A 57,671-nucleotide genomic window follows, 5' to 3' on the forward strand; every position below is an offset into this window, starting at 1 on the left:
TGATGACCCGGTCATAATCACTACCGTGCTGACTGCAATCAATGCGGTGTACATGCTGTTTGTGAGTGTCCAGTTCTCGTATCTGTTCGGAGCCTGGGATGGTATTCTGCCGGAGAATAGTACGTATGCAGACTATGCGCGGAGCGGTTTTCTGGAGCTGATTCTGGTCACATCCATTAACTTCGCGATCTTGCTGCTGTCCTTGCTGGCCGTGCGCAAAGCGGGTGGTATCCTGAAGCGGGTAATTCAGCTCCTGCTGTATATTCTGGTGTTATGCTCCATGGTCATGCTGTATTCTGCATACTCGCGGCTGACTCTGTATGAAGAGGCGTACGGTTACACCTACATCCGGTTCCTGGTGCATGCCTTCATGATCTTCCTCGGTTTGCTGCTGGTGCTGGCGGCCGTGCGGATTAGCCGGGAACCGTTCCCGCTTCTCAAATGCTACATCGTGCTCGGTCTGCTCTCTTACGTGCTGATGAACTATATAGGGATGGATCATATCATTGCGAAGCAGAATATCCACCGTTACGAAGTAAGCGGGACGCTGGATGCCGGTTATCTGGCCGGTCTCTCCGCAGATGTAGTTCCCGAGCTGATCGAATTCAGCAAGCAGGAGAAGGGCATTCTGGACGAGGCGCTGCGCAGCAGACTGTCTGAAAGCAATCAGCCTAAGCTGAGCTGGCCTTCGTTCAATCTGGCGAATCACCGGGAGCGTAGAGCGCTTGAGGACTATTTTGCCGGAGAGGTAACGCAGAAATAGCTTCTGTGCTCAGGCTTGTGTTACAGTAATTTCAGCTAAGTTGACACAAGGAGAGAAGAAGCTCATGCAATCGATTATAAATCCGGAGGCGGTTCGAAGCCTTACCGAGCAGAATGGGCTCACAGCCATGTTCAGCAGCAGCGCCATTGCCCAGATGGAGCTTCGGCGTTACGGCGGCGGGGAGGCGGTCTGCTCGGTGGGCGACCGGCTGGAGCATATGTTTTTCCTGATGCAGGGGAAGCTGAAGATTCATACGCTGCTGCCCAACGGCAAGTCGATGCTGGTCCGGTTCGCCCGGCCGATGTCGGTGATCGGGGATGTGGAGCTGCTGCGCCAGTATCCCGTCAAGAATGAGGTTGTCTCTGTGGGGGACAGTCTGCTGCTTGTCGCCGGAAGAAAGCTGCTGCTCCGGGAGATTGAAGATAATACAGCGCTGCTGCGCTTCCTGGTAGGAGAGCTGAGCCACAAAATGTACACGCTCGGCCAGACCTCTGCCATGAATGTGCTCTATCCGGTGGAGAACCGGTTCGCCAGCTACCTGATGTCGCTGTTCGCGGACAACACGGGCGCCCAGCGCGTAGAAGAGATTCGCACCTCCACGCTGACTGAGACCGCCGATCTGCTGGGCACCAGCTACCGGCATCTGAACCGGGTGGTGCGCCGCCTCATTGAAGACGGGATTATTGAACGCAGGAACGGCCGGCTGATTGTGCGGGATGAGGAGCGGCTGGCAATGCTTGCGAACGGGAACTTGTACGATTGAACTGTATTACAAGACGTAATTCAGAGAACCTCTATTTCTGCCTTGGCAGGGATGGCGGTTTTTTTGTGCTTGGCAGCGTATTTCAGTTTCATTTAAGAATGATGATGTACGCTACGTAGAGGTTACACTGTAAAGCTTACATATCGAGTGGAGGTAGTTATCATGTTCAACAGACTTAGAGGAATCCGGGCCAAAATCATGTTTGGTTTCGCCGCTGTTATTATCGTGTTCATTCTCGCTATATTCGGCAGCACTATATTTCAGGGTAAAGTGACCATGCTTACAGAGCAGATCAACCGCAATTACAGCAAGCTGTCGATGGTACAGAAATTAACCGATGAGATCCGCACGGCGGACGGTCTGGCCGCAAGGTATGTGATGAGTAATACCACGGAGGAGAGAACAGCCAATCTGACCGCCTATGAAGCCAAGATCCCGGAGATTACAGCCGCAGTCGAAGAGCTTAAGGGCGCCGGCCTGAATGAAGCGGAGCTTGCGGGAATTCAGAATCTGGAGGGGGAGTGGGACAATTATCTGACGGTGCTGAAGCAGGCTTTTGCCTTGGCCAAAGAAGGGAATTTCCCGCAAGCGCAGAAATCGTTCACAAGCCTCTCCCTTACGACGATCATCGATTCACAGCTGGTATTCGAGACGATGCTGCATGATGAAATTATGAAAGAACAGAATCAGGCAGCTACCCACCGCAGCTCGGCTATGATTACCAGCATGGGGGTGACAGGATTATCCGTGGTACTGGCTCTGTTGATCGCATTCGTATTGTCCGCACGGATTCTGAAGCCGGTAAAGGATGTGAACAGGCAGCTTCAGGAGATTGTGCGCGGCGATGCCGATCTGACCCGCAAGCTTAGTGTGCAGACGAAGGATGAGATCGGTGAGCTGGCCCGGAATTTCAATACAATGACCGATAATCTGGCAACGATGATCACCCAGGTGAAGCTATCCGCGAACGGTCTGGCGGCTTCTTCAGTGAAGCTGACCTCGGATAGCGGATTGACCGCCGAAACGACCGAGAAGATCTCCGGAATTATGGGTGAGGTCGCAAGTGGTGCGGGCATGCAGATGAATGACCTGCAGACTAACATGAACACCATTATTGAAATGTCGGACGGTATCCAGCTGATTGCTGCCAGTGTACAGGATATCTCGGAAGCTTCCCTGCGTTCTGCAGATTATGCCGTTGCCGGGGATCTATCCCTGCAATCTGCCGTCCGGCAGATGGATTCCATCAACGAATCCATTCAGTCCTTATCGGAGAAGGTTATGGGCTTCATGAAGCGTTCACAGGACATAAGCAGCATTGTCGGGGTGATCAAGGGGATCGCCTCGGAGACGAATATGCTGGCTCTGAATGCGACCATAGAAGCGGCCCGCGCCGGAGAGCATGGCAGGGGATTTGCTGTCGTAGCCGATCAAGTGCGCAAATTGGCTGAGCAGTCCGCAGATTCCGCCAATCAGATTGCTGAAATGGCAACCGGAATCCAGGCTGATGCAGATCATGCAGTGAAGGTGATGAAGAACAGCATGAACGAAGTACTGGGGGGAACCCGGATCATAGAAGAGGCCGGGCAGTCTTTCAATGCCATCCGACTCTCGATTGATTCACTGGCGGGACAGGTTCAGGAGGTATCCGGTGCGGTAGAAGAAATCACGGCAGCAACGGAGGAGATTGTAGACTCTATCCGTACCGTTACGCATATCTCGGAGACTACAGCGGCAAGTACACAGCAAGTATCCGCCGCATCGCAGGAGCAGATGGCTTCAGTGGAACAGATCGCCTCTTCTGCCAGTGCCCTCAGCATACTGGCGCAAGGTCTGCAAGGTCTGGTAGCACGTTTCAATGTATAATTAGGCAAGCCCCCAACCTGAACGAAGGGAGGGGGCATGATCTTGCTTATCTGTTACTTGTTCATATATTGCCGGTACAGCTCTTCAAAAGTATCGTACTTCCGGGGCTGCCGGCCGGCCCGCTGATATTCCTCCAGATAGTCATCCATTGCCAGGAGGAACCGGTCCTTGAACATATCCAGATTAGCGGCATCAAAATATTGCATGAGTCCGAACTTCCGCGTTCCCCGCGATTCGGTCATTTCATCCAGCAGACCCTGCGCTCCCATGGCGGCGTAAAAGGCGTAAGAAGCATCCTTACTTTCAGCGCTGGCGATGATCTTGTTGCGGTAGTTACACCATAATTCCTCATAGGTGCCCGCCAGATTATCATAGGTAGGAACAGGCTGTTCTACATATTTCTGATACAGGATGCTGTACAGATCAAGGATACTTTTGAGCAAAATGCCGGAGGTACTACGGATCTCGTCTGTCGTCTTCGCACAGATCACATTCATATAGATCGTTTCATAGTTTTCGGGGAGGTAGCGGTAGGCTGCGGTGTCCTCCAGGTATCTTTTCAGCCCTCTTTTCAAATAAGTATTATTCATATGCGTCAAAGCGTTCACCAGATTGTAGACCAACTCCGCTGAAGCCAGCCTTACGGCTCCCTTATCCTCTGTAAGACAAATATTCGCATATTCCTGCTTGGCCAGATCGATCCACTTCTTCGCCCGTTCCATACAATCGCGTCCCAGGGGCTTCGCCAGAGCATCCAGCGCCCGTTGCTGATAGACCTTAAGCTTCTCCAGATCCTCGGGCTTGGCATAGTAGAGCACCTGCAAATCTATTAGAGAGGAGATCATCGGACTTTCAAGCGCGGCCTGTTCTTCGATCCGGGTCTCCCAAGGAGTGCAGTAGATATCATAACCGACATCCCCCAGAATGAAGCAGGACGAGATGCCCCAGCCTTGGTTGTTATTATTGATGATGATCAGATCCAGGTCGCTTTTCTCATGATAATCCCCGGTATTGCAAGAGCCCGCAAGCCCGATTACTGCAATCTCCTCCGGAAAATCCCGTTTGGCCCGCTCGATCACCATGTTGATCAGTTTTTCGTTTTTGGATAATAGCTCCTGCCTGATACTTTCATTCATAGCTGATTCCTCCTGCGCTGTGGCTTGTTGTTGTATTCATTGTAAAAGCATCTGCCGTCCGCGGGTATGCCGACTTCGGTTAGGTTCATTCTCTCCCTGAGCGCTCCGTATGTACGCACATACTTTTCATAGAATACGCCATCGACCTGAGCCAGGCTCTATCTTATATTATTACCATAATTTGTTTTATGAAAGCGCATACTCGAAGGTGGCACCATAATTTATGGGAGGTGGTTGTCAAATGATCAGCAGAACCAGGTCTTCGGTAGCAAGGACGTTCCTGATGTACGGTCTGATGCTTGTGTTATGTGTGGGACAGCTCGCGTTATTTCCGGCAGTGGGGGCGGCGGCAGGCAATCTGGCTCAGGGCAAGACGATCAGCGCAAGCTCAGTCGGTGATGTGTATGTAGCAGCGAATGCTAATGACGGTAACCAGGGTACGTACTGGGAGAGTGCCAACAATGCTTTTCCGCAATGGATCAAGGTGGATCTGGGTGCCAGCAGCAGTGTGAATCAGGTTGTACTGAAGCTGCCTGCGGGCTGGGAAGCCAGAACACAGACGCTGTCTGTGCAAGGCAGTACGGATGATACGTCTTACAGCAATCTGGCGGCGTCTGCGGGGTATGCCTTCAATCCGGGCAGTGCGAACTCCGTCACCATCAGCTTCACTGCAGCAACCGCCCGGTATATCAAAATCAACTTCACGGCCAACACCGGCTGGCCTGCAGCACAGCTATCTGAGCTTGAGGTGCACGGCACCACGGCCTCTCCACCCGGAACCTATGAAGCGGAGGCCGCCGCCTTATCCGGCGGAGCCAAGACAAATACCGATCACAGCGGCTATACCGGTGCTGCCTTCGTAGATGGCTACCTGGCTCAGGGGGCAGCCACAACCTTCTCGGTAACGGCTCCGGCGGCAGGGAATTACAGCGCAGCCCTGCGGTATGCCAATGCGTCCGGCAGTACCAAGACCCTCAGTATCTATGTGAACGGGACGAAGGTCAAGCAGACCTCGCTTGCCAATCTCCCGAACTGGGATACCTGGTCGACCCAGGCAGAGATTCTTGCCTTGAACGCCGGAACCAACACCATTGCCTACAAGTATGATGCGTCCGATTCCGGCAATGTGAATCTGGATCAGCTTGTGCTGAGCGCTTCCCCGGCGCCGACGGCAACGGCAACGCCAGCTCCGACGGCTGTGCCGACCGCAGCCCCAACGGCTACGCCAACCGTAGCTCCAACGATCGCGCCGACCGTTGCACCGACGGCTACACCTACTGTAGCCCCAACGGCGACTCCGGCTCCGACGATCACGCCAACGGCCACCCCGAGCACGGGTCCCGGCTCGAATCTGGCGGTCGGCAAGGCAATCAATGCTTCTTCTTCCGTCTTCACCTTCGTCCCCTCCAATGCCAATGATGGAGAAGTCACTACCTACTGGGAAGGAGCGGGCGGCAGCTACCCGAATACGCTGACCGTCAGCCTCGGCGCGAATGCCAATGTCACCTCGGTGGTCGTGAAGCTCAATCCGGCAGCCGCCTGGTCAACCCGTACCCAGACGATCCAGGTGCTGGGACATAACCAGTCCACAGGAACGTTCACCAGTCTGGTGCCTGCGGCGGAGTATACGTTTAATCCGGCCAGCGGCAATTCAGTGACCATTCCGGTGACCGCTATAATCAGTGAGCTGCAACTGAGAATCACGGCGAATTCCGGTTCAGGCGCCGGACAGGTAGCCGAGCTTCAGATTATCGGCACACCGGCGGCGAATCCTGATCTGACGGTAACCGGAATGTCATGGAGTCCGTCGGCTCCGGTAGAGACCGATTCTCTCACGCTGAGTGCCACCGTCAAGAATATCGGCTCAGCGGCTTCGGCCGCAACCACAGTCAGCTTCTATGCCGGCACCACCCTTGCCGGGACAGCCCCGGTGGGTGCGCTCGCCGCCGGAGCTTCCGCGAATGTATCCTTCAGCCTCGGAGCCAAGGATGCCGGAACCTATACGGTAAGCGCTAAGGTAGATGAGAACAACAATGTCATTGAGCTGAATGAGGGAAATAACAGCTATGCCCATCCTACGGGCCTTACTGTGAATCCGGTATCCAGCTCGGATCTGATTGCTTCTCCGGTCAGCTGGTCTCCCGGCAACCCGGCAGCAGGCAACACGGTCAGCTTCTCGGTGGCCATTAAGAATCAGGGAACGGCGGCCTCAGCCAGCGGCGCGCATAACATCACGCTGACCTTAACGGATGCCACCTCCGGTGCGGTCCTCAGAACGTTGACCGGCTCTTATAACGGTGTCATTGCTGCCGGAAGTACTACGGCTCCTGTGTCTCTTGGGACCTGGACGGCGGTGAACGGAAAGTATAATGTCAAAACAGAAATTGCCGTGGATGCCAACGAACTGGCGGTCAAGCGGGCCAACAACATTCAGAACCAGTCGCTCTACATCGGACGCGGGGCCAATATGCCTTACGACATGTATGAGGCAGAAGATGGAATGATCGGCGGCGGAGCTGTCAAGCTGACCCCGAACCGCAATATTGGCGATCTGGCCGGTGAAGCTTCCGGCAGAAGAGCGGTCACCCTCAATACAACAGGCAGCTATGTGGAATTCACGACCAAAGCCAGCACCAATACCCTGGTCACCCGCTTCTCCATTCCCGATGCTCCGGGCGGTGACGGCACCACAGCTACACTCAACATCTACGTCAATGGTGTGTTCAACAAGGCCATTACCTTGACCTCCAAATACGCCTGGCTGTATGGCTCGGAGGCCAGTCCCGGCAATTCGCCGAGTGCCGGCTCCCCGCGCCACATCTATGACGAAGCGAATATCATGTTCGACAGCACGATTCCGGCAGGCAGCACGATCCGGCTGCAGAAGGATGCAGCCAATACTTCGCAATATGCCATTGACTTCATCAGCCTGGAGCAGGTCTCGCCGATAGCCAATCCGGACCCGGCCAAGTACACGGTTCCTCTGGGCTTCACGCACCAGGATGTGCAGAATGCACTGGATAAGGTCCGCATGGATACAACGGGCAAGCTGGTTGGCGTCTATCTTCCTGCCGGAACCTATGAGACCTCGAACAAGTTCCAGGTCTACGGCAAGGCGGTGAAGATCGTCGGAGCCGGCCCCTGGTATACCCGGTTCTATGCTCCGCTCAACCAGTCGAATACAGACATCGGCTTCCGGGCGACAGATTCAGCGAATGGCTCGACCTTCTCGGGGTTTGCCTACTTCGGCAACTATACTTCACGGATTGACGGTCCCGGCAAGGTATTCGATTTCGCCAATGTAGCCAACATGACAATTGATAATATCTGGACGGAGCATCAGGTATGTATGTACTGGGGCGCGAATACCGATTATATGGTCATTAAAAACTCGCGCATCCGCAATACCTTTGCCGACGGCATCAATATGACCAACGGCAGCACGAACAATCTCGTGTCTAACATCGAGGCGCGGGCAACCGGAGATGACAGCTTCGCCTTGTTCTCGGCGATCGATTCCGGCGGCTCCGACATGAAGGACAATGTCTATGAGAATCTGACGTCCATCCTGACCTGGCGGGCAGCCGGTCTTGCCGTCTACGGCGGGTATGCGAATACCTTCCGCAACATCTATATTGCGGATACTCTCTGCTACTCCGGGATTACAATCAGCTCGCTGGACTTCGGCTATCCGATGAACGGCTTCGGGGCGTCACCGACGACGAACTTCCAGAATATCTCCGTCGTCCGGTCAGGCGGACATTTCTGGGGCGCACAGACCTTCCCGGCCATCTGGGTATTCTCCGCCTCCAAGGTGTTCCAGGGCATCCGGGTCAGCGATGTGGACATCATCGACCCGACCTATCACGGAATCATGTTCCAGACGAACTATTCCGGCTCTGCGCCGCAGTTCCCTGTCACAGACACGATCTTCACCAACATTACGATCTCCGGTGCCGTAAAGAGCGGCGACGCCTTCGACGCCAAATCCGGTGTCGGTATCTGGGCTAATGAATTGCCGGAGCCCGGCCAGGGACCGGCAGTGGGCAGCGTAGTCTTCAACAACCTCAAGATCCTGAACACGGTAACGCCGATTAAAAACACAACGTCCACGTTCACGATAACGGTGAATCCGTAGAGGAACGAAGCAACGCTTTCTGTGATGCAGCGCACAAAAAAACCGCAACCCGTTTGTCCGGGAGCGGTTTTTTTGTTGAATCGGCCGTAGGTCCTTGGGTTTACATCATACCCATGACTACTCGTACACGTATGTTACCTTTCAGATCCCGCCTGGCCATAGGAAATCCTGCATCTTTTACAACAAATCAGTCTCTATATAGCCTCCAAAAAGGAAATCCTGCACAAATTACAACAATGTGGACTCAGACTTCCCAATCTGCTGATTATTCCTGCAAAATGTGCAACAATCGGGGACCAGAGCTACTCTGCGGCTGGAAATCCTGCACAATGTACAACACTGCAAGTCACAGGACCGATCGTGGCTGCAATTCCTTAAAATCGACAAATGCTATCCCGTAACTATACAATGGGTGTTATATCGTGCATAAGATAAGGACCGAAACTAAGGAGGCACACCAATGACGAAGCGGGTAGTCAATAATATTACGGAGCTGATTGGCGGCACGCCGGTTGTACGCTTGAGACGGGTAACCGGACCGGAGGATGCGGAGCTGTATGTGAAGCTGGAGATGTTCAATCCCAGCGGCAGCGTCAAGGACCGGGCAGCCTATAATCTGATCCGGCAGGCGGAGCTGGACGGACGGCTGCAGCCGGGCGGGACGATTATTGAGCCGACCAGCGGCAATACCGGAATTGGACTGGCGATGAACGCGGCAGCGAAGGGGTATAAGGCCATCTTGATCATGCCGGATAATATGACGAAGGAACGGATCAATATCCTGAAGGCCTACGGGGCGGAAGTCGTGCTGACTCCGGCGGCGGAGCGGATGCCCGGCGCGATTGCCAAGGCGGTGGAGCTGGGACGGGAGATCCCCGGCAGCTTCATCCCGCAGCAGTTCGAGAATCCGGCGAACCCGGACATTCACCGCACCACTACCGCGCCGGAAATTCTGGAGCAGATGGAGGGGCGGCTGGATGTCTTCGTTGCCACTTCCGGGACAGGCGGCACTATTACCGGAACCGGAGAGGCTTTGCGCGCGCGACTGCCGGAGCTGCGCGTGGTTGTCGTGGAGCCGCAGGGTTCGCCTGTGCTGTCCGGCGGCCAGCCGGGGCCGCACAAGCTGGTGGGGACCAGCCCGGGCTTCGTGCCGGCAATTCTGAATACCGGCATCTACGATGAGATCGTGCAGGTATCCGATGAGGATGCCTTGGAGATGGTAAGAGAACTGGCCCGTACCGAGGGGATTCTGCTCGGACCTTCCGGCGGAGCCGCAGTCTGGACGGCCTTGCAGGAGGCACGGCGCTTGGGACGGGGCAAGCGGGTGTTATGTATCGCACCAGATACCGGGGAACGTTACCTCAGCATGGGGATTTTCGACTAAATTATACTGGAGGCCCGCTATGAATCAAGCGAAGCACAGCTTCAGGCACGGGGGAAGAGCGGCCGGAAGTCTTATTCTTACAGCAGCCATAGTCTTTAGCCTGACCGGGTGTGCCCGGACGAATAGCAATGACGCTGCCAGCAGTGCAGCAGCTTCGGCCGGGCCGTCTACCGGCAGTCCATCGCCAGCCGCTCAGCAGACGGATAGCCCGGCAAGTGCGGTCCCGGCTGCATCAGCGTCAGCTACGGCCTCTCCAGCCCCGGCTGCCTTACTTGACCCTGCCAAGCTGCAGCCGGTCTTCGGATTCGCGAGTGAGACCGGGAGTCATATTATGGTCACCAGGGAAGAGGAGGGAAGCGGGGAGCAGTTGAAGTCCCTGAACACTGCCATTGGGAACGGGGGGCAGGTGCTGGCTGTGAAGCTGGAGAAGTGGCAGCCGGGCAACGATAACAACAACGGACGGGAGCTGGCGAATAATATTCCGAATATGTCCGGTTATCTGTTCAAGGTAGAGGGTGACGCAGCGATGCGGGATGAGACCTATGTTCTGGTTGATTCTGCGGTCTTCCCGCAGGCGGCCTTGCTGGAGGTTCAGCCTGCCGATCCGGCAAGCCCGCAGCTTGCAGCCGGCGATCCGCTGCGGAAGAGTATTGCAGCCGCCAAAGGGCGGAAGATCCAGTCCGCCTGGAAGCTGGCCGGGCTGGGCCCGGACAGAGGGCTCTATCTGGTGCAGTTCGTAAGACAGGATAAGGAGATGCTGTTTAGCCTGGTGTTGGAGGAAGACGGGAAGCTCAGCTTCAAGGACTATCCTGCTGAGATTACGGATAATGAATATTCAGTCTGGCGTGTCGATGACGGCGGTGAGGTGATTCCGCAGATGTTCTCCGTGCTGTTCGCGGCACATACGGCAGACGGATTGCTGCTTGGGCTCAACTGGTGGGGAGCGGAGGGTGTGAACAGCTTTTTCCTGAAGCAGGAAGGCAATGGCTTCACGGAGCTTGCAATTGAATATGGACGCTATATCTCTCCCTTGTGAGCAGGGCGAACGGAAAGCAAGGCTCCCCGTCACTTCTGGGTGACGGAGGAGCCTTGTCTGCCTGTCATATACATCATCATGATGGGGCGAATCAGCAGATATCCCAACATCCCGCCGAAGGTGTTCAGAAGAAGATCATCCACATCGAAGGTTCCAATATAGAAGACGGCTTGCGAGCATTCCAATACTGCGCTTAAGGCGAAGGACCACAGGATTACACCCTTGAAGGAGCCGCTGCCTCTTCCATTCGGGTTGAGCAGCACCAGGAAGATGCCATAAGGGATAAACAAGGCGATATTTCCCAAGAAATTAACGACGGTGCTAGTGCTGATATGGTGATAGGTGTTAGCCAAGGTGGCCAGCGGGATCAGATTTCCGCGTTGCAGACTGGCCGCAATATGGCCCGGGCTGTGCTGGAGCTGCTGCCAAAGGAAGCTAAGATCAATTGAACCGAATTTGAATAAAATGATTTTAAACAGAATATACACGTAAATGGTAAATAGCATCTGCAACCCGTATTTTGTCTGCTTGTGTGCCTGATTCATTTCTGCATCACCGCTTTCTGTAGATTGTAATAATATATGGCTTAGTCATTAAGGATAGACCGTCATAATCACACCGCCTATATTGTCTCCGGAGAGTTCAACATGCTTGCCGGCGGGGACCGGGACAGGGGTGTTCCCCTGCACTTCTACATAAGAAATCTGATACTTAGTACCGTTCACTGTAGTGGTGATCGATTGCTGCTCCTTAAGGAATTCCAGATATTCTTCCAGCGTGAAGTTCTTGTCGCGCATAATCACACTGTGTGGAAGCCCTACATACCGAAAATGCCATGGTTCATACTTGATGCCAGTGATATCTGTTTTATCCTCAGGATAGCGCAGAATGAAGCCGTAGTCCCATGCGTTGTCCCGCAGCCATTGCCCTTCGGGGGCACGGCTCATGGACATCTGCGAGGAGCCGATATCCAGCGACAAGCCCAGATTATGCTCGCTGTAGCCGGGTGGCAGGGCGTAATCGGCCCCTTTTTCATCGTATAGCTGCTGCTGCTTGTCATTGTCCCTATATCCGCTGCTGATCAGGAAGCTGTTGATGTCCTCCATGGATGCGGCCTGTACCATCTCTGTGAATTTCTCCGCGACTTGCCTGGATAGCATCGTTTTGTGATCCAGCAGCAGGTATCCGGAGGTCAGCTCCTCATGATCGAGCAGACGGATGATGTCCTGGCTGACTCCCGTATCATGAACGGGGTAATCCTTGTTGACCAGCAGCAGGTTCCCTTGGTAGATTTGCTCTTTGGGAATAACCGTCAGATTCTTGGAGCCTTTATCTGCACTCGTCTGTACCGTCTCTATATTCAGTTCATTCTTTGCGGACTCCTGCTCCCTATCCATCCATTTCATTCCGAGCAGTCCGGCAATTACGATGATTACTAACCATTTCTTCATGTTCTCGTCCTCCTTGTTTCAATGACTTAAGCATAGAGGAGTGTGTTTAAATAGAAGTGGGGGAAAGATAAAGTTTTTCTTAAAACGCGCGGTTGAGATGCCAAATGAAAAACCGTCCTTCAAAAGGACGGCAACACTGCGGCTATAGAAGGAGCAGACTATTGGATCACACCCGGCAGACGGACCTCGAAGAGCGTGCGGATCGTGTCACTCTGTACGGAGATCGTCCCCTGATGCTGCTCGACGATATTTTTGGCAATGAACAATCCCAGCCCGGTACTGCCTTCCTGATGGGTCCGTGCCCGGTCACCTGTATAGAACATATCGAACAGAAAAGGCAGGTCCTCCGCCGGAATCCTATCTCCGTAATTCATGACCTGGACAACGATCGTCTCACCCTCCGGGTAGCAGCGGACATCGACATAACGGCCGTCTTTGCCGTAACGCACCGCATTGGTCAGCAGGTTCTCGAACACCCGGGCCAGCAGTTCCCCGTCCCCGGTAATTTTGAGCTGCGGAGTGATCTCCATGCGGGCTGTCAATCCGTTATTCTCCAGCAGAGGATACAATTCCTCGTTCAGCTGGACCAGCAGCTCGCTCAGATCCAGGGGGCGCTGCTCCACGGTAAGCATGCCGTAGTTCATCCGGGTAATCTCGAACAGCTCATCGATCAGCTTTTCCAGCCGCTGTGATTTGGTGTAGGCAATCGTGGTGTAATGTTTCACTTGCTCGGCGGTTAACTCCCCGTCCTTCAGTACCAGATCCAGGTAGCCGAGTACAGAGGTCAGCGGAGTCCGCAGGTCATGAGCCAGATTCAGTACCAGCTTGTCCTTGCTATTCTCCGCAAAGTCCCCGCGCTCCACCGCTTCCTCCAGCTTATCCTTGGCCTGATTCAGATCAGCGGCAATATCCTCGAATTCATCGTTAGAATGGATTTGAATCCGGCTTTTGAAATCCCCGTTAGCCAGCAGGCGGATATGGTGCGAGATTTCTTTGAAATAGCGGGCATACGGCTTGGTGAACAGGAAGAAGAACAGCAGCGCCAGCGGGATGAAGAAGATCAGGAAGAAATTCAGGTCGCCGAAATCGGCAATCAGGTAACGAAAGCGGGTCAGCTTGTCTTCATACTTCACCTGAGAGGTATAATACATTTGCAGGCTTTTGTAGAGTACAAAGGTAATAGCACCGGAGCAAATCATGCTGAGTACCAGCAGCGATATCATTTTGAAGCGGAAGCTGCGGACAAGTTTAGCCATTGAACGTGTACCCTACTCCCCAGATCGTTTTGATCCATGTATTTTTATTCTGGTCATCACCCAGCTTTTTGCGCAGGGTGCGGATATGGACCATCACGGTGTTCCCGCCTTCATAATAAGCCTCACCCCAGATCTGCTGAAAAAGATGCTCGGCGCTGAATACTTTCTTAGGATAGCTGGCAAGCAAATACAGGATATCGAATTCCTTCGGCGTCAGTTCCACGGGATGTCCGTATAAGGTCACGGAACGGCGGTCCGGATCGACGATCAGCCCCCCGGCTTCCACCACGGCCTTCTGCTCGGTAACCGGCTGGTTCAGCTTCATAGAACGTCTAAGCTGCGCGTTCACTCTTGCGACCAGCTCCATGGGATTGAAGGGCTTGGTCATATAATCGTCGGCGCCGATGACAAGACCGGTGATTTTATCCAGATCCGAAGTCTTTGCGCTCACAAAAATAATCGGCAGCCCGTGCTGCTCCCGGATCTGCCGGGTCACCTCATACCCGTCCAGCCCGGGCATCATAATATCCAGAATCGCCAGGTCGATATGCCTGGACTGGATGACCTGCACCGCTGCCGGGCCGTTTGTAACCTTTATGGGGTGGTAGCCTTCTTTGTCCAAATGCAGTCCGATCAGATCGGCAATCTCGGGATCATCGTCGGCGATTAGAATCGTAATCCGTTTCATATGATTATCTCTCCTGTAGTGTCAGCATCAATGTATACTTGATTGAATGTTATTCCTAGTGTAACCTATCGGATATTGTTTCGCTAACTGTTATGATAGGACGATGGGAGCTATGAAGGAAATGATTTAACTTTTAAATACTTAATTCTGTAACATAATGCGGACGGGCATAGCCCTAAAGAGTCATGCCGCCGGTCACCCGGAAATGGTAAAATAACGAACAGAAATTGGGGAGGGAACCGTGACGTATACCCGAATTAAAGTGCTTATCCTGCTGATTCCAACGGTTATGGTCGGTATCTGGGAATGGGTGAGACACCAGTTCCTGATGCCGTACATCTCTATGGACACGGGGAACTTCTTAACACCTGTATTGGTATTTCTGTGCAGTATTATTCTGCTGCTGCCGCTCTTTCGCCTCATGGAGCGCAATCAGCGGGAGCTGGAGCAGGAGCGGGCGGCCACCGGAGCGATGGAAGCACGGGAGGCGTTGGCCAAAGAGCTGCATGACGGAATGGCCCAGTCCCTGTTCCTGCTCTCCGTGCGGATCGACCGGCTGGAGCATAGCCGCAAGGACGGCGGTATCAGCGCGGACAGTGTGGATCAGATCAAGAAGACTGTTCACGAGGTTAACCGTTATGCACGTCAGGCTATTGCCAATCTGAAGGTGCCGGTGAGCGGCGCGGAGAGCTTCTCGCTGGAGCGTTCTATCCATGAGCAGCTGGCGGCCATAGCCGGAGAAGTCATGATCGAGGTATCTCTCGATTGGTATCTGGAGGAACAGTTGCTGACGCCAGCGGAACAGGCAGAGCTGTTGTCCTGCATTCGTGAAGCGATTATCAATGTGCGTAAGCACACACGTGCCGGCAGGGTGTCCGTCTCGGGTCATGGGAATGAACAAGGCTGGCGTGTAACTGTTGCAGATGACGGTGCGGGGATTGAGCATGATGATCCTTTTGCGGTGAGCGGCAGCTATGGCCTACAGATTATGAGGGAACGGTCCCGCAGTATGGGCTGGAGATTGGATGTACAATCGGGGGCAGGCGGAACCACTGTAGAAATTACGAAGGGGGAGGTGCAGGATGGAACGCTGCCGGGTGCTGATCGTCGATGACCATGCACATGCCCGTGAGGCAATGACCGAGATTGTGGGGCTGGATGAACGGTTTGAAGTAATCGGTGCCGTGGCCAGCGGAGCGGAGGCGATTGTCTGGACCGGGCAATGGATGCCGGATCTCATTCTGATCGATATCGAAATGCCGGGAATGGATGGTCTGGAGACCACGCGGCGCATCAAGCTGGAATATCCGTATGTCCGGATTGTCATCGTCACCGTGTCGGATGAGATCTCTTATCTGTTCGAAGCGCTTAAGCAGGGGGCGCAGGGGTATCTCCTGAAGAATCTGGCCCCGTCCACCTGGATCGAATACCTGCTGGCGATTGTAAGCGAGGAGGTGCCACTGAGCCGGGAGCTGGCGTTCCAGATTCTGAAGGAGTTCGCGGTCACCTCCGTCAAGGAGGAGCGGGAGGCATTAACGGCGCGGGAGAAGGAGATACTGGGCTGTGTATCCTCCGGGTCCACCAATAAGGAGATTGCCGCCACCCTCGGGATCTCCGAGCATACGGTCAAGAATCACCTGAAGAATATCCTGCAGAAGCTTCAGCTTCAGAACCGCACACAGCTTACCAGATATGCTCTGGAGCAGGGGCTGGCTTCGCGGGAGCGGGATTTTCCGGGGAAGAGATAGATTATAACAAGAGACAAGGAGAGATTCATTTGAATAGATTGTTTCGTAAAATAGCCGCATTGGCCGCACCGGCAGCCGCAGCATTACTATTGTTCGCAGCCGTGGCGAGTGCTCACGTAACCGTAAGTCCAGCCCAGTCCAGTACGGGGGCCTGGGAGACGTATACGCTGAAAGTGCCGTCTGAAAAAGAAAGCGCCACCGTGCAGGTGGATCTGCGGATGCCGGCAGGCGCGGAATTCAAGCAATACGAAGCCACTCCCGGCTGGGAGGTAACGGTTGAAGGGAATAAAGTGAGCTGGATTGCGAAGGACGGCGGCATCCAGGCCGGACAGTTTCAGCGCTTCTACTTCACAGCCAAGAACCCGGACTCCGCAGGCGATATTGCCTGGGATGCCTATCAGCATTATGCCGATGGCAGCCTGGTGCAATGGTCCGGCGAACCCGGCTCGGAATCCCCGCATTCCATCACGGCCATCGCTGAAGCCTCCGGCAGCGCCGACGGCGGCCACGGCCACGGTGCCGCAGACATGTCCGGCAGCGGCACCATGACCATGGACGAGCACCAGGCCATTGTGGAGAAGGAAGGCACCGGCACCTCGCCGATGGTTTACATTACCCTCGGCATCTCGCTGGTCTCCTTCCTGCTGGCAGCGATCGCTTTGCTTCGGGGGAAGCAGGAGTAGGTTGGAATGACTTGTATAGAGAGAACCCCGCAGCAGATGTGAATTCTATCTGCTGCGGGGTTCTTTGTGGTTGGTATATCCATTGTGCCAAATTATACTGCTGAAGCCGCGGCTCCTTATCCGTTAAGCAACATGAGGCTAAGTGGAAAAACAGCACTTATTATCGCCGAAATCTCAACAAACAGGCCAACAGTTGGATAAATGCTGCTTAATTTTGCCGAAAGTCGATAATATGCAAATTAGACCAGAATTAAGTGCTGTTTATCCAATTGCTGTCGGTGTTGTGGTGGAGAAAGAGGGAATAAGTGTTGGAAATCCAATTGTTATTTGGAGGGTAAATGAAGCCACCAGCTGTGAATGTATAGAGGAGTTAACACTATACCCATTACCAGCACCTTTTATTATAATTGCAGATAACGGAGTCTAAGACCCGAAAATACTTACCCTAAGTAAGTTATCTTTCAGAAATATTTCCAATAAGGGAGCGCATTTATGTTTGATGACATTGGTTTTTCACCGGGTATCATTACTTATAATGAACGTTGTTAGAAAAGCGTTGTACAGAAGCAGGTATGCTACATGCTCTAGTTCAGGAATGCTCTGTATATGTTAGGGATATTCTAAGCCGCTAAATGTGTTTATTTAATTGAAATGCACCCTAAAAGGAGGCCCCCAAAAATGTCCCTATCCCGACAACAACTAATCGAACTCGTAACCAAGATCGTGAACGCCGAAGGAACAGAGGCGGAGTTGGATCAATCTCTCGAGACTGTTATGAGCAACGTGCCTCATCCCGGTGTGAGCGACCTCATCTTCTGGAATGAGCCGGAGCTGACACCGGAGGAGATTGTTGATGCTGCGCTGGGTTATCAGCCGATTGTGCTGCCACCCCCAATGGAGAACTAGCTCTGAACTGCCTTGCGATTACAGATCGTGAGGTTTTTTCATTTACAGCCAACTAATCCCCAATTTCGTCAAGTGTGAAAATGGTGCGCTAATTGCTGACAAAATTCCCGCATAATCAACCATTTTCTCTCACGGAACGGGCGAAACCTGCTCTATAATGGAAGCGTTACCAAAGAATGCTTGGGGAGGTAAGGATCATGAGTCGAAAACGTGTCCGAAGACTAGGAACACTCGTCCTGCTGGCAGCGATGTCAGGCTCTTTGTTTAACGTTTCTCCCGCAGTAACCCATGCCGCAGCCAGCGAAGAGTATAGCTGGAACAGTGTCGCTACTGGTGCGGGCGGCGGTTTTGTGCCGGGGATTATTTTCAACCAGAGTGAACCGAATCTGATCTACGCGCGGACAGATATTGGCGGGGCTTACCGCTGGAACGAGGCGGACGGGAGCTGGATTCCGCTGACTGACACGGTCGGCTGGGCAGATTGGAACAAGAACGGCGTAGACGCGCTGGCTACCGACCCGGTTGATCCGGACAAGGTGTATATGGCAACCGGGACGTACACGAATTCCTGGGACGGCAATGGTCAAATTATGCGTTCCAGCGACCGTGGGGATACCTGGCAATCTACGCCGCTACCGTTCAAGGTTGGCGGCAATATGCCTGGACGTTCAGCCGGGGAACGGCTGGTCATTGACCCGAATAAGAACAGCATCCTGTTCTTCGGGGCGCGGAGCGGCAACGGCCTGTGGAAGAGCGTGGATTCCGGGGTAACCTGGTCCAAGGTCACCTCTTTTACGAACGTAGGGACGTACGTCCAGGATCCGGGAAATGAGTATCAGAGTGATATCGTGGGCTTGTCCTGGATTACTTTTGATAAAAGCACGGGCTCTGCCGGACAAGCTACCCAGACGATCTATGTCGGAGTCGCGGATACCGCCAAAAGTGTGTTCCGCAGCACAGATGGAGGTGCAACCTGGTCAGCGCTGCCGGGACAGCCGGTAGGCCTGCTTCCGCATCATGGGGAGCTGTCGGCAACCGGCGAACTGTATATTACCTATAGTGACGGGGTCGGGCCGTATGACGGACGCAAAGGCGAAGTCTGGAAATTTAACACAACCAGCGGCGTCTGGAAAAACATCAGCCCGACTACAGGAGCCGACAACTTCTACGGCTTCGGGGGGCTTGCGCTGGATGCCCAGCATCCGAATACGCTTATGGTCGCCAGCCTCAATGCCTGGTGGCCGGACGAGGTGATCTTCCGCAGCAAGGACGGCGGGGAGACCTGGAGCCGGATCTGGGATTGGGGCTTTTATCCGGAGCGCAACTATAAGTTCGAGATGGACATCACGGCGGCCCCTTGGCTTGATCATGGACTCTCATCGACATCACTTGATCCTGCGCCTAAGCTGGGCTGGATGATGGGCGATCTTGAGATTGACCCGTTCAACTCGGACCGGATGATGTATGGCACCGGCGCTACGATCTACGGTACGAATAACTTGGGAGCCTGGGACACCGGCGGCAAGGTTAAGATATCCGTGATGGCCAAAGGGGTAGAAGAGACCGCAGTGCTGGGGCTGATCAGCCCGCCAGCGGGTGCCCACCTGATTACCGCGCTCGGCGATGTGTCCGGCTTCCGGTATGAGGATGTAACTGCGGTACCGATGAAGTTCCAGACCAGCCCTTCCTGGGCCAGCACGAACAGTATCGATTATGCGGAGCTGGACCCGGCCTATGTTGTCCGTGTCGGCGGTGTGGACAAAGAGAAATATCCGAATGGTAAGTCGATTGGGATCTCGAATGACAACGGCAAGAACTGGTACATGCCGAATGCAGAACCCTCCAAAGGAGGCAGTACAACGGTAGGGCAGGGCCAGGTTGCTGTATCTGCCAGTGGGAATGCGCTGCTGTGGAGCACCTTGGATATCGGGGTCTTTTACTCCAAGTCAGGCGGCAACTCCTGGACGGCGAGCAGCGGAATTCCTGCCGGAGCGAAGATAGCATCCGACCGGGTGAATCCGAATAAATTCTATGGCTTCTATGAGGGCAAGCTCTATGTCAGTACAGATAGCGGAGCCACCTTCACAGCTACGGCTGCGACCGGCTTGCCTGCCAATAACGTAAACGGGCTGCAACCGAGCCAGGCGCAAGTGAGCCTGAAGGCCATGCCGGGCGTGGAAGGCGATATCTGGTTTGCCGGAGGACACCCGCTGGATAAGTACGGCATCTGGCATTCTACCAACTCAGGTGCCAGCTTCACGAAGCTGAGCAATGTGGAAGAAGCGGACCTGATCGGGTTCGGTAAGGCCGCACCGGGTGAGAATTACATGGCACTCTATACGGTAGCCCAGATTGATGGCGTTAGAGGAGTCTTCCGTTCGGATGACGCCGGAGCCAGCTGGGTGCGGATTAATGATGATAATCATCAGTATGCCAGAATTAATATGGCGATTACAGGCGATCCGCGGATATATGGACGCGTCTATCTCGGGACCAACGGACGCGGGACCTTATATGCTGATCCGGTGAATCCTCCGGCAGCAGGCTCCGTTATCACACCGGTCACGGCCAGCTTCGATAAGAAGACAGCGAATCAGAACGACATCGAAGTGACGATGACCTTGAACGGGAATACCTTGGATTCCATTACCAATGGTGCTTCTGTATTATCCGCTGGAACGGATTATACGGTGAGTGGTTCCACAGTGACGATCCATAAGGCTTATCTGGCGGCACAGGCTGTGGGAACAACCACCCTAAGCTTCCATTTCAGTGCCGGAGCGGAGAAGACCTTAACGGTTACGGTGGCGGATACGACCACAACGGCTAATGATTCAACCATCACACCGGTCACGGCCAGCTTCGACAAGAAGACAGGGAACCAGAGCGACATCGAAGTAGCGATGACCTTGAACGGGAATACTTTAGCCTCTATTAAAAATGGTTCGGCGGCGTTAACCGCCGGAACGGATTATACGTTGAGCGGATCGGCTGTGACGATCCACAAAGCTTATCTGGCGGCACAGCCGTTGGGGACAACCACGCTGAGCTTCCAATTCAGCGCCGGAGCTTCGAAGACGCTGACAGTTACAATAGCCGATACAACTGCACCGGTGAATGGCGGTCTGAAGGTCCAGATGTTCAACAGCAGCACGGCCGCTGCTGTCAATGCCCTCAGCCCGCGGATCAAGCTGGTGAATACCGGGACGGCTGCGCTATCCCTCGCCGATGTGAAGCTCAGATATTATTACACCAGTGACGGCGAGCAGGCTCAGAATTTCTTCTGTGACTGGTCCCAGGCAGGGAGCGCCAATGTGACAGGGACGTTCGTGAAGCTTCCGGCACCCTTGAGCGGAGCGGATCATTATCTGGAGCTGGGCTTCACAGCTGCAGCAGGCACGCTTGCTCCGGGAGCCAGTATCGATATCCAGATGCGGGCGTCCAAGGTAGACTGGACCAATTATAACCAGTCCGATGACTATTCCTTCAATTCTACAGGCACAGCTCCTGCGGATTGGGCCAAGCTTCCGGCCTATATCTCCGGCAGTCTGGTATGGGGCAATGAGCCCTTGTAAGCTGTAATTCATATCCGGGCAGTTTCCGGCAGCAGCAGAATCACCGGTTGCACATGATGAAATTCATGGGCAGCCGGTTTTTGATATGTCAGGATGTAATAAATTGCATACCAAGGGAACCTTCTACCGCCAGCGGACCAATATAGAGTGTAAGCAAGATAGAGAGGGGAGAGGAAGATGACAGAAGAAGAGCTTGGGGAATGTCTGCAAAGGCTGGAACAAGGAGATAAAGAGGCCTTCACCTTACTACATAACACCATTAGGCAGCAGGTGTACGGAACCGTCAGTCTGCTGGTGAACCGGCAGGCTGATGTGGCTGATGTAGTCAATGAAATCTACATCGAGCTATTCCGCTGCTTGCCGCAGTATGACGGCAAACGGCCTTTCGGAGCCTGGCTGAACGGTATGATCGTCAGGCAATGCAGCAACTGGAACCGCAAAAGCTGGCGCAGGCTGCGGCTCATGAACCGCAGCCGGGAGCATGCATCTGAGAGTCTGTATCCGGGGGCGGACGCGCAGCTTCTGGTCCAGGAACAGCAGGGAGAGCTGATGCAGCTGGTCAGCGGACTGCCGCCTAAGCTCCGCAGCGTAATTGTCCTGCGTTACTATGGGGAGTGCAGCTATGATGAGATTGCCTCAGCCTTGGGCATACCGCTGGGGACAGCTAAGTCCAGGCATCATAAAGCGCTGCGTAAGCTGCGGCAGCATTCGGCATTTACAGCGGACGATGAGATGAAGGAGGAATGGACATGTCTGTCGAGAGTCAACTGAAGCAGGAGTTCAACAGGTATAAACAACATACAACGATGCCGGAGCCGCTGGAGCAGCGGTTAGCGGCGGGCTTTGAGCAATTTCATCAGCCGCAGCAAAGGGGAAATAACGGTCGGCCGGTACGTGTACGCGGGACAGCGAGGATCGCCCTGGTACTCTGCGGACTGATGCTCTTCGGAGGTGTGGTCTATGGCGCGGAGCGGTTGTGGAAGGTTACTTATGGTGCAACCGGACTGGAAGTGAACATTCAACAGGACGCTAATGAGTCTGCAGCCTTTGCCAGCCAGACCCGGCGGGTGATTGCAGACATTCAGTCTCAGCTGGCCGTAAATGAATCGGCTATGCTGTTAATTGCCAGGACAAACGGAATGAAAGAGCTCCGTATGATTAACCGTCCGCAGATATTCAAGGATATCGAGATCTGGAGGAAGGCTATAGAGCCTGTCGCTGGTAAGCTGAGCGTGCCGGGCAGATTGCCGGAAGGATATCATTTTGCCGAAGGAAGATCCGACAGTACGGTGGGCATTACCGATGACTCCTGGGTTAAAAAATACACCAATGTTCTAACCAAACGGCTGAAGCCCGGTGAGCATTATGCCTGGATTAAGAGCTTCAATGTACCCAACCAGCTGGCTGGGACGGTAAGTCCTGAGCTGGTATATCAAGGTCCTAAGGGCGAGAATGATTTCATCTCCGTTACCTATTCCCCGCTTACACCGTGGGCACAGCTAACATCTGATGTTTGGACGGATACAAAGGTTGAGCATCTGAAGGTAAATTCTGAGGAAGCCCTGTATGTGGAGGATCACCAGGCCTATGAGTATAACAGCAATGGCTATTATGCTTACATCCGCTGGATTGAGGTGCGGGAGAACGAGGAGAGAAATATAATGCATGAGGTAGGGACCGGATCGCCTGAAGTCACCAGAGAGATGCTGCTAAAAGTGGCGGAAGGCCTGCGTTAACCTAGAGCGGCGGTAAGACCGTGCAGACACATATAAACCTCTATCGTTGATCAGTACATCAACAATAGAGGTTTATATTGTTACCACTATACCCATGTTAGTCTCAGACTCCTTATCCTATCCTTTGTACTCAGCCGGGTAGAAATGGTCCGAGGTGGCAGTATATTTGCCTATCCTGCACATTCAAACTGCTCTCAACTGATCCGCTTACCACGATAGGATGGGATTGTGAAGCCTGTGAGCTTTAAGAAGCTCATACCGTTTCGTGCAGGGACTCACTTCAGGCGGGAATGCCAGGATCAAAGATATAGTCTCAGTCACAAGGAGGAGCGCTGCTTAAGATTAGCTGCCAGAGATTCTGCCCTGGCTTATGTTCTTCCTGCAGTGTCTGTTTCCTTGAGCTGATACCTGAATTATACCGTCCGTGCGGGGAATAGTAAAAAGCTGAAATTTTTTAATTTGTACTCCCAACTTGGAAAAAGGTATTGTAAGCGCTATTATTCTGCGTTTTCCTTAGAATCTGCCGAATTCAAATCCCACTGCCTTTGCTGTATAATGAAAAGGATGGTTTCAATGCTGCGCAGACTCCGGCAGCTTTGCCTGGAGGGAAAGGATACGGAAATGAGCTTGTATGGGGTGAAGCTTGAGGAACTCGGCAGCGGGCTGCTGAAGTCCTTTTTGGAGGATAATTATATATGTGCAGGTTATCCCGGTACGGGTGATCTGGAGAAGCATAGCAGAGAAGAGATCAGCAGCAAGTTAGCTGCCGCCGGCTATCGCGGGAGGGAACTGGAGGGGGCAACACATACCTTAGACATCTTCGTCAATGCGATGCAGGATGGGGATTACGTGCTGATCGCCGATGAAGAGTGGGTATATCTCGGGGATCTTGGCGATTACTTCTATGATACCCGGCACAGCGGCCCAGAGGATAGTACAGCCCACCGGCGCGGTGTCACCTGGCTGAAGAGTCTGCCCCTCGCAGCGGTTAATCCGGCTGTAACAGAGCTGCTTGCTTCTGAGAGCAGAATAACTGCCTATTCAGGAGTGCTGCCCGCAGCCCGAATGGATCTGTGGCTTGGGAATCAGGCAGGGGATGGCGGGAGTAACGCCGGGGCCTGTTCCGTTCAGGTGGATGAAGCTACAGTAGCGCACGCGCTGGCTGTTCTGAAGGCGGCCCTGCACAGCACAGATGTGGAGCGGCAGGAGCGTGCGGCTGTGGCGATTTTGCAGTATGCCCGGTGAGCTTGGGAGGAAGAATACGGCAGAATGATATGAAGAAGGGTCTTTCGGTGTATTAGCCGGAAGACCCTTTTTTAAATATTGAAATTTATATGCTTCCCGCTTAAACAGTGGAGAGAACGGACTGATTGTGGAAAAGCGGCAGCGGTCGCCTTGGTCTCCGGATTTTCACCGTATAGGGAATGAAAAAAATCTGGAGAGCACAGCGATTGGAACAACGGTCCGTTCGCGGAGCGTCCACCCAAGTGAACACGTACATCCTTACTCCATATTAGATAAATTCAACAAATTCATTAACCGGCTTGCGGTAGCCGCGCGGTCTGATCTTGTGCTGGTTATCCTTGCCGATCGTAATCAGCATTACCGGAACCATATGGTCGCCGAGACCGAGAGTAGCCTTCACAGCCTCCGGATCGAAGCCGATCATCGGGCAGGTATCCCAGCCCTTATCCTTGGCAATCAGCATGAACTGCATCGCCGACAGAGAAGCGTTGCGGATGGCTTCATCCCGCTGGAATGCATCGTTCCCGGTATAAGCATCGTTGATGGATTGAATGGTTTGCTCGTATGCATCCTCGCTCATCGCTCCCAGCAGCTTAAGCCCGCTATAGATTTCTGGAGCCTGCAGGTAGGCATTCTTGTCACCCAGCACCACAATAACAGCAGAAGCAGTGTGGATCTTGTATTGGCCATACGCGTCCTTGCGGATGGCTTCCTTCACGCTGTCATCGCTGATCACCTTGTAGTGGGTGTGCTGAAGATTATAAGCCGAGGGAGCCAGACGGGCGAGGGAGAACATCTCTTCGAGCTCACTCTGCGGGATGGTAACACCTTCCACGAAATTATTAGCCGATCTGCGGGCCTGCACCAATTCGGAAAAAGTACTCATAAGTCTTTACCTCCATCTAATATGTATGCTGCTTAGTAATAATCAATTGCTGATATTAATTAATAAACTTACATTTAGTTACTCGCTTAAGATATCACGACCATCTGTATACGTCAATGATTAAAAACATAATAATTTGTAAATTTAACCTGATTAAACGGCTGACTTCAACAAAACCGATGAGGAAGTGATAATAATCACAAAAATAGGTTGCAAAGGCAAAAAGATTGTGACAATAATAACAAATAGAGTGTTATAATAGTCACATAGTTTCACCTGGATGTCATTAAGTAAGAATACGATTTGTAAAAGGAGACTTCGATATGTCACAAACCGTTACCCAAAATCTTCCTGAACAAGAAATACCAGAAGCAGCTCTTCCCAAAGAGGATGTGCTGAAAGAGCTCTTGAAGCCGGAGGTTCAGCAATCTCTGATGGTACTGGTCGAGCAGCTGCCGCAGATCACACAAATGGTTAGTGTATTGTCCAAATCACTAGATTTTGTGCAGTCGGTTGCCACGGATGAAGTACTTAAGAATGATACAGTCGGTGCGATTAAGGAAATGGCGGGTCCTGTGGTGGGCACTGCCAAGAATCTGGCGGCTACAGTCATTGAAGCGAAAGACCGCGCGGAAGCAAGCAGCGAAACAGTCAGCCTGTTCGGCATGATGAAGATGATCAAGGACCCGCAGGTACAGAAGGCTCTCCGGTTCATGAATGCCTATCTGCAGGTCAGCGGTGAACGTCAATCGGGCAAATAAGCCCGTAATACTTAATGATGGAGGAATTATCATGTCAAAACATATAGTGATTCTAGGTGCAGGCTACGGCGGCCTGCTTAGTGCCTTAACCGTTCGTAAATATATGAGCAAAGCGGAAGCCAAAATAACGGTGGTCAATCAGTATCCGACACATCAGATTATTACGGAATTGCACCGGCTTGCAGCGGGCAGTGCGTCTGAACAGGCGGTTGCCATGCCGCTGGCGAAGCTGTTCGCCGGTAAGGATATTGATCTGAAAATCGCCAAGGTCAATTCGTTCTCCCCGGAGAACAAGCAGGTTATTCTCTCGGACGGCGTCATGCTGACCTATGATGCTCTCGTTGTCGGTCTGGGCAGCACCACCGCATATTTTGGTATTCCGGGACTTGAAGAATACAGCATGGTGCTGAAATCAGCAGCAGATGCGCTGCGGATTCGCCGTCATATTGAAGACCGGATTCGTGACTATTCCAAAACCCGCAACGCAGCAGATGCTACGATTTTGATCGGCGGCGGCGGGCTGACTGGCGTAGAGCTTGTAGGCGAAATTTCCGATATTCTGCCTAAGCTGACGAAGCAATATGGAGTGAATCCTGCTGAAATCAAGCTTCTGCTCGTTGAAGCGGGTCCGAAGATTCTCCCCGTCCTGCCGGATCATCTGATTGAGCGCGCTACAGCCAGCCTGGAGAAGCGCGGGGTGCAGTTCCTGACGGGTCTTCCGGTTACGAAGGTATCCGACAATATGATTGATTTGAAGGATGGGCAGCAGATTGTGGCGAACACCTTCGTCTGGACCGGCGGGGTACAGGGCAATCCGCTGGTTGGCGAATCCGGTCTTGAAGTCAACCGTGGCCGGGCCACGGTGAATGAGTTCCTGCAGTCCACTTCACATCCTAATGTATTTGTAGCCGGAGACAGCGCTGTTGTCTTTGCACCGGATGGCCGTCCTTATCCGCCAACGGCACAGATCGCCTGGCAGATGGGTGAGCTGATTGGCTACAATCTGTTCGCATATCTTAATGATAAACCGCAGGAGTCCTTCAGCCCGGTCAATTCCGGCACACTCGCCAGCCTCGGACGCAAAGACGGGGTAGCCATTGTCGGCGGTAACTCCACTCCGCTGAAGGGTCTGCCGGCCACGCTGATGAAGGAAGCCAGCAACATCCGTTACCTGACTCATATCCATGGCTTGTTCAGTCTGGCCTATTAATCATTTATCCTAAGATCCCCCTGGGGCTGCCATGTGGCAACCTAAGGGGGATTTCTATTAAATAGAAGGAATAATTTTCAATGAAAACGTGTCCGCAGGAAAGCTGATTTGCTATAATGATCATGTTTACATACTACAGATGTTTTCATAGGAGGATTTCAGGCATGCCATTTGAAAAGAACGATATCATCCTGTTTCAGGGGGATAGTATCACGGATTGTGGACGCAATTACGCCGATGCTTCATCGCTTGGTGTAGGTTACGCGCTGATGGCGGGCGCCCGTCTTGGCCTTCAGTATGCGGAGAAGAATCTTACGTTCCTGAACCGCGGAATCAGCGGCAACCGGGCGGTCGATCTGCAGGAGCGCTGGGAAAGGGATTGTCTTGCGCTGAAGCCAACCTGGGTGTCTATCTATATAGGCATAAATGATACCTGGCGGTGGTATGATTCCGGGCAGGAGACTACTGCGGCTGAATTCGAGTCGTCCTACCGTGATCTGATTGAACGGACCAGGGAGCATCTGGATGCCAAGCTGGTGCTGGTGGAGCCGTTCGTATTGCCGGTGCCGGAAGACCGCAAGGGCTGGCGTCAGGATCTGGACCCCAAAATCCACGTGGTCCGTGAGCTGGCCCGTGAATACGGCGCTGTGCTGGTGCCGCTGGACGGCCTGTTCGCAGCAGCATCCGTTAAGGCTGAACCTGCCTTCTGGGCGGGGGATGGCGTGCACCCTTCGCCTGCCGGACATGCCTTAATCGCCGAGGCCTGGATGAAGGCTGTAGGTGCAATAAGCTAAGAGGTACGTTCATTTCACTCTGCGTAACAAGGCTGTTATACTTGTAGGATACATACTCAAGGTGAAGCTTTGATAACGAGAGGAATGTGAGCAGGGATGACGAGCGAGACGCTCCAGGATATGCAAGGACTGAAAGCAGCGGGTGCAGTGGTAGGCCACACCATCGCCGAGATGAAGAAAAGTGTAGTTCCCGGAATGACGACTGCGGAGCTGGATGAAGTGGGGGCGAAGATTCTGAGCCGTTTTGGCGCCAAATCTGCTCCAAAGGTAACCTACAACTTCCCCGGAACGACCTGTATCAGTGTCAATGAAGAGGTAGCCCATGGAATTCCGGGACAACGTGTAATTCAGGCCGGAGATCTGATCAATATCGATGTCTCCGCCGAGCTGAACGGTTATTTTGGCGATGCCGGGGTATCCTTTCAACTGCCGCCTTATAATGAGAAGCTGGTCCACCTCTGCCGGAGTACGGAAGAGACCATGATGAGTGTGATTAATCATCTCCGGGCGGGCATGAAGGTGAACGAGATCGGCCGGGTTATGGAGTCGGAAGCACGGAAGCGCGGCTATAAAGTCGTGCGTAACCTGTGCAGCCACGGCATCGGCAAAGCGTTGCATGAGAAGCCGTTTGAGATCCTGCCCTTCTATAATCCGCGTGTAACGACGGTGCTGAAAGAAGGACAGGTCATTACCATCGAGCCGTTTCTGTCCACAGGCGCTGATTTTGTAGAGCAGCAGCCGGATGGCTGGACACTCAGCGTGGCTGACAACAGCCGCGTGGCCCAGTTTGAGCATACGATTGTGGTCACCAAGGGCAAGCCGATTATTTTGACTAGTGCGTGAAGTTAGATAAGACGCAGCGGCCGGAAGTCCAAATGTTCACCGCAGCGACGACCCAGCTTAGAGTTTGAACCTTAAGTGCATCTTATATATAGGAATATTTAACAGTTGTAATGTATGCATTACGCAAGAAACCCTCATACTAAAGATGATGTTATGATATGGAATGCAAGAATCTGTTTCCAGAATCGGAGGGTTAATTAAAGTGGACAATGTACCGCAAGTCAGTCATGCTTTTATGACATTTATGAAGGAAGCGCCGGAGCAGCAAAAGGCCCTTGGCGAAATCGTGAAGAAGCTGGATGCCGCAAGCAGCCTGGATGCCAAAACCGAGGAGATTGCCTATATCTCCGTACTCGCTGCGGTTCGGCTGGAGAGCGGGCTGCCCTTTCATGTCAAGCATGCCAAAGCGCTCGGCGCAACCCGTGATGAGATCATCAGCGCAGTGCTGCTGCCCCTTCCGGCAGTGGGCAATGTGGTGATTCAGGCCTTGCCGGTGGCATTGCAGGCGTATGACAGTGAGTAGTGTTCTGTTGACTGCAAACTCCCAACGGGATTGACAATTGCTCTAAATGTAACTATTATAGTTGCATCTGGCGGAAGCATTCCGGCTAGTGTGAAGGAGTGATTGTTATGAACATTAGCACGCGGTTTGCGGTTGCTATTCATATTCTAACCTTAATTGACAGCAACAAAGACGGCAAAAGCACCTCCGAGTGGATTGCCGGCAGCGTGAATACGAACCCCGTAGTGATTCGCCGCCTTACGGGTATGCTGAATAAGGCAGGACTTGTGGAGGTTCGTCCCGGTGTGGCCGGAGCGAAGCTTGCCCGCAGTGCAGCTGATATTACGCTGCTGCAGATTTATAAGGCGGTGAATGCCGTGGAAGAGGACTCCCTGTTCTCTGTCCATGAGCATCCGAACCCGGAGTGTCCCGTAGGCAAGAACATTGCAGGGGCTATTGTTCCAGTGTTCTCTCTTGCTCAGAAGGCGATGGAGAATGTGCTGCAGGAGGTCACCCTGGATCAGATCGTACATCAGATTCCAGTGGCTTGAGACAGGAATCTGATGTACGTAAATTTAAGGAAACCTTCAGCCCCGTTTTATGTTTTTTTAAGGTTCGGGGAGTATAGTGAAGTTCTCCACCCCCCAGTGGAACCATTTGTGGAAGACCCCGCCGTGCCTCGGCAGGGTCTTTCTTTTTCCTGAGTGTATTCTGGCATTTTCATTAAACCTTTTTGTGTTTTTCATCTGGCCTTAAGCTTCGCTCAGTATAGTAGACACATGACCCCCTTACAATAGACTTTGGCCCTGCCGGTTACCCGGCGGGGCCGCTTTTTTGAAGAGTAGGTGCTTGGGAATAACTTTACACATACATATAAGGAGATCTTGCCCAAGAAGAACAATTATACCATCCTGGGAGCTGCTCTGATTCTGGGTCTGTGCCTGATTGCCAGCAGCTTCGTGATCGGCGATCGGATTAGAGCGGGCTACGAGATGCAACTGCCGACACCTGCCGGAGCGGAGACGGAAAGCCAAGCTGAGGACCATCCATTGATGACACTTGCAGAGGATCGCAATAGCGTGGAGGGGACGGCAGGATGAAATTTTTCACTATACCCTGGTATGAAGAAATGCAGGTTCGGGGGTTCATGGTCTTCCCGGAGACGGAGCAGGACTGGCTGGAGGATGTGGCCTGGCATGTGGCGGAAGGGATCAGCTATGAGGAGCGGGCCAAGGATTTTCTGGATTATATGAAAAAAGATCTGCTGAAATATCTTCCCGGGTACTTCCACGCTTCGATACATGACGGAACCATAAATTCCACCTATCCTGCGCCTGAGTTCAAGGAACGGGCGTTACAGTGGAGTAGGGAGTATGACGAACGGCTGCAAGCTAATTTCAGAGAATACCGCAAAGGGTATGAAGCTATTAAGGATAACCTCCCGGCCAATGCCGTACAATTAGTAGAGAATAATCTGCATGATGCCAGAGTAATCTCTTATGCCATGCCTGCAGCAGGTGTGCTGGAGATGATTCTGGACTGCGGCGGGGCGATGCATTATCAGTGTGAGATTAAGCTAACCTTCAGCGGTGTGAGCGGACTGCGCTTGCCGGAGCTGCTGGAGAAGAAGGACTGGCTGTATGACGAGATTTATGCCGTGGAGCAGGGGTTCGAGCTTCGGGTTCTGATGGATTCCCCGCCAAGTGAACTAAGAATTACTGCACAGGATGTATCAATAGAGATCCTTGGTGAATCTCAATAACGAAATGACTGCTTCGGAGTCTGGCCTGTCGGCTGGGCTTTTTTGTTGGACATGATGTGTATTGTAAAAGTAATTGACAAACATATAGAGCGCAACTATACTTAAGTAAGTTAATGTGTAACGGAAATTGAAATTGCCTTTGCATGGACATGACAGGAACAGTCAACACTAACCGTTATTATGTGGATTTGGTATATATTTATTTCAGGAGGGATTCCTATGACAGCAACAGCTATATTACCGCAGGCACTGGAAATTGGACTTGTACAGATTCGGGTAAGTCATTTGGAGCGCTCGCTCAGCTTTTATCAGAATGTGATCGGACTGAAGATCCTGCGGCGGCAAGGGCGCACGGCAGAACTGACGGCGGATGGCCAGCAGGTGCTGCTGGTTCTGCGGGAGATTGAGCAGGCTCAGGTGCTGCGCCGGAACTCGGTGGCCGGACTGTACCATTTTGCGATTCTGCTGCCGGACCGGCCTTCTCTGGGACTCGTGCTGCGCAATCTGATTGACTCCGGGATATCGGTGGGCCAGGGGGATCATCTGGTCAGTGAAGCCCTGTATATTGAGGACCCTGATCATAACGGAATCGAGCTGTACCGCGACCGGCCCCGTGACACCTGGAAGTATGAAGCAACAGGCAATGTAGCCATGACCACCGATCCGGTGGATGTGGACGGTCTGCTGGCTGCATCGGAAGGCCTGAGCTGGACCGGGCTGCCTGCCGGTACTGTAATGGGTCATGTTCACTTCCATGTGGGCGATCTGGCAGAGGCCAAGAAATTCTACGTGGATGCGCTTGGATTCGCGGTGACTGCCCATTACGGCGATGCGGCCATGTTCATTTCGGCTGGGGGTTATCATCATCATATGGGACTGAATACCTGGGCTGGCAAGGGGGCTCCGGCGGCTCCGGCGAATGCGGCGGGCATCGATTATTTTACACTGCTGCTCCCGGACATTCAGGATGTGCATGAAATCGCTGAACGTGTGAAGCGTGCCGGATACCATGTGGAAGAAGAGGGCGGTATCATCACTCTAAGGGACCCGTGGAATATAGGCATACAGCTGCTAGTGAAACGCTAAAATAACAGGGTGGACAGCATCGCGTTACTATTTACTGCTAGACCAGCGGCGGAAGCCGTGAATGATAAGGCAACGGAAGGTACGGGCGGAGATTGTAATTTCCGCTGTGCCTTCCGTTTGTTGACGTTAGCCGGGTCACTGCCATATTATAATTGATTATCAGACGGGGAGATGATGGACTTGGAGACTTTTCTGGCTGTGCTGTTGATGCTTGGATTAATCGCCGTATCGAATATATTGAACCGCTTCATTCCGTTTGTCCCGGTTCCCCTGATTCAGATCGGACTAGGAATCATTGCTGCACTCATTCCGACGGGAATACATATGCACTTCGAGCCTGAGCTGTTTTTTGTATTATTCATTGCTCCGCTGCTCTTCAATGACGGGCGGCGGACGCCGCGCGGTGAGCTGTGGAACCTTAGGGCACCGATTCTGCTGCTGGCACTGGGACTGGTATTTGTCACGGTATTTGTGGCGGGCTATGCGATTAACTGGATGATTCCCTCGATTCCGCTGGCAGCGTCCTTCGCACTCGCGGCTATTCTGTCTCCTACCGATGCGGTAGCAGTAAGCGCACTGGCTGGACGGGTTCATCTTCCCAAAAGCATCCACCGGATTCTCGAAGGAGAATCGCTGATGAACGATGCCTCCGGCCTGGTCGCCTTTAAATTTGCAATTGCAGCCATGGTTACCGGAGTGTTCTCTCTGCCTAAGGCCTCGCTTAGCTTTGTGCTGATTGCTGCAGGAGGACTGCTGCTTGGTGCAGTGCTGTCATTCCTGCTGATCCGGCTCAGCGTGTTCATCCGCAGATTCGGCATGGAGGATGTGACGATCCATGTTCTGCTGCAGATCCTTACCCCGTTCATTATATATTTGATCAGCGAGGAGATCGGGGTCTCAGGCATCCTGGCCGTTGTGGCAGGAGGTGTCATGTACGCCATTGAGAAGGACCGGGCAGTCTCTCCGCAATATAAGCTTCAACTGGTATCTGCCAGTACCTGGTCAGTACTGCTGCTGGTGCTGAACGGGCTGGTCTTCCTGATTCTCGGCGTGTCCGTTCCGGATGTGGTCGAGGTGATTTACCGGGATCAGACGCTGAACAACTTCATGGTTGCCGGCTATGTTCTGGCGATCACGGCGCTGCTGATTGTGCTGCGGTTTCTGTGGGTCTATGGTTACTCCTTATGGGAGAGCAAGCGGCTGAAGGCAGAGAAGGCTCCGCTGAAGTCACAGATTATTACCTCGATCTCAGGGGTGAGGGGAGCGGTTACCCTTGCGGGTGCCTTCTCCATTCCGCTGGTTCTCGGGGACGGGGTGACACCCTTTCCGGAGCGGGATCTCATTATTGCGCTGGCGGCAGGTGTGATTCTGATGTCGCTGGTTATCGCCAGCATCTTCCTTCCGCTGCTTGCGGACAGTGAAGAGACCGTAGTTCAGAGCACCGGAGCTGTGCACGGGAATACGGAGCTGGCGGCCAGAAATGTGGTCATTGATGCCGGGATGTCGATGCTGCGCAGCCTGGTCTCTGAGAGCCCGGAGCGCTCAACACAGCCTGTGCTGCTGGAATTCACAGATAAGGTTGACCGGCTGTGTGCTGCAAGACCGGATCATGACCCGGCCCATGAGCAGTTCCTCCGTCTGGGTGTCGAGGCACGCAAGAGTGCGCTCGAGGCCGAACGCACGGAGCTGCGGCGGATCATGGAGAACGGGGCGCTGCCGGAGCCTGTTGCCCTGAAGATGGAGGAGCTGCTGGACCATACGGAGTCTCTGCTGTGCAAACGGCTGAATACGCAGATTAAATTCTCTTTAACGGAAATTCAGCGGCTGTTCTCTGGACTGTTCTCAGGTAAGCTCAGCGGGGCAGAGGGACAGCTCGCCCTGCAGAATGCCGAAAGTGCGCGGACGGCGAAGATTGCGATGTGCCAGGCGGCAGTATCCGCCGTTAGTGCAGGAATGAGTGATGAGAACCGGCTCGCCTCACAGAAGGTCATCGACAAGTACGAACGGCTGGAATCCAGGCTGGAGCAGGGGGAAGGCTGGAGCAATGACGGCGTACTGGATGATGACAAGCTGGAGCTGAAGCTGCAGGCGATTCAGGAGCAGCGGAATACCGTGCAGGAGATGTATCAGAACGGGGCAATTAATCTTAAGATTGCCGGCAGGCTGCGGCGGTTCGTTGACCAGCTCGAAACCTCAATCTGGGAGGATTAGACCGTTAGAACGCCGGTGTTGCAATATATTTTACCTGATACAATAGACAAAGCCCGCTTGCGCAGGGACCCGGAGTCCTTGCTGCAAGCGGGCTTGTCTGTGGAATGGAGCGTTACGGTTGTTTGGGCAATTTCTTGATACGCAAAACCATCTGGCCGAGCACCTCGCTTAGCACCAGACCGGCCGCAATGGCTCCGGACAGCAGGAGCGCCTGAACCCCATACTGGATGCCGAGGTTATTATCATTCTCCACGAACCTCCGCATGGCATCATACGCAAGACCGCCCGGCACAAGCGGGATGATGCCGCCGACACTGAAGATAATGACGGGCATCTTGAAGGAACGCGCAAAAAACTGGCTGATCAGTCCGACCACAACGGTAGCACCAAAGGTTGCGACGACAGTATCGGAACTGTAATCCAGCAGCAGGTACAGCATCCAGCCGATCATTCCGGCGAAGCCGCATTGCAGCAGCGCGCGCACCGGTGCATTGAATAGAATGCAGAAGGTTGAGGCAGCGATGAAACTGGTGATCAATTGCAAAATCATGGCAGGAAGACCTCTTTCAAGTGGGTGTTAAAAAATGGACAGGACCAGCCCGATGCCGGTCCCGATGGCGAACGCAGTCAGAAAGGCGTCGGCCCCTTTGGAGATGCCGGATACCAGATGCCCGGCCATCAGGTCACGGACCGCATTGGTGATGAGCAGCCCCGGTACGAGCGGCATTACACAGCCGATGATAATCTTGTCCATCTCCCGTCCCACGCCGAGCTTGACGGAGAAGAAGGCCAGCAGGCCGATAATGAAGGAAGCAATGAATTCCGCGAAGAAGCGAAACTGCACCAGGCGGTGAAGATAAGTGGCCGCTGCGAAGCCTGTACCGGAGATCAGCAGCGACGGCAGAGCATCCTGCAGGCTGCCCTTGAACATGACCGTGAAGCAGGCTCCGGTCAAGGCTGCCGCTGCGATCTGTACCCATACCGGGTAAGCATGGGCGGCGTCATCGACCACGCCGAGACGCTCACGCGCTTCGGCGGCTGTCAGCTGGCGTTCGGTCAGCCGCCGGGAGATGTCATTGACCTCAGATACCTTTTGCAGGTCTGTCGTCCGTTCAGCGATCCGGAACAGCTTCACCGGCTCGGTCCGGCTGGTGGTGAACATAATGACCGTCGGCGTGACATAGCTATGCGCACCGGGGAAGCCGAGTGCCGCCGCCATCCGGCTCATGGTATCCTCCACACGGTAGGTCTCTGCACCGCTCTGCAGCATGATCTTGCCTGCCAGCAGGCAAAGATCGACAATGTCGTGTATGGAAGTGTTGCTATTCGTGCTTGTACTATCCAACTTCGCTAATCCTCCCCGGGAATGTTATCTATTCGATTGTCGCCTGAAAGTCTGAAAATTTCAACCTTTATTCCATAGCATCCGGCAAATTCCGGGTTTTTACTCTTCCAGTGTGCATAATCCCGTAGCCACACCTCCTGAAACAATCGTCAGAATCGAATGGAAAAAGGTCTCCTTGGAGATGAGAATACCGCCAGCTCCGATGATCAGGAAGTCCGTCAGGAAGATGATCAGGCCGACATTCAGCGGAAGGTAGCGTTGGATGAATCTGGCGAGGAGGTCGGTCCCGCCTGTACTGGCTTTGAACCGCAGCATCAGCCCGAGTCCGGTGCCCATCAGGAAGCCGCCGATAATGGCGCTTGAGATGGAGCCCAGCTCAATGTAGTACAGGAAGTAATACTGGAGCGGAAAGAGCAGCTCGATCAGCAGGGAGGAAGCCAGCAGACCGAGAATGCTGTTGTAGAAGATCTCCCGTTGCCGGAACCAGGCCAGCAGGAAGATAGGCAGACTGCATAGCATAATGCAGAGTCCGATTTTGGCACCGGAGATATAATTAATAATGAGGGCAATGCCGATAATTCCTCCATCGAGGATTTTATAGGGGACCAGGAAGAAGTTCGTTCCAGTTGCAATCAGCAGGCTGGCCAGCAGAATAATAACATAGCTTGGGAAGGATCGCATAGTCAACATCTCCGGAATTGAGGCATGTCTTAATCTTTATGCGCCCATCTGGAAAAAAATAGCTAAAAAATCTGCGCTGTCCGAATCAATTGACCATGAACCTTGTCCCGGTTTCCGCTCTAGTGCATTCATGCTCAGCGGGAATATCGCTTGCGGAAGCGCAGCGGAGAGATTCCGACCTTGCGGCTGAAACGCCGGGAGAAGTAAGCCGCACTCTCGAAGCCGGTGCGCTCTGCGATTCCTCCGACCGGGATCTCTGTCTTAAGCAGCAGCAGCTTGGCCTGCTCCAGCCGGTAATCGGTCAGGTACTCCATGGGCGTAAGCCCGTAGACACGCTTCATGCAGCGGGCCAGGTAGTTGTAGTGAAAATGCAGGGCGTCCGCCAGTGAGGTGTTCGTGACCTCTTCCGCATAATGATTCCGCAGATAGGCCTCCGTCAGCTCGGCAATCTCATCCGCCTGGCTTCCGGCCGTATCCTGCCGGGCCAGATCCATCGTCCGCAGCATCTCCTCGAAGATGCGCTGCTGCTGCCATACAGCACTTGAGCGCCTGCCCTGGTTCAGCTGCAGCAGCTGTCCGGCCTGTCCGCTTCGGGCGAAGGGGGCGGGAAGCGGTCCGAACTGGGGAATACGGATGGTATAGGGATGGGTAAGGAACTGCCGGAAATGTTCCTCCCGGTCTGCATACACCGGCTCCCCCGCAGATTCCGTCCACTCTCCTACCGTGTGAAAATGAACCCAGGTAAAGATCGTCTCAGCCTCACACGGCCGGACAGAATAATGGTAGCGGTCAGGCAGCAGCAGGGTATGCCCGGCGCCTACCGCCCATTCTGTATGCTCCTCTCCAAGGTACAGACATCCCTGCTCCACGATAATCAGATCGAATTTGCCCATACAGCTGCGGTTCGGATGCTGGTCTCCGGGCAAATATACGGTTCGGCCACACTCCAGGAAGTAAGGGAAGGGCGGCGCAGCGAGATGAATATAGGAAGGATTAAATGTCATTAGCGTCTCCTTAACATAGGCTTATTTTCTGGTCCAGCTTCGCTAAAAGTTAGATAGAAGTTGTGTGAAATAGTACAAAAACAGAGTTGCTTATGATTCTGTTTTTGTTCCATTGTACCGTCTATAATGGCAATTAGCGAGGAAGATATGCTGAGGAGGAGATACAATAATGAGCGAATTTGCAGGTACAGAGATCGGTACAACCGTTCAACCAGAGCAACCGGATCAACCGGGTTATCCAGAGCTGTCAGGCCAGAGAGCATCCGTTCAGGATGAGTTCTGGGAACGGTACATCCGGCTGGTGCAGGATACGGTTATTCCTTATCAATATGAGGCGCTGCATGATCGGGTGGCAGGGGCTGAACCGAGCCATGCTATTGCCAATTTTGAAATCGCTGCCGGAAGAAGAGAGGGCAAGTTCGGGGGCATGGTCTTCCAGGACAGCGATGTTGCCAAGTGGCTGGAGGCGGTGGGGTATTCACTCCGCATCCGGCGTGACCCGGAATTGGAGCGCCAGGCGGACGAAGTGATCGATCTGGTGGGTGAAGCGCAGCAGGCTGACGGATACCTGAATACTTATTTCACCGTCAAGGAGCCGGGGAAGCGCTGGACGAATCTCCAGGACTGCCACGAGCTGTATTGCGCCGGTCATTTCATCGAAGCGGCGGTGGCTTATTATGAAGCGACCGGCAAGGACAAGCTGCTGAATGTTATGCGCCGGATGGCCGACCATATCGACTCCGTGTTCGGGCCGGAGGAAGGGAAGCTGAAGGGCTATGACGGTCATCAGGAGATTGAACTGGCACTGGTGAAGCTGCACCGGCTGACAGGGGAAGAGAAGTATCTGAAGCTCAGCCTGTTCTTCATTGACCAGCGCGGGCAGGAGCCGAACTTCCTGCGCCGGGAGTGGGAGAACCGGGACCGGGTCTCGCATTGGTCGGGCCGGACAGATCACCTGGACACAGCCTATAATCAAGCCCATATTCCGGTCCGTGAGCAGACGGTGGCCGTAGGCCACTCCGTCCGCGCCGTCTATATGTATACGGCCATGGCCGATCTGGCCCGGCTGACCGGAGATGAAGCACTGCGCGAAGCCTGCGTGCGCCTGTGGAACAATATGACGGAGAGGCAGATGTATATCACCGGCGGAATTGGGTCCACGCATCACGGCGAAGCGTTCACCTTTGATTATGATCTGCCTAACGATACGGTCTATGCGGAGACCTGCGCTTCGATCGGGCTGATCTTTTTTGCCAGACGAATGCTGGAATTGGCTCCCGAAGCCCGCTATGCCGATGTGATGGAACGGGCGCTCTATAATAATGTGCTCGGCTCGATGGCGCAGGACGGCAAGCATTATTTCTACGTCAATCCGCTGGAGGTCTGGCCACAGGCCTGCACCTGCAATCCCGGCAAACAGCATGTGAAGGCGCAGCGCCAGGGCTGGTTCGGCTGTGCCTGCTGCCCGCCGAATGTGGCGCGTCTGCTGGCCTCATTGAACCAGTATATTTACACTGTACACAGCGATACACTCTATACGAACCTGTATATCGGAAGTGAGCTTAAGACCACTCTGGGAGGAACAGAGGTGAAGGTCACTCAGTCCAGTAAGCTTCCATGGGAGGGTACGGTCACGCTGAAGGTTGATCCGGCGGAGGCCGTAGAGTTCGCTATCGCCCTGCGTATTCCATCGTGGAGTGCTGCGGGGAAGATCCGGGTGAATGGGGAGCCGGTTCCTGTTGCTGAAGTTGTGGAGCGGGGCTACGCGGTGATCCGCAGGGAGTGGCAGGCCGGTGACACTGTCGAGCTGATTCTTCCGATGGAAGCGCACCGCCTATATGCTCATCCGAATCTGCGGGAGAATGCCGGGAAGACGGTGATCCAGCGCGGGCCGCTGGTCTATTGTCTGGAAACTGCGGATAACGGCGAGCCGCTAAGCTCAATATCTCTAAGCAAGGAGGGCAGGTTCACGGAAGCTTACGATGAAGAGCTGCTTGGCGGAGCGGTAGTAATCCGGGCGGCGGGCTACAGGGTGGAGGAGCAGAGCTGGAGCGGCGGACTCTACGGCAGCACCAGGACGGCGGTACAGCCGGTGGAAGTAACGGCAATTCCGTATTATCTGTGGGGCAACCGCGGCAGCGGAGAGATGAAGGTGTGGATACCGGAGTAATCCCGGCGGCCGCCTGTCCATGAACGAACAACCCGGTTGTACCGCCTAAGCGGACAACCGGGTTGTTATGCTTTTAAAATATAAGAAATTATATGTTTCACACGATAACTTATTCTTCTATTTCTCGCTGAAACGGTACCGTCCTTTAAAAGGACGGCAAAGCCGTTTCCACTTGTAGGAGTGCCAGGTTATTAGCCGAGAGTGACGACAACCTGGTGTACTGCACCGTCGCCCACAGGAGCGATAATATTGCCTTCCACGGCAGCGCCGTCGAGGGTCAGGCTGGCTACACCTTTGGAGACATGGTTCGGGTTCTGGATCGAGATCACATAAGTGTCGCCACGGAAGACGCGGGTGATCTCGAAGCCGTCCCATTCTGCTGGGATACAAGGGTCAACCTTGAGCCCGGCGAAGTCTGCCTGAATTCCCAGGATAGACTGCGTGATCGCTACATAGTTCCATGCCGCTGTACCCGTCAGCCAGGAGTTTTTCGCTTCCCCGTGACGTACGGCATCTTTACCGGCGATCATCTGGGAGTACACGTAAGGCTCCATCCGGTGCACTTCGCTGATGTCCTCCAGGTAGGCCGGAGCGATTTTTCGGTAAATGTCAAAAGCTCTGTCGCCATGTCCAAGGACCGTCTCTGCAATCATGATCCACGGGTTGTTATGGCAGAAGATCCCGGCATTCTCTTTGTAGCCCGGAGGGTACGTGGAGATTTCACCCAGGTTCAGATAGTACTTGGAATACGGAGGCTGCTGCAAAACGATACCATAGTCCGTATCCAGACGTTCCTGCACGGAAGTCAGGGCGCGGGCTGCTTCACCGTTCTCTACACCGATTCCGGCCATTACGCACATGCCTTGCGGCTCAATGAAGATCTGGCCTTCTTCGTTCTCCTTGCTGCCGATCTTGTCGCCATAATGGTCATATGCGCGCAGGAACCAGTCGCCGTCGAAGCCGTGGGACAACGTGATGGCACTCATGTTCTCGATCTTGGCAACAGCGTCAGCGGCTACATCATCCAATCCGCGCATCCGGCAGATCTCGGCATAGTCCGGTCCAACGAAGACGAACAGACCTGCGATGAATACAGATTCCGCTACGCCGCCAGCGATATTCTCCGTGGTCTGGAACGATTCGCCCGGCTCGGTGGAGAAGCAGTTCAGGTTCAGACAGTCATTCCAGTCCGCGCGTCCGATCAGCGGCAGGCCGTGAGGCCCGAGGTTGTTCGTGACATGCTCGAAGCTCAGCTTCAGATGCTCGAACAGGGTTGCTGTGTGATCCGGATTGCTGTCAAAAGGAACCTGCTCATCAAGGATCGAATAATCGCCGGTCTCCTTAATATAGGCTGCTGTACCCGAGATCAGCCATAGCGGATCGTCGTTGAAGCCGGAGCCGACTTCATTGTTGCCCTTCTTGGTTAGCGGCTGGTACTGGTGATACGCACTGCCGTCAGGGAACTGGGTAGCGGCGATATCAAGAATCCGTTCTCTGGCACGCTCTGGAATCTGGTGGACGAAGCCGAGCAAGTCCTGGTTGGAGTCGCGGAAGCCCATACCACGGCCAATCCCGGATTCGAAGTACGATGCGGAACGGGACATGTTGAAGGTCACCATACACTGGTATGGATTCCAGATGTTCACCATCCGGTTCAGCTTGTCGTCCCCGCTCTTGATCTGGTATTTGGACAGCAGGTTATCCCAGTGCGCAGCCAGAACGGCAAGGGCGGCATCCACCTGGGCATCGGTAGCGAACTGATCGATGACAGCCTGGGCCGGCTTTTTGTTAATAACGTTCAGGGCTTCCCATTTCTCATCCTCAGGGTTCTCGATGTAGCCGAGCACGAAGATGAAGCTTTGGGCTTCGCCCGGCTCCAGCGTGATGTCAAGTGCGTGGGAGCCGATCGGCGACCAGCCGCTGGCGACAGAGTTAGTAGGCTCACCGGCAGCAACCGCCTGCGGAGCATCCAGGCCATTGTACATGCCCACGAACGATTCGCGGTCCGTATCGAAGCCGGCAATTTCCTTATTTACAGAATAGAAGGCGTAGTGGTTTCTGCGCTCGCGGTATTCTGTTTTGTGATAAATGACGGAATCCTTCACTTCTACTTCGCCGGTGCTGAGGTTACGCTGGAAGTTGGTCATATCATCGTTGGCATTCCACAGGCAGAACTCGGCAAAAGAGAACAGCTTCACGGTCTTTTTCACATCGCCTGTGTTCTTAACAACCAGACGGTGAACTTCCGCATTGTGGCCCATCGGTACAAAAGCAAGCTGATTCACGGAAATGCCGTTACGCTCGCCTGTAATAGAAGTGTAGCCAAGGCCGTGGCGGCATTCGTAGAAGTCGAGGTCCCGCTTCACCGGCATCCAGCCCGGCGTCCAGAAGTCCCCGCCATCGTACAGGTAGTAGTAGCGGCCGCCGGTATCCAGCGGAATATTGTTATACCGGTAACGGGTAAGTCTTCTCATCCGCGCATCGCGGTAGAAGGTATAGCCCCCGGCAGTATTAGAGATGAGGCCGAAGAACTGCTCGTTGCCGAGGTAGTTAATCCAAGGATAAGGGGTTTTGGGGGTGTTGATTACATACTCTTTACGGGTGTCGTCAAAAGTTCCGAATTTCATGAGAGACAAGTCTCCTTTCGATTGTGAACGCGCGTTTACATAGCGGAGAAAAAAGTCCCTCGGGGCAAGGGATTTTTCTGAATCGGTCTGTATCAGTCTAAATCGGAGTAAAGCTCTACTTCTTCGGCGGCTGACAGGAATCTCTGGTGATCAGACGCGCCGGGAAGCTGATGGTGCTGAAGGTCGGCTGCTGTGAATCGCACAGCTCAATGACCTTCTCGACAGCGGCTTTGGACATTTCATAAATCGGCAGACGGACGGAGGTCAGCTTGGGATGAATCCGCGCAGCAAGCTGCACATCGTCGAACCCCGCAATGGAGATATCCTCCGGCACGGAAATGCCATGCTCCGAGAACGCTTCCATCGCCGAGATAGCCATATCGTCATTGGAAGAGAAGAAGGCGGTCGGCAGCGGGCCGCCGAAATCCAGCAGCTTCTTCACTTCCTGATAGGCAGTCTCCTTGAGAAAATCACCCTGAAGGACGAAGTCCTTCTGCAGGGCAAGTCCATGGCGCTTCAGCGTATTCTCGTATGCCATGTAGCGCTCCCGCCCGGAATAAGTATTCATCCGTCCGCAGATCATGCCGATCTCCTGATGGCCGAGACCGATTAAGTACTCAATCGCTTCCACTGTACCTTCATAATCCTTGGAATTCACAATAGCGAGATGATTGCGGTCCAGATGCTCTGACATAATCTCGGAAATGTCATAATCGATCAGCACCAGCGGAGCGCTGAGACCGACCATTTCCCGTACAATCTCAATATCCTTCTGGGTGCCGACAATGATGCCGCCGTCAATCCGTTTCTGCAGGAAGGCCTGCTTGACCTTCAGGAAGTCGTCGGGAGAATAGACGGTGTGAATCAGAACATAACAGCCGCGGGCATTCGACGTATCTACCACAGCATCGACGAATGGGGCAAAGTAATTATTCTGATAGATCCGTGTCGCATTCTCCTTCTCGTTCATGCTGATGGCAAACAGCCCGATCGTGTCGGTCTTCTTGCCGGCCAGCGCCCGGGCGAAGCTGTTCGGCTCGTACTGATGCTGTTCAATTACCTTCAGCACCTTAGCCCGGGTCTCTTCAGGGACATTGGAATAGTTGTTGATCACACGGGATACGGTGCTTCGCGAAACCCCGGCTAGCTTGGCAATATCTTCGCTTCGCATAATGTACCCCCTCTAATGTAAACGCGCGTTTATGAACTTATTGTAGAATAAATCTGCCCAGCGGTCAATCGTCCGCCGCAACATTTTTGCCATGCGATAAGAGCGGTTTCACTTGCCGGATTCTCCGATCTGCGTTACAACTAGAGGCATCAGTCAAATAGAGACAGGAGAAAGGACACCGCTCATGATAAGACAAATGATGAGACAAACACCGGCTTCACAGATCTGCGGGGAGAAGGAGGGCTTGCTATCTTTTACTCGTTGAAAAACCGCCTGATCGCATTCTTCGTTGTGCTGCTAGTCTTGTCCTTCGGCACGATGTCGCTGCTGCTGTTCAATCAGGCGCGCTCGATTATCCGCTCTTATATCGAAACGTCGGCACTGGAGAAGATGGACGAATACGGGTCCTTTATTCATATGGCGCTCCAGCAGAGCTATGACTTGTCCTCTCTGGTCTATAACAGCGATATCACCCAGAAGTGGGATGCGATACTTACCCATCCGGCTTCCACCGAAGGGCAGAGGATGCTGGCCAGCATCAACATGAGCAAGTTCCTGACCCAGACGACGAATAATTATTCAATCGTCTCCTCGGTCAACATCTACCGCAAGGAGGGATTGCGGATCGGGGCAGAGAATCAGGTGGTGGCAGATAGCTCGTTCAGGCAGGAGGACTGGTACCGCAACTTCATCGAACACAGCAATCACTGGGTTCCGGCCCATACCGATGAGGCGGAGATCAAGGGGGCGAGACCGTACGAGGTGGTGAGCCTGCTGCTGCCCATCGGGATCTTCGAGCCGTCGCTGGCGAGGAATGTGATGAAGGTCAACATCAAGGCGGACTTCCTGCTGGAGCCGCTGAACCGTATACATCTTGGTGAAAGCGGTACCATTTTCCTGCTGAACGAGCAGGGCAGTCCCATTCTCTCCCAGCAGGAGTACAGCACGCATCCGGAAGCGGCGAAGGAGGTGGAGCGCGTGCGGGCAGCACGGGACGCGCAGGGGGTAGTATATCTGAAGGATAAGCAGGGAGCATCTCACATTCTGGTCTACAAAAAGCTGGCCATCACCAACTGGCTGCTGGTCGGCTTCGTCTCGGAGCAGGACCTGTACGCCAATCTGTTCAAGCTCCGTAACAGCATTATAGTGTTTGCTTCACTGATGCTGGCGGCCGCCTTTGTACTGGCCTACTGGATCTCATCGGGCATTACGAGGCCGCTCTCGCGGCTGGTCTCGGCCATGCGCCATGTGCAGAAGGGCGACTTCGCCCAAGCCGAGCGGCTGACCCTGCCGGAGCGCAGAATCCAGAGCGAGGTGGACTATGCCACCGTCACCTTCCGCAATATGGTTAAGCAGCTATCGCATCTGATCCGCACCGAGTTTGAACAGAAGCTCCTGCGCCAGCAGGCTGAATACAAGGCGCTCTTGATGCAGATCAATCCGCATTTCCTGTTCAATACGCTGGAGCTGATGAGCAGCCTGGCGATCCAGCAGCGGACGAAGGAGACGGTCACGGTCATAGAATCGCTGGGTAAAATGCTCAGGTTCTCGCTGCGGATCAGCGAGGATCTGATCCCGCTGCGCGAGGAGCTGAAGGTCGTGCGCTATTACATGTCCATCCTGGAGGTCCGCTTCGGTGCGGGTCTGGATCTGCGGCTGGACGAGGAGGAGGCGCCTTACGATCTGGAGATCGTCAAGTTCCTGCTGCAGCCGCTGATTGAGAATGCAGTGAAGTACAGCTTCATTCACCAGGCTAAGGCCAAGGTACGGATTACCGTCAGAGCGGACAAGGACCGGCTGGTTCTCTCCGTCGCTGACAACGGAATCGGAATGGACCCGGAGCTGCTGCGCGAGCTGAAGGATCAGGCGATGCGCCAGCAGCCGGAGCAGTTATTGCAGAGCATGACCCATCAGATTGGACTGCGCAATGTACTGGCCAGATGCCGGCTGTATTACGGAGGGCTCTTCACCCTAAGCATAGAATCAAGCAAGGAGGCGGGCACCTGCATTACGCTGGGCCTGCCCCTTCAGAGGAGGAATGACCATGTACCGCGTATTGATCGTGGATGATGAGCCGGAGATCCGCCAGGGCCTGCGGCTCAAGGCTGACTTTGCAGCGCTGGGCCTCAGTGTAACCGGAGAGGCAGGCAACGGCATGGAGGCAATGGAACGGCTGGCAAGCCAAGCGGTCGACATTGTCATTACGGATATGAACATGCCGGTGATGAACGGCGTATCGTTCCTGGACGATTGCCGCAGGCTCTACCCGGAGCTGAAGCTGGTAGTCATTACAGGCTATGAAGATTTCCATTATGCCAAGGCAGCGATCCGCAATCAGGCGCGTGATTATCTGCTCAAGCCGGTGGCCGCCGATGAGCTGACCGCCGTGCTTCAGAAGCTGAAGGACGAGCTGGATCAGGAGCGCAATGACCGTGACCGGCAGGCGGTGAATGAGTGGCGGCTGTCCCAGTACTACAAGGAGATGAAGGAGCATTTCCTGGTGCAGCTTGTCAAAGAGGAAGTGGAGCCGGTCCATGCACTGAAGGAGCGCGCTGCGCTGTTCGAGCTGGATGGATGGGACCTGACGGAGGTGCGGTTCGTAACGGCCGGACTCCGTGAGCGTGCGGGGGAGGCGGCGGTGCCGGAGCCTGGGCACGGCAAAGGTTCAGCGCTGCCGGAGCGTACGCCGGGCAAGCTGAGGCTGCCGTTCGAGCTGCTGACCAGGGAATTCGCGGGCAGCTCCGGGGAGCGATGCCAGGTGCTGCGGGACCCGAGCTATCCGGGGCTGGTCCACTTCATCCTCCAGGATGCGCTCACTGATATAGACCGCTTCTGTACAGAGCTGGCGGAATGCGTCGCCGTCCATCTGGGCTTCAAGCCGGTGATCGGCTACAGCGGCGGCAAGCTTGGATTCCTCCGCTGGAAGGAAGGCTGCCTGGAATCTCTGCTGGCCTGGAACCTCTCGGAGAATGCGTCCCAGCCGCCGGCCGAAGGAAGAAGCGAGCCGGGACTGGCGCTTACGGAGGAATTGACACGGACCCTGCGCAGGCTTCTGATTCAGGGGGAGTGGGACGCCTTCGGGCAGAGCATCCGCCATGAGCTGCAGCAGGCGTTCTCCCAGTCCCGCTCCTGCCTGGTGAAGCTGATCTTCCAGCTCTGCCTGCTTGTGGACGGGGCGGGTGCAGAGGCCGCAGACGGAGACATCCAGGCCCAGGAGCTATGGCTCTATCCCGAGACGGTCCACAAGCTGGATTCGGTGGACAAGGCCGGACAATTCCTGCTGGAGCGGGCGGCCTCTGTGTACCGCACGATGCAGGAGGCCGGTGATGCCGAGGATTCGGTCATCCGCACAGCGACGCAATATATCGACAGCAACTACATGTATGATCTTAACCTGACCCAGCTTGCCAGACGGTTCAATTACAATTCCTCCTATTTCTCGGAGCTGTTCAAGGCCAAGGTGGGCCGGAGCTTCATGGTCTACCTGACCGACATCCGCATGGCCCAGGCCACGCATCTGCTGTTGACGACAACGCTTAACCTGTGGGATATCGCTGAGCTGACCGGATTCTCGAATGCCAGTTACTTCAGCTCCAGGTTCAAAAAAATGTATGGAACCTCCCCGTCGGACTTCCGCCAGCATCCACCTGAAAAATTCAGTAGTCAACAGCCGAAGAAATAGCATTCAACCAAGCTGCGTTGCTTTCTATAATGAGCCTATATCCACGAAGAAGGAGAAGGCGCATATGAAGACAGCACACAAACCGGCGATGTGGAGAAGGAGCGGTACCGCTTACCTGTTCCTGCTTCCCTGGCTGATCGGCTTTTTCGGACTGACACTCGGACCTATGCTGGGCTCCTTGTATCTGTCCCTGACCAAGTACGACCTGCTCAATGCCCCGCAGTGGCTGGGACTGAACAATTACAGGCACATCTTCACGGCAGACGAATACTTCTACAAGTCTCTTACCGTGACGTTCAAGTACGTGCTATTCTCGGTTCCGCTCAAAATGGCCTTTGCCCTCCTGGTCGCCATCGTCCTGAACAAAGGCATCCGGGCGCTGGGCATCTACAGAACGGTGTATTACATTCCGTCCCTGCTGGGAGGAAGTGTGGCAATCGCCATCGTCTGGCGGCAGATTTTCGACGGGGAAGGGCTGATTAATCACTTCCTGGCCTGGTTCGGGATCGAAGGCCCGTCCTGGATTGCCCATCCCAGCTATATTCTCTCGACCATCGTCACGTTGTCCGTCTGGCAGTTCGGCTCCGCGATGGTCATCTTCCTGGCCGGCATTAAGCAGATTCCTGCGGACCTGTACGAAGCGGCGCAGGTGGACGGAGCCGGGAAGCTGCGCCAGTTCGGCCGGATTACGCTGCCGATGCTCTCCCCGGTGATCTTTTTTAACCTGGTCATGGGGATTATCAATTCCTTTCAGGTGTTTACTCCGGGATATGTCATTGGGGACGGGCGCGGCGGTCCGGTGAATTCCACCCTGTTCTACACGCTGTATCTGTATCTCAAAGGCTTCTCCTTCTTCGATATGGGGTATGCCGCCGCTCTGGCCTGGATCATGCTGATCATCATCGGCCTGTTCACCTCCATAGTGTTCGTGACCTCCAAATTCTGGGTGTTCTACGGCGACGGAAAGGACGGGCGATAATTCATGACAGACGACAAAATGATCTTTAGGCTCGGCAAGCATGGCGTCATTATTCTGTTCGGGCTGCTGATGCTGTATCCGGTGCTGTGGCTGCTGTCCAGCTCCTTCAAGCCGAATGCGCTGATCTTCTCGGAACCGGGGCTGTGGCCGGGGAGATTTACGCTGGAGAACTACGTGAACGGATGGAAGGGGCTGCAGGGCATCTCGTTTAGCCGCTTCTTCCTCAATTCTGCCACGATCTCTGTACTGTCGGTCATCGGGAACATACTGACCTGCTCGCTGGCGGCTTACGCGTTCGCCCGGCTGGAGTTCCGCTTCAAAAGTGTGCTGTTTGCCTGCATGCTGGTGACCATTATGCTGCCTTACCATGTCGTGCTGATTCCGCAATATATTATTTTCAGCAAGCTGGAGTGGGTCAACACCTATTTGCCGCTGATCGTGCCGAAATGGCTGGCGCATGACTCGTTCTTCATTCTGCTGATGATCCAGTTCATCCGCGGCATTCCGAAGGAGCTGGACGAGAGTGCCACGATTGACGGCTGCGGCCAGGGCCAGCTGTACTTCCGGATCATTATTCCGCTGCTGGTTCCGGCGCTGATTACAACGGCGATCTTCACCTTCATCTGGTCGTGGGATGATTTCTTCAGCCAGATGATCTACCTCAGCCGGATCAATCTGTTCACCGTGCAACTGGGCATACGCTCGCTCTATGATCCTTCGGGCTCCTCCGACTGGGGCGCGCTGCTGGCGATGTCGGTGCTGTCGCTGGTACCGATTATGACGATCTTCATGCTCTTCCAAAAGCATTTCCTGGAGGGCATCGCTACGACCGGCCTGAAATGAGCAAGCGATTACAATTATTGTTGGGGGGATATGTTTATGAAGAAAAGCTTAGGTCTTACGCTGAGTGTCCTGCTGCTGGCAGCCACAACCGCCTGCTCGGGCGGCAATAACGGCAAGCCTGCGGCGGCCGGCAACTCCGGCGGTGCGGGAGCTTCTGCGGATCAGGTGGAGCTGCGGATTATGTGGTGGGGCGACCAGAAGCGCGCAGATAAGACGAACGAGGCGCTGCGGGCCTTCGAGTCGAAGCACCCGAACATTAAGGTGGTCGGGGAGTTTGCTCCGAACTCCGGGTATTTCGACAAGCTTAACACCCAGCTCGCTTCGGGCACAGCGCCTGATGTGTTTTTCCTGGGAGGGAACGTAACTGATTACGCCGCGAAAGGTGTGCTGCTGGACTTACAGCCCTATGTCGGCCAAGAGCTGGATCTGACGGATATGGACCAGACGATGGTGGAGTACGGAACGCTGGGAGGCAAGCTGGTGCATATCTCAGCCGGGGCGAATGCCCGGGGGATGGTACTCAATACGGAGCTGTTCAAGAAGGCTGGAATGGAGGTTCCGGCAGACGGCTGGAGCTGGGAGGATTACGCCCGCATCAGCAAGGAAATCTCCGGTAAGCTGGGCAAGGGTTATTACGGCACCTACAACTTTACCGTTGAGGGGATGGACATCTATATGAAGCAGCGCGGCAAGCAGGTCTATGATATGGAGAAGGACGCGCTGGGCTTCGGGCAGCAGGATGCAGAGGAGTGGTTCAACTACTGGCACGGGATCACTAAGAACGGCGGAATGGTCACTCCATCCCTGCAGGTATCCAATCCTCCGGGAGACACAAGTAAATCTCTGGTCGTTACCGGCAAGGTGGCGATGAGCCTGATTCCGTCCAACCAGTTCGCCGCTCATCAGAATCTGACTCAGGATAAGCTGACCATGATTCAGGTGCCGCGCGGGCCGAAGGGAACGGGGGTTGTCTTTGAATCCAGTCAAGGGTTGTCCGGTTATGCCAAGACCAAGCATCCGAAGGAGGTCGCGGAGCTGATGAACTTCTGGATCAATGATCCCGATGCCGCGCAGATTCTGGGCAGTGACCGCGGCGTGCCAGTTACCTCCAAGATGCGTGACCTGCTGATGAAGGAGGCTACGCCGCTGGAACAGACCGTGTACGACTTCACAAGCCGTGTATCCGAAGCGACGAAGAAGGAGCCGTTTGCCGTCAGCTATAACCCGCCGAATTTCACCGAATTCACCAAGCTGGCCGAGACCGCTGTACAGGAGATCGGTTTTGAGCAAAAGGATGTCAAGCAAGGGGTAGAGGATTTCTATACAGGCGCGACGCAGTTATTCGGAGCCCAGTAGTCATATCCCGGAAGCGGGCTGCCCCCGGCAGTCTGCTTCTCTGTCTGGAGAGCAACTAAAGTTACAGGAGGGAATGGAATGACGGGTAGTGTACTGGAGAGACTGCGGAGGATAGCGGTGGACGACCGGATTAGAGGGCTTAAGAAAGCGGCGGACCGGGATTCACTGGAGGAGTGGAAGCAATCGGGCGTGGCCTTCGCGGCTTCATCGGAGAACATGGAGAATGTCTATTACTCTGCGCTGCACAAGCTGCTGGACTGTATCGTGCCGATGGACGGAGGCGGACTTGTGCTGCATGAAGGCGGGGTCTATCTCGGGAGCTGGCTGGAGAGCACGGGCACGATCAGCGCTGAACGGCTGTCGCGCTTCATGCCGGGGGTGGCGGGAGCGACCTTCCGGCTGTTCGCCGACCAGCAGCGGCAGGATGGGCTGATGCCCTACAAGGTGACGCCTGCGGGACCGGCCTACCGGCAGATTCAGATGGTGACGCCGCTGGCCCGCAGCGTCTGGAATCATTATCTGGAGAACGGGCGGGACAAGAGCTTCCTTCGCTCCATGTATCAGGCGATGGGCCGGTTCGACCATTGGCTGCATATGCACCGCAACACTAGAGGGACCGGCTGCGTCGAAGCCTTCTGCACGTTCGATACCGGACATGACCTCTCGCCGCGCTTCTGGCATGTCCCGGACACGCCCCATCTGGAGGATGCGGGACAATATAACCCGGATTCGCCGCTGCTGCCTTTTCTGGCCCCGGATTTAACGGCCAATGTCTACTGCCAGCGGCTCTACCTGTCCAAGATAGCGGTGGAGCTTGGCGGGAGCGGGGACGAATGGCGTGCCCGGGCAGCGGGCAGCGGCCACAGCCTGTTCAGCCATTGCTATGATGAAGAGGATGAGTTCTTCTATGACCGGGATCGCGGAGGCCGGTTCGTCCGTGTACAATCGGATGTTCTGCTGCGTGTGCTGGCCTGCGAGGTGGGGGACGGGGTGTTTTTTGCGTCAGCCCTCCGCCGTTACCTGCTGAATACCGGCAAGTTCTTCGCCAAATATCCCTTCACCTCCATTGCGATGGATGATCCCAGGTTCGACCCTTTCTCCAGCTATAACACCTGGGGAGGCTCGTCGAACTTCCTCAGCCTCATCCGTGCGCCGCATGCCTTCGAGCAGCACGGGCGTTATGTCGAGCTGACCTGGGTCATCCTGCCGATCCTCGCAGCGTTCTCGCGGATGACCCGGTTCGGGCAGACGTTAAGCCCATGGACCGGGGAAGAGGGATATATGGAGACCTATTCACCGGCGATTCTCTGCCTGCTGGACTATATGGAGCGGCTATGCGGGATCGTGCCGGTAGCCGGAGAGGAGCTATGGTTCACCGGCCTGCTTCCCTATGACATGGATCATGGCCACGAGGTGGCCCATGAGACCGGATACCGTCGGATCGTGGACGGCACGGTCTTCGAGCTGGTTACTACGCGTGAGCGGTCTGTAATCTACCGTAATGAAGAGGAGTACCTGACCTTTCCATATGGTGTGCGTGTGGTCTTGGACCGGTCTGGACAACTGCTGAAGCTGATCGGCATGAGTGTCCGCCAGATCGAAGGGAGTCTGTGCTATGAGGGCCAGACGCTTCCGTTCACCATCAAGGGCAACGAGCAACTGGAATATGCGGACGGCGGCTTCGTGAGTGTCAGCGATATTGGAGTGGTATTGCCGGAGTACAGCTAACTAAACATGCAGAGTGTGCGGGAAGAAAGGAGAGATGTACATGATAAATAACAAAAACCTGCAAATCAGAGATCCGTATGTGCTTCCGCTGGCCGGACATGAACAGGAGCAGGGCACCTACTATTTATATGGCAGCACCGACAGCAATATCTGGGGCCCGGGCACGGGGTTCAACGCCTACACCGGCACAGATCTGGAGCACTGGGACGGCCCGTTTCCGGTCTTCCGGCCGGAACCGGATTTCTATGCGGAGCGGAATTTCTGGGCACCGGAGGTCTATAATTATGGCGGCAATTACATCATGTTCGCCACCTTCCGGCGCAAGGACAATGATCTGCTGGGCACCGCTGTTCTGATCTCGCTGCATCCGCTGGGCCCGTTCATCCCGCATAGTGAGGGGCCGGTGACTCCGCAGGAGTGGAGTTCACTGGACGGAACGCTGTATGTGGACCGGAAAGGCCAGCCGTGGATGGTGTTCTGCCATGAATGGCAGCAGACCGGGGACGGCGAGGTCTGCGCCATGCGGCTAACAGAGGACCTGCGGAGTGCCGCTGGGGAACCTGTTGTTCTGTTCCGGGCATCGGAAGCTCCATGGACAACACCGTTTAGATCGGAGCGGTATGCGGATCAGCTCAATTATGTAACGGATGGGCCATTCCTGTTCCGGTCAAGCGACGACGATGCGTTATATCTGCTGTGGGCCAGCTTCATTAATAATACCTACGCGCTGGGTATCGCCCGTTCCGGGAGCGGAGAGATTACCGGACCCTGGCTTCATCAGGAGGAAGCGCTCTACCGGCAGGACGGCGGCCATGCCATGGTGTTCCGCGCCTTCGGCGGTCAGCTGATGCTGGCCATCCACACACCGAATCAGACACCGGAGGAGCGTCCGCTGTTTGTGGAGCTGGAGGAGCAGGACGGTGAGATGAGGGTGAAGGCGTAGGCACTTACGCGGGCAGGCGGGCAGGGGGAGGCTAATCTCTGCCTTTAAAAGAAAACGATTGCCCTCCTTTAAAGAGTGGCAATCGTTTTGGGGTGCGGTTAACCTAAGGAAGCTTATTCGATATCAATGCTCCATTGTCCGTCTGCTTCCACGGAAAAGACATAAATTCCGTCGGATTCGATTTTTTCCGCTGTGGAGCCGGAGTAGTTACCAATTTCATTAACCAGCAAGAGGCTATCATTCACTTTGACGGCAAAATTGGATTCACCCGTGTGCTTGGATGTGAACCGGGTCAGCTTGCTTTGCAGCCTTGCAAACACAACATCGTTCCCCTTACCGGATAATTTAACCGGTGCGCTCTTGACGTTCTCGGGGATGCTCTGCTTAATATCTGCTTTCCACGAGCCATCCGACTCCACCTTCAGCATATATTTCCCGCCGTCAGGAATCACAGCTAGTGATTTTCCTTTGTAAGGCCCAATTTCATTCACGAGCATTTTTTTGGTATCTCCTGTTTCATCGTACATATAGATCACAAAGTTAGAATCCCCGTTGTCTGTTGCCTCCAATATAGCGATCCCGCTGTTCAGATGGAAGAACTCTGTAGCCTGGTCCTTTTTCCCTTTGAGATGTATGACTTCGTCCTTTGCTGGCGCTGGCGTAGCGTTTGCCGTTGCTGAACTAGGTAAGCCTTGGTATAACGGCAGCAGTTCAGCGTATAGCTTCTCAACAGTAGCTTGGTCATCCTCTTGAATGGCAAGGGCCATTTCCTTGAATTTGCTTTGATTTTCCTTATTTATAAACTCCAGACTATTGAGAATAACTGCTAATACTTCATCTCTAAGTTCTTGGGTGAGGTTCTTTTCCAGATAGCTTTTGGCTAAATTAAGTGATCTGGCTCCTAGCTCCTGGTTTGCTTCATCAAAGGTGTTAATAGTATCCCCGCCAGAGGGTACATCCGTTTCATCGGGTGTAGGTGTGGAATCTGGATAGCGGGCGGCAACGGAAGCAGGTAGAACTCCACCAATTTTTGTGAAAAGCTTCTTTACATTTTGTACATCATTTTTCTCAATAGAGTCAGCAATCTCCAGATAAGTGAAGGTATTCTCTTTATCCTCCCGGGCCTTAATCCGGATGTTATTGGCGATTTCTTTGGACGACTCAATATTCCATGAATTAGTACCGAAGTTCTCTAGGTATTCCTGCGTCTTATCTTTCACTGAGAAGTTCTTCAGCTCTGGCGCTGGAGTAGGAGAAGCAGTCGGAGCTGCAGAAGGAGTCGCCGTGGCAGCTTGAGTACTCTCAGTAGACCCGCCACATCCGTTCAATATCACAGGTGAAGCTAAAAGAGCAAAAGCTAAAGTCATTTTGGATAATTTTCCGTACATGAGTAATTTCCCCCAAATGTTTAATCATACTTAGCCAGTATATCAAAATTGGATTATTTCTACAGTGAAATTTAATAGAACTTTGCATTCCTTACACAATCGTGCCAAACTTGATATGATTAGGATATAGACTTTTATCATGTTGAATTAGGGGGATGTAAGCTGTGTATATGACAGGTTTTGGGTCCTTGCTCGCTGGAGGGTTCAGTATTTTTGCTCTTTTACTATGGTTGACTTGTCTGGGAATGGGGATATATTTATTTGTGCTGGTGGTGAAGCTTGCCCGCAGGGGAATCATTGCGCTGGATTTGTACAATCACTCCAAAAATCTGGAGATACGCGAACGTTACGAAGCGGTTCACCGGAGAGACGATGTCTGAATGATTGCATCTGATGGCAGGATTTATTATACTCCGAATATGGAATATTCAAATTTGTTATATCTGGAGAGGAGTTTGAGCGAATGAAGAAGAAGATGACTGCTGCGCTGACTGCATTTGCCGTACTGGGAGGAATGGGCACGGGCGTGTATGCCGGGGCCAACCTGCAGGAAATCAAGGCTTTTCTGAATCCAAGCATCAAATTCAAGATGAACGGCCAGCCGGTGCAGCTTAAGAATGGCAGCGGTGCAGTGATTGCCCCGATTTCCTATAAGGACACAACGTATCTGCCGGTCCGTTCCGTATCCGATCTGCTGGGGGTTACCGTTAAGTTCGATGCCGCAACAAACACCATTTCTCTCGGGGAGCAGACGGCAGGTGTGCCGATTGCTACAGGCTTTGATAATATGTATCACACCAAGGACCCGGGTAAGACCGTGTACAAGGATAAGGATTACAAGGATGTATTCTTCGATGACGCCAGCAGCGACCGCGGCAGTTCCTTCATGCTGCAACCTGACAAAAAGTATCAGAAGCTCTATCTCCAGATAGCCGCGATCGGCGGGGAGATCAAAGACTTCAGTATTCAAGACGCGGACACCAACACGGTGCTGAAGAAGCAGACCATTGACCCGGCCAGCGGACTCACGACCATCGAAGTGGATATTGCCGGAGTCAGCAGCCTGTATCTCACTGGCGACGTGAAGAAGGGAACCTCGGTCTTCGTCCCGCTTACGACATCGTATTATAAATAATTTCTGAACTTATACATCATTCACGAATGCCCCGGGAGCCTTGGTTTCCGGGCTTTTTCTGTCTGCATTAGTTGTTTGGATGAAGGCAGAAATGGGTATTATCCGGTAAGCCGGTGAATCTAACCGGCCGTGTAATTGTTCAATGAATTCATGAGGAGTGAGCAGATGTATACCAAAAAACTAATAATGTCCTTATCCTTGACGTTGTCCCTATTGGCCCTCAGTGCCTGCGGTAATGCTGAGGATAAGCCGTCCACCGAATCGATGCAGACCACTGCACCGACAGCAGAGAGTGTCCAGACTCCTGTGCCGACAACAGAGGCTGAGCAGACTCCAGCACCTACGGCAGAGCCGGAGCAGACGCCTGAGGCGACAGCCGGAAGCAACGAGACGGCTGCCGGATCTGCGGACCTGCCGAAATATCTGCCGGAGGATTTCCCGATGCCGGAGAATGTAACAGAGACCATTCTTTCGAATGCGGAGGAGAATGAGGGCAAGAAGACGGCATTGCTGATTTTTAGAACAACGGATAGTATGGAATCGGTAACGAAGCTCTATGATGATTATCTGGCTTCCAAGCTGGGCGATCAGTCCGTGAAGACTATCGATCCCAAGAACCTGATCATTCAAGGCAAGACCAAGGACGATAAACAGAGCTGGTCAATCATTGGCGGTCCGCTTGCGTCCCAGGAGGGAACCGTGGAGGTTAACGTCATTTGGTCTGAAATTTAATACGGACAGCCAAGCTGCTGTACACAGAGGAACATCCGTTGAGGCTCGATACAGAGCGGCCAACGGATGTTTTTCGTGACTGAGCAAAAAGTGTCGAATTTTGTAATTAAGTAGTATACGTCAGGTGCGGCGGGGATATATAATTAATCTTGTAAACGAAAATTAGTCAGGCGGTGTTATGGTTTGTCGTGGGAACCTGTAGGCTTTATGTTTTTCTCAACGATAGAGACGCTTGCGCTCTATTATCTGATTATGTCTCTCTATAGATTCAAGTGGAGATGGTACATCTGGCAGGCTTTATTTGTCATCTTGCTGAACAATCTGCAAAGCTATCTGTTACGCAATGAACTGGGCATGTCGAATGTTGCACCACTTGTTTTAATCTTGATTTTTATCTTCTTTTTCGCTGCGGTGGTGAGGATGCCGCTCATTCTATCCATCATCGCAACAATATCAGGATTTGCTATTTTTGCCGGGATTCAGACGCTGCTCACCCTGCTCATGTTCGGATCTATATCGAATATTGGTAGTATCGCGAACGGATATTTTCTGCAGGTAGCGACTGCGGCAGCGGTGTTCGGTATTTTTGGGCTTCTGTACCGCAAAGGCAAGGGCTTCACGTTCGACTTGGATAAACTCCGCTTTAAGATAGAAGATATCCTGCTGTCTCTGCTGATTTTCGGCTTCGTAATAGGGATTTCAGTGCTACTCTACTATAATGATATTCTGCTAAATGCCTTGATTTTCCTGGTGATGACTGTATTCCTTCTATATTATTCCACCCGGAGGGAGCGGGAAGATGCTTGAATTCATGTCCGGCAAGCTGGCATTTACGATTAAAAATATCGTACCTGAACACCCGGCATCCTACGCTGTCCTGAAATTTGCTATTAGCGTAGTGCTTAATGTGGTGTTTATTATTGGGCTGACGCTGGCAGTATCCCTTTTGACGGGCCGGACAAGTGAAGCTCTGCAGATTCTGATCTCCTTTGCCGTATTACGTCAGGTGTCGGGCGGGGTCCATCTCAGATCCGGTATTGCCTGTGTCTTGTTTACGGTAAGCTTGTTCACGGTCCTATCCTTTGTGGAGGTTAGTTCCCTTTACGTTATGCTAATGAATGGAACTAGTCTGTTAATCGTTTTATGGCTGGCGCCCATTGGAATTGAACGACAGACCCGGATTCCGAGGCGGCACTGGCCTAAGCTGAGAATCGTGGCGATACTGCTGGTAGCTGCCAATATCGTTATAGGCTCATCTGTTATCGCAGCCAGCTTTTTGGCACAATCCATCAGTCTGATTATAGCTAGAAGGGAGGTGAACATCTGACAATGAGAGCTTTGCAGCGCAAAGTAGTGTATAAGCTTGCTTCTGGTTTGTCCGCCTTGGCTGCCCTTATCGTGTTGGTTACAGCAAGTGTATTATACATTAATCAACCGGAGGTTCCTGAAGAGTTACTT

Annotated in this window: 52 protein-coding genes (2 of these 52 cut by a window edge); 39 read left to right on the forward strand and 13 right to left on the reverse strand. The window is 53.7% G+C overall.

Annotation, left to right across the window (positions count from 1 at the left end; translation table 11 throughout):
* The 3 genes from MKX51_RS11785 to MKX51_RS11795 all read left to right on the forward strand — a co-directional run.
* Nucleotides 1-763: the 3' portion of a DUF4153 domain-containing protein gene (locus MKX51_RS11785; RefSeq protein ID WP_340992486.1), read on the forward strand. The gene continues 776 nt to the left of window position 1, outside the view; 763 of the gene's 1,539 nt are visible here — the last part of the coding sequence; the start codon falls outside the window, past its left edge; the stop codon is at nt 761-763.
* A gap of 64 nt (nt 764-827) precedes the next feature.
* Nucleotides 828-1,526 (forward strand): Crp/Fnr family transcriptional regulator, encoded by a 699-nt coding sequence (locus MKX51_RS11790; RefSeq protein WP_209879837.1) that lies wholly within the window; start codon nt 828-830, stop codon nt 1,524-1,526.
* A gap of 162 nt (nt 1,527-1,688) precedes the next feature.
* A complete protein-coding gene (locus MKX51_RS11795; RefSeq protein ID WP_340992487.1) occupies nt 1,689-3,392 on the forward strand; it encodes a methyl-accepting chemotaxis protein in 1,704 nt (567 codons plus the stop codon).
* A gap of 53 nt (nt 3,393-3,445) precedes the next feature.
* Here MKX51_RS11795 and MKX51_RS11800 read toward each other — a convergent pair whose 3' ends face one another.
* On the reverse strand, nt 3,446-4,528 hold the full coding sequence (locus MKX51_RS11800) for a nucleotidyltransferase domain-containing protein (protein ID WP_340992488.1): 1,083 nt from the start codon (nt 4,526-4,528) through the stop codon (nt 3,446-3,448).
* A gap of 241 nt (nt 4,529-4,769) precedes the next feature.
* Between MKX51_RS11800 and MKX51_RS11805 the strand changes: the two genes are divergently transcribed.
* From MKX51_RS11805 to MKX51_RS11815, 3 genes are all read left to right on the forward strand, one after another.
* On the forward strand, nt 4,770-8,666 hold the full coding sequence (locus MKX51_RS11805; RefSeq protein ID WP_340992489.1) for a galactose-binding domain-containing protein: 3,897 nt from the start codon (nt 4,770-4,772) through the stop codon (nt 8,664-8,666).
* 460 nt (nt 8,667-9,126) lie between these two features.
* On the forward strand, nt 9,127-10,050 hold the full coding sequence (cysK, locus tag MKX51_RS11810; RefSeq protein ID WP_340992490.1) for a cysteine synthase A: 924 nt from the start codon (nt 9,127-9,129) through the stop codon (nt 10,048-10,050).
* Between the two features lie 19 nt (nt 10,051-10,069).
* Entirely contained in the window at nt 10,070-11,086 is a 1,017-nt protein-coding gene (locus tag MKX51_RS11815) for a hypothetical protein (RefSeq protein WP_340992491.1), read from the forward strand.
* Nucleotides 11,087-11,115: 29 nt separating this feature from the next.
* Here the strand turns inward: MKX51_RS11815 and MKX51_RS11820 are convergent, their stop codons facing one another.
* The 4 genes from MKX51_RS11820 to MKX51_RS11835 all read right to left on the reverse strand — a co-directional run bounded on the left by MKX51_RS11820 (nt 11,116) and on the right by MKX51_RS11835 (nt 14,481).
* Nucleotides 11,116-11,631, reverse strand: coding sequence for a VanZ family protein (locus tag MKX51_RS11820; protein ID WP_340992492.1), 516 nt, complete (start codon nt 11,629-11,631; stop codon nt 11,116-11,118).
* Between the two features lie 48 nt (nt 11,632-11,679).
* On the reverse strand, nt 11,680-12,537 hold the full coding sequence (locus tag MKX51_RS11825; RefSeq protein ID WP_340992493.1) for a M15 family metallopeptidase: 858 nt from the start codon (nt 12,535-12,537) through the stop codon (nt 11,680-11,682).
* 158 nt (nt 12,538-12,695) lie between these two features.
* Nucleotides 12,696-13,793 (reverse strand): sensor histidine kinase, encoded by a 1,098-nt coding sequence (locus MKX51_RS11830; RefSeq protein ID WP_340992494.1) that lies wholly within the window; start codon nt 13,791-13,793, stop codon nt 12,696-12,698.
* Complete coding sequence (locus MKX51_RS11835; RefSeq protein WP_340992495.1) at nt 13,786-14,481, reverse strand: response regulator transcription factor; 696 nt, start codon at nt 14,479-14,481, stop codon at nt 13,786-13,788. The genes MKX51_RS11830 and MKX51_RS11835 overlap by 8 nt, the downstream gene beginning before the upstream one ends.
* A gap of 241 nt (nt 14,482-14,722) precedes the next feature.
* Between MKX51_RS11835 and MKX51_RS11840 the strand changes: the two genes are divergently transcribed.
* From MKX51_RS11840 to MKX51_RS11880, 9 genes are all read left to right on the forward strand, one after another.
* The gene (locus MKX51_RS11840) at nt 14,723-15,595 is read left to right on the forward strand and encodes a sensor histidine kinase (RefSeq protein ID WP_340992496.1); all 873 of its coding nucleotides are present in this window, start codon (nt 14,723-14,725) and stop codon (nt 15,593-15,595) included.
* Nucleotides 15,564-16,229: a response regulator gene (locus tag MKX51_RS11845; RefSeq protein WP_209877779.1), complete on the forward strand. Its 666-nt coding sequence runs from the start codon at nt 15,564-15,566 to the stop codon at nt 16,227-16,229. Before MKX51_RS11840 ends, MKX51_RS11845 begins: the two co-directional genes overlap by 32 nt.
* A 29-nt stretch (nt 16,230-16,258) precedes the next feature.
* The gene (locus MKX51_RS11850) at nt 16,259-16,912 is read left to right on the forward strand and encodes a DUF1775 domain-containing protein (RefSeq protein ID WP_340992497.1); all 654 of its coding nucleotides are present in this window, start codon (nt 16,259-16,261) and stop codon (nt 16,910-16,912) included.
* A gap of 142 nt (nt 16,913-17,054) precedes the next feature.
* Nucleotides 17,055-17,339 carry a hypothetical protein gene (locus tag MKX51_RS11855; RefSeq protein ID WP_340992498.1) on the forward strand — a complete coding sequence of 95 codons (285 nt, stop codon included), beginning with the start codon at nt 17,055-17,057 and terminating at the stop codon, nt 17,337-17,339.
* Nucleotides 17,340-17,590: 251 nt separating this feature from the next.
* Complete coding sequence (locus tag MKX51_RS11860) at nt 17,591-17,818, forward strand: hypothetical protein (RefSeq protein WP_340992499.1); 228 nt, start codon at nt 17,591-17,593, stop codon at nt 17,816-17,818.
* 197 nt (nt 17,819-18,015) lie between these two features.
* A complete protein-coding gene (locus tag MKX51_RS11865; RefSeq protein ID WP_340992500.1) occupies nt 18,016-21,393 on the forward strand; it encodes a X2-like carbohydrate binding domain-containing protein in 3,378 nt (1,125 codons plus the stop codon).
* Between the two features lie 177 nt (nt 21,394-21,570).
* Nucleotides 21,571-22,164, forward strand: coding sequence for a sigma-70 family RNA polymerase sigma factor (locus MKX51_RS11870; protein WP_340941434.1), 594 nt, complete (start codon nt 21,571-21,573; stop codon nt 22,162-22,164).
* A complete protein-coding gene (locus tag MKX51_RS11875; protein ID WP_340992501.1) occupies nt 22,143-23,129 on the forward strand; it encodes a hypothetical protein in 987 nt (328 codons plus the stop codon). Before MKX51_RS11870 ends, MKX51_RS11875 begins: the two co-directional genes overlap by 22 nt.
* A gap of 573 nt (nt 23,130-23,702) precedes the next feature.
* Nucleotides 23,703-24,374, forward strand: a complete 672-nt coding sequence (locus tag MKX51_RS11880) for a hypothetical protein (RefSeq protein WP_340992502.1) — start codon at nt 23,703-23,705, stop codon at nt 24,372-24,374.
* Nucleotides 24,375-24,642: 268 nt separating this feature from the next.
* Here MKX51_RS11880 and MKX51_RS11885 read toward each other — a convergent pair whose 3' ends face one another.
* The gene (locus MKX51_RS11885) at nt 24,643-25,260 is read right to left on the reverse strand and encodes a nitroreductase family protein (RefSeq protein WP_340992503.1); all 618 of its coding nucleotides are present in this window, start codon (nt 25,258-25,260) and stop codon (nt 24,643-24,645) included.
* 323 nt (nt 25,261-25,583) lie between these two features.
* On the opposite strand from MKX51_RS11885, the gene MKX51_RS11890 reads away from it, so the two are divergent.
* The 10 genes from MKX51_RS11890 to MKX51_RS11935 all read left to right on the forward strand — a co-directional run bounded on the left by MKX51_RS11890 (nt 25,584) and on the right by MKX51_RS11935 (nt 34,429).
* Complete coding sequence (locus MKX51_RS11890; RefSeq protein ID WP_340941428.1) at nt 25,584-26,021, forward strand: DUF1641 domain-containing protein; 438 nt, start codon at nt 25,584-25,586, stop codon at nt 26,019-26,021.
* Between the two features lie 31 nt (nt 26,022-26,052).
* The gene (locus MKX51_RS11895; protein ID WP_340992504.1) at nt 26,053-27,231 is read left to right on the forward strand and encodes an NAD(P)/FAD-dependent oxidoreductase; all 1,179 of its coding nucleotides are present in this window, start codon (nt 26,053-26,055) and stop codon (nt 27,229-27,231) included.
* Between the two features lie 164 nt (nt 27,232-27,395).
* Nucleotides 27,396-28,025, forward strand: coding sequence for an SGNH/GDSL hydrolase family protein (locus MKX51_RS11900; RefSeq protein WP_340992505.1), 630 nt, complete (start codon nt 27,396-27,398; stop codon nt 28,023-28,025).
* 96 nt (nt 28,026-28,121) lie between these two features.
* A complete protein-coding gene (map, locus tag MKX51_RS11905; RefSeq protein ID WP_340941423.1) occupies nt 28,122-28,868 on the forward strand; it encodes a type I methionyl aminopeptidase in 747 nt (248 codons plus the stop codon).
* 163 nt (nt 28,869-29,031) lie between these two features.
* Nucleotides 29,032-29,391 carry a carboxymuconolactone decarboxylase family protein gene (locus MKX51_RS11910; RefSeq protein WP_051478342.1) on the forward strand — a complete coding sequence of 120 codons (360 nt, stop codon included), beginning with the start codon at nt 29,032-29,034 and terminating at the stop codon, nt 29,389-29,391.
* A gap of 107 nt (nt 29,392-29,498) precedes the next feature.
* Complete coding sequence (locus MKX51_RS11915) at nt 29,499-29,921, forward strand: Rrf2 family transcriptional regulator (protein ID WP_036695058.1); 423 nt, start codon at nt 29,499-29,501, stop codon at nt 29,919-29,921.
* Nucleotides 29,922-30,254: 333 nt separating this feature from the next.
* Complete coding sequence (locus MKX51_RS11920) at nt 30,255-30,470, forward strand: hypothetical protein (protein ID WP_340992506.1); 216 nt, start codon at nt 30,255-30,257, stop codon at nt 30,468-30,470.
* Nucleotides 30,467-31,132 carry a DUF4085 family protein gene (locus tag MKX51_RS11925; protein ID WP_340992507.1) on the forward strand — a complete coding sequence of 222 codons (666 nt, stop codon included), beginning with the start codon at nt 30,467-30,469 and terminating at the stop codon, nt 31,130-31,132. The genes MKX51_RS11920 and MKX51_RS11925 overlap by 4 nt, the downstream gene beginning before the upstream one ends.
* A gap of 219 nt (nt 31,133-31,351) precedes the next feature.
* Nucleotides 31,352-32,218, forward strand: coding sequence for a VOC family protein (locus tag MKX51_RS11930; RefSeq protein WP_340992508.1), 867 nt, complete (start codon nt 31,352-31,354; stop codon nt 32,216-32,218).
* 180 nt (nt 32,219-32,398) lie between these two features.
* A complete protein-coding gene (locus MKX51_RS11935; protein ID WP_340992509.1) occupies nt 32,399-34,429 on the forward strand; it encodes a Na+/H+ antiporter in 2,031 nt (676 codons plus the stop codon).
* Between the two features lie 112 nt (nt 34,430-34,541).
* Here MKX51_RS11935 and MKX51_RS11940 read toward each other — a convergent pair whose 3' ends face one another.
* From MKX51_RS11940 to MKX51_RS11955, 4 genes are all read right to left on the reverse strand, one after another.
* Complete coding sequence (locus tag MKX51_RS11940) at nt 34,542-34,979, reverse strand: threonine/serine exporter family protein (RefSeq protein ID WP_340941411.1); 438 nt, start codon at nt 34,977-34,979, stop codon at nt 34,542-34,544.
* A gap of 27 nt (nt 34,980-35,006) precedes the next feature.
* Entirely contained in the window at nt 35,007-35,774 is a 768-nt protein-coding gene (locus MKX51_RS11945; protein ID WP_081751313.1) for a threonine/serine exporter family protein, read from the reverse strand.
* A gap of 99 nt (nt 35,775-35,873) precedes the next feature.
* A complete protein-coding gene (locus MKX51_RS11950; RefSeq protein WP_076074206.1) occupies nt 35,874-36,455 on the reverse strand; it encodes a YitT family protein in 582 nt (193 codons plus the stop codon).
* A gap of 134 nt (nt 36,456-36,589) precedes the next feature.
* Nucleotides 36,590-37,459, reverse strand: a complete 870-nt coding sequence (locus MKX51_RS11955) for a helix-turn-helix transcriptional regulator (RefSeq protein ID WP_340992510.1) — start codon at nt 37,457-37,459, stop codon at nt 36,590-36,592.
* A 169-nt stretch (nt 37,460-37,628) separates the two neighbouring features.
* Between MKX51_RS11955 and MKX51_RS11960 the strand changes: the two genes are divergently transcribed.
* Nucleotides 37,629-39,629 carry a glycoside hydrolase family 127 protein gene (locus MKX51_RS11960; RefSeq protein WP_340992511.1) on the forward strand — a complete coding sequence of 667 codons (2,001 nt, stop codon included), beginning with the start codon at nt 37,629-37,631 and terminating at the stop codon, nt 39,627-39,629.
* A gap of 191 nt (nt 39,630-39,820) precedes the next feature.
* Here the strand turns inward: MKX51_RS11960 and MKX51_RS11965 are convergent, their stop codons facing one another.
* Both MKX51_RS11965 and MKX51_RS11970 read right to left on the reverse strand, forming a co-directional pair.
* The gene (locus MKX51_RS11965) at nt 39,821-42,256 is read right to left on the reverse strand and encodes a GH36-type glycosyl hydrolase domain-containing protein (RefSeq protein ID WP_340941405.1); all 2,436 of its coding nucleotides are present in this window, start codon (nt 42,254-42,256) and stop codon (nt 39,821-39,823) included.
* A gap of 115 nt (nt 42,257-42,371) precedes the next feature.
* The gene (locus tag MKX51_RS11970) at nt 42,372-43,427 is read right to left on the reverse strand and encodes a LacI family DNA-binding transcriptional regulator (protein WP_340992512.1); all 1,056 of its coding nucleotides are present in this window, start codon (nt 43,425-43,427) and stop codon (nt 42,372-42,374) included.
* A gap of 291 nt (nt 43,428-43,718) precedes the next feature.
* Here MKX51_RS11970 and MKX51_RS11975 point away from each other — a divergent pair, with 291 nt between their 5' ends.
* The 7 genes from MKX51_RS11975 (at nt 43,719) to MKX51_RS12005 (ending at nt 52,958) form a co-directional block, all read left to right on the forward strand.
* Nucleotides 43,719-45,497: a sensor histidine kinase gene (locus tag MKX51_RS11975; protein WP_340992513.1), complete on the forward strand. Its 1,779-nt coding sequence runs from the start codon at nt 43,719-43,721 to the stop codon at nt 45,495-45,497.
* Nucleotides 45,472-47,109, forward strand: coding sequence for a response regulator transcription factor (locus MKX51_RS11980; RefSeq protein WP_340992514.1), 1,638 nt, complete (start codon nt 45,472-45,474; stop codon nt 47,107-47,109). The genes MKX51_RS11975 and MKX51_RS11980 overlap by 26 nt, the downstream gene beginning before the upstream one ends.
* 64 nt (nt 47,110-47,173) lie before the next feature.
* A complete protein-coding gene (locus MKX51_RS11985; RefSeq protein WP_340992515.1) occupies nt 47,174-48,088 on the forward strand; it encodes a carbohydrate ABC transporter permease in 915 nt (304 codons plus the stop codon).
* A gap of 3 nt (nt 48,089-48,091) precedes the next feature.
* Nucleotides 48,092-48,931 carry a carbohydrate ABC transporter permease gene (locus tag MKX51_RS11990; protein WP_340992516.1) on the forward strand — a complete coding sequence of 280 codons (840 nt, stop codon included), beginning with the start codon at nt 48,092-48,094 and terminating at the stop codon, nt 48,929-48,931.
* 36 nt (nt 48,932-48,967) lie between these two features.
* Nucleotides 48,968-50,287 (forward strand): ABC transporter substrate-binding protein, encoded by a 1,320-nt coding sequence (locus MKX51_RS11995; protein ID WP_445322003.1) that lies wholly within the window; start codon nt 48,968-48,970, stop codon nt 50,285-50,287.
* Between the two features lie 78 nt (nt 50,288-50,365).
* Entirely contained in the window at nt 50,366-52,015 is a 1,650-nt protein-coding gene (locus MKX51_RS12000) for an MGH1-like glycoside hydrolase domain-containing protein (RefSeq protein WP_340992518.1), read from the forward strand.
* A 40-nt stretch (nt 52,016-52,055) separates the two neighbouring features.
* Entirely contained in the window at nt 52,056-52,958 is a 903-nt protein-coding gene (locus tag MKX51_RS12005) for a glycoside hydrolase family 43 protein (protein ID WP_340992519.1), read from the forward strand.
* Nucleotides 52,959-53,071: 113 nt separating this feature from the next.
* Here the strand turns inward: MKX51_RS12005 and MKX51_RS12010 are convergent, their stop codons facing one another.
* Nucleotides 53,072-54,346 carry a hypothetical protein gene (locus MKX51_RS12010; protein WP_340992520.1) on the reverse strand — a complete coding sequence of 425 codons (1,275 nt, stop codon included), beginning with the start codon at nt 54,344-54,346 and terminating at the stop codon, nt 53,072-53,074.
* A 170-nt stretch (nt 54,347-54,516) separates the two neighbouring features.
* Here MKX51_RS12010 and MKX51_RS12015 point away from each other — a divergent pair, with 170 nt between their 5' ends.
* The 6 genes from MKX51_RS12015 to MKX51_RS33180 form a co-directional block, all read left to right on the forward strand.
* Entirely contained in the window at nt 54,517-54,726 is a 210-nt protein-coding gene (locus MKX51_RS12015) for a hypothetical protein (protein ID WP_340995593.1), read from the forward strand.
* Between the two features lie 83 nt (nt 54,727-54,809).
* Entirely contained in the window at nt 54,810-55,481 is a 672-nt protein-coding gene (locus tag MKX51_RS12020; protein ID WP_340992521.1) for a stalk domain-containing protein, read from the forward strand.
* Nucleotides 55,482-55,646: 165 nt separating this feature from the next.
* Nucleotides 55,647-56,213 (forward strand): hypothetical protein, encoded by a 567-nt coding sequence (locus MKX51_RS12025; protein ID WP_340992522.1) that lies wholly within the window; start codon nt 55,647-55,649, stop codon nt 56,211-56,213.
* Between the two features lie 183 nt (nt 56,214-56,396).
* On the forward strand, nt 56,397-57,020 hold the full coding sequence (locus tag MKX51_RS12030) for a hypothetical protein (RefSeq protein WP_340992523.1): 624 nt from the start codon (nt 56,397-56,399) through the stop codon (nt 57,018-57,020).
* Nucleotides 57,013-57,540: an accessory gene regulator ArgB-like protein gene (locus MKX51_RS12035; RefSeq protein WP_340992524.1), complete on the forward strand. Its 528-nt coding sequence runs from the start codon at nt 57,013-57,015 to the stop codon at nt 57,538-57,540. Before MKX51_RS12030 ends, MKX51_RS12035 begins: the two co-directional genes overlap by 8 nt.
* 2 nt (nt 57,541-57,542) lie before the next feature.
* Nucleotides 57,543-57,671 carry the 5' portion of a cyclic lactone autoinducer peptide gene (locus MKX51_RS33180; protein ID WP_081751311.1) on the forward strand. 6 nt of this gene lie beyond the right edge of the window, so the window shows 129 of its 135 coding nt (coding positions 1-129); its start codon is at nt 57,543-57,545; its stop codon lies beyond the right edge, outside the window.

Source organism: Paenibacillus sp. FSL M7-0420 (assembly GCF_038002345.1).
In the GTDB taxonomy this organism is placed as follows: domain Bacteria; phylum Bacillota; class Bacilli; order Paenibacillales; family Paenibacillaceae; genus Paenibacillus_AQ.

What these genes read in the sequence shown, in the direction of transcription:
- MKX51_RS11790 (WP_209879837.1), top strand. Translation starts at nt 828, where the DNA reads ATGCAATCGATTATAAATCCGGAGGCGGTTCGAAGCCTTACCGAGCAG.
- MKX51_RS11795 (WP_340992487.1), top strand. Translation starts at nt 1,689, where the DNA reads ATGTTCAACAGACTTAGAGGAATCCGGGCCAAAATCATGTTTGGTTTC.
- MKX51_RS11800 (WP_340992488.1), bottom strand. Translation starts at nt 4,528, where the DNA reads ATGAATGAAAGTATCAGGCAGGAGCTATTATCCAAAAACGAAAAACTG.
- MKX51_RS11805 (WP_340992489.1), top strand. Translation starts at nt 4,770, where the DNA reads ATGATCAGCAGAACCAGGTCTTCGGTAGCAAGGACGTTCCTGATGTAC.
- cysK (WP_340992490.1), top strand. Translation starts at nt 9,127, where the DNA reads ATGACGAAGCGGGTAGTCAATAATATTACGGAGCTGATTGGCGGCACG.
- MKX51_RS11815 (WP_340992491.1), top strand. Translation starts at nt 10,070, where the DNA reads ATGAATCAAGCGAAGCACAGCTTCAGGCACGGGGGAAGAGCGGCCGGA.
- MKX51_RS11820 (WP_340992492.1), bottom strand. Translation starts at nt 11,631, where the DNA reads ATGAATCAGGCACACAAGCAGACAAAATACGGGTTGCAGATGCTATTT.
- MKX51_RS11825 (WP_340992493.1), bottom strand. Translation starts at nt 12,537, where the DNA reads ATGAAGAAATGGTTAGTAATCATCGTAATTGCCGGACTGCTCGGAATG.
- MKX51_RS11830 (WP_340992494.1), bottom strand. Translation starts at nt 13,793, where the DNA reads ATGGCTAAACTTGTCCGCAGCTTCCGCTTCAAAATGATATCGCTGCTG.
- MKX51_RS11835 (WP_340992495.1), bottom strand. Translation starts at nt 14,481, where the DNA reads ATGAAACGGATTACGATTCTAATCGCCGACGATGATCCCGAGATTGCC.
- MKX51_RS11845 (WP_209877779.1), top strand. Translation starts at nt 15,564, where the DNA reads ATGGAACGCTGCCGGGTGCTGATCGTCGATGACCATGCACATGCCCGT.
- MKX51_RS11860 (WP_340992499.1), top strand. Translation starts at nt 17,591, where the DNA reads ATGTCCCTATCCCGACAACAACTAATCGAACTCGTAACCAAGATCGTG.
- MKX51_RS11865 (WP_340992500.1), top strand. Translation starts at nt 18,016, where the DNA reads ATGAGTCGAAAACGTGTCCGAAGACTAGGAACACTCGTCCTGCTGGCA.
- MKX51_RS11870 (WP_340941434.1), top strand. Translation starts at nt 21,571, where the DNA reads ATGACAGAAGAAGAGCTTGGGGAATGTCTGCAAAGGCTGGAACAAGGA.
- MKX51_RS11875 (WP_340992501.1), top strand. Translation starts at nt 22,143, where the DNA reads ATGTCTGTCGAGAGTCAACTGAAGCAGGAGTTCAACAGGTATAAACAA.
- MKX51_RS11880 (WP_340992502.1), top strand. Translation starts at nt 23,703, where the DNA reads ATGCTGCGCAGACTCCGGCAGCTTTGCCTGGAGGGAAAGGATACGGAA.
- MKX51_RS11885 (WP_340992503.1), bottom strand. Translation starts at nt 25,260, where the DNA reads ATGAGTACTTTTTCCGAATTGGTGCAGGCCCGCAGATCGGCTAATAAT.
- MKX51_RS11890 (WP_340941428.1), top strand. Translation starts at nt 25,584, where the DNA reads ATGTCACAAACCGTTACCCAAAATCTTCCTGAACAAGAAATACCAGAA.
- MKX51_RS11895 (WP_340992504.1), top strand. Translation starts at nt 26,053, where the DNA reads ATGTCAAAACATATAGTGATTCTAGGTGCAGGCTACGGCGGCCTGCTT.
- MKX51_RS11900 (WP_340992505.1), top strand. Translation starts at nt 27,396, where the DNA reads ATGCCATTTGAAAAGAACGATATCATCCTGTTTCAGGGGGATAGTATC.
- map (WP_340941423.1), top strand. Translation starts at nt 28,122, where the DNA reads ATGACGAGCGAGACGCTCCAGGATATGCAAGGACTGAAAGCAGCGGGT.
- MKX51_RS11910 (WP_051478342.1), top strand. Translation starts at nt 29,032, where the DNA reads ATGCAAGAATCTGTTTCCAGAATCGGAGGGTTAATTAAAGTGGACAAT.
- MKX51_RS11915 (WP_036695058.1), top strand. Translation starts at nt 29,499, where the DNA reads ATGAACATTAGCACGCGGTTTGCGGTTGCTATTCATATTCTAACCTTA.
- MKX51_RS11925 (WP_340992507.1), top strand. Translation starts at nt 30,467, where the DNA reads ATGAAATTTTTCACTATACCCTGGTATGAAGAAATGCAGGTTCGGGGG.
- MKX51_RS11930 (WP_340992508.1), top strand. Translation starts at nt 31,352, where the DNA reads ATGACAGCAACAGCTATATTACCGCAGGCACTGGAAATTGGACTTGTA.
- MKX51_RS11940 (WP_340941411.1), bottom strand. Translation starts at nt 34,979, where the DNA reads ATGATTTTGCAATTGATCACCAGTTTCATCGCTGCCTCAACCTTCTGC.
- MKX51_RS11950 (WP_076074206.1), bottom strand. Translation starts at nt 36,455, where the DNA reads ATGCGATCCTTCCCAAGCTATGTTATTATTCTGCTGGCCAGCCTGCTG.
- MKX51_RS11955 (WP_340992510.1), bottom strand. Translation starts at nt 37,459, where the DNA reads ATGACATTTAATCCTTCCTATATTCATCTCGCTGCGCCGCCCTTCCCT.
- MKX51_RS11960 (WP_340992511.1), top strand. Translation starts at nt 37,629, where the DNA reads ATGAGCGAATTTGCAGGTACAGAGATCGGTACAACCGTTCAACCAGAG.
- MKX51_RS11965 (WP_340941405.1), bottom strand. Translation starts at nt 42,256, where the DNA reads ATGAAATTCGGAACTTTTGACGACACCCGTAAAGAGTATGTAATCAAC.
- MKX51_RS11970 (WP_340992512.1), bottom strand. Translation starts at nt 43,427, where the DNA reads ATGCGAAGCGAAGATATTGCCAAGCTAGCCGGGGTTTCGCGAAGCACC.
- MKX51_RS11980 (WP_340992514.1), top strand. Translation starts at nt 45,472, where the DNA reads ATGTACCGCGTATTGATCGTGGATGATGAGCCGGAGATCCGCCAGGGC.
- MKX51_RS11985 (WP_340992515.1), top strand. Translation starts at nt 47,174, where the DNA reads ATGAAGACAGCACACAAACCGGCGATGTGGAGAAGGAGCGGTACCGCT.
- MKX51_RS11990 (WP_340992516.1), top strand. Translation starts at nt 48,092, where the DNA reads ATGACAGACGACAAAATGATCTTTAGGCTCGGCAAGCATGGCGTCATT.
- MKX51_RS11995 (WP_445322003.1), top strand. Translation starts at nt 48,968, where the DNA reads ATGAAGAAAAGCTTAGGTCTTACGCTGAGTGTCCTGCTGCTGGCAGCC.
- MKX51_RS12000 (WP_340992518.1), top strand. Translation starts at nt 50,366, where the DNA reads ATGACGGGTAGTGTACTGGAGAGACTGCGGAGGATAGCGGTGGACGAC.
- MKX51_RS12005 (WP_340992519.1), top strand. Translation starts at nt 52,056, where the DNA reads ATGATAAATAACAAAAACCTGCAAATCAGAGATCCGTATGTGCTTCCG.
- MKX51_RS12010 (WP_340992520.1), bottom strand. Translation starts at nt 54,346, where the DNA reads ATGTACGGAAAATTATCCAAAATGACTTTAGCTTTTGCTCTTTTAGCT.
- MKX51_RS12015 (WP_340995593.1), top strand. Translation starts at nt 54,517, where the DNA reads ATGACAGGTTTTGGGTCCTTGCTCGCTGGAGGGTTCAGTATTTTTGCT.
- MKX51_RS12020 (WP_340992521.1), top strand. Translation starts at nt 54,810, where the DNA reads ATGAAGAAGAAGATGACTGCTGCGCTGACTGCATTTGCCGTACTGGGA.
- MKX51_RS12025 (WP_340992522.1), top strand. Translation starts at nt 55,647, where the DNA reads ATGTATACCAAAAAACTAATAATGTCCTTATCCTTGACGTTGTCCCTA.
- MKX51_RS12035 (WP_340992524.1), top strand. Translation starts at nt 57,013, where the DNA reads ATGCTTGAATTCATGTCCGGCAAGCTGGCATTTACGATTAAAAATATC.